The 55,125-nt window shown below is 59.3% G+C and carries 60 protein-coding genes (2 of these 60 running past the window's edge); 37 read left to right on the top strand and 23 right to left on the bottom strand.

Features of this window, described 5'->3' with window-relative positions; genetic code table 11:
* Positions 1 to 258: the 3' portion of a ribonucleotide-diphosphate reductase subunit beta gene (locus tag BLU46_RS24075; RefSeq protein ID WP_023659243.1), read on the top strand. 993 nt of this gene lie to the left of the window's left edge; only the last 258 of its 1,251 coding nucleotides appear in the window; the start codon falls outside the window, past its left edge; its stop codon occupies positions 256 to 258.
* A gap of 62 nt (positions 259 to 320) precedes the next feature.
* Here the strand turns inward: BLU46_RS24075 and BLU46_RS24070 are convergent, their stop codons facing one another.
* Positions 321 to 2,657, bottom strand: coding sequence for a DGQHR domain-containing protein (locus BLU46_RS24070; protein ID WP_197680869.1), 2,337 nt, complete (start codon positions 2,655 to 2,657; stop codon positions 321 to 323).
* Positions 2,624 to 3,475 (bottom strand): DNA adenine methylase, encoded by an 852-nt coding sequence (locus BLU46_RS24065; protein WP_197680868.1) that lies wholly within the window; start codon positions 3,473 to 3,475, stop codon positions 2,624 to 2,626. The genes BLU46_RS24070 and BLU46_RS24065 overlap by 34 nt, the downstream gene beginning before the upstream one ends.
* 574 nt (positions 3,476 to 4,049) lie before the next feature.
* Between BLU46_RS24065 and BLU46_RS24060 the strand changes: the two genes are divergently transcribed.
* The 3 genes from BLU46_RS24060 to BLU46_RS24050 all read left to right on the top strand — a co-directional run bounded on the left by BLU46_RS24060 (position 4,050) and on the right by BLU46_RS24050 (position 6,106).
* Positions 4,050 to 4,580, top strand: a complete 531-nt coding sequence (locus BLU46_RS24060) for a BRO-N domain-containing protein (RefSeq protein ID WP_093207085.1) — start codon at positions 4,050 to 4,052, stop codon at positions 4,578 to 4,580.
* A 99-nt stretch (positions 4,581 to 4,679) separates the two neighbouring features.
* Entirely contained in the window at positions 4,680 to 5,393 is a 714-nt protein-coding gene (locus BLU46_RS24055; protein WP_093207081.1) for an HNH endonuclease, read from the top strand.
* A 71-nt stretch (positions 5,394 to 5,464) separates the two neighbouring features.
* Positions 5,465 to 6,106, top strand: coding sequence for an HAD-IB family hydrolase (locus BLU46_RS24050; protein ID WP_093207077.1), 642 nt, complete (start codon positions 5,465 to 5,467; stop codon positions 6,104 to 6,106).
* A 154-nt stretch (positions 6,107 to 6,260) separates the two neighbouring features.
* Here the strand turns inward: BLU46_RS24050 and BLU46_RS24045 are convergent, their stop codons facing one another.
* Entirely contained in the window at positions 6,261 to 7,220 is a 960-nt protein-coding gene (locus BLU46_RS24045) for a LysR family transcriptional regulator (RefSeq protein WP_093207072.1), read from the bottom strand.
* Positions 7,221 to 7,482: 262 nt separating this feature from the next.
* Between BLU46_RS24045 and argH the strand changes: the two genes are divergently transcribed.
* The 6 genes from argH to BLU46_RS24015 all read left to right on the top strand — a co-directional run bounded on the left by argH (position 7,483) and on the right by BLU46_RS24015 (position 13,891).
* On the top strand, positions 7,483 to 8,910 hold the full coding sequence (gene argH / locus BLU46_RS24040) for an argininosuccinate lyase (RefSeq protein WP_093207068.1): 1,428 nt from the start codon (positions 7,483 to 7,485) through the stop codon (positions 8,908 to 8,910).
* Between the two features lie 138 nt (positions 8,911 to 9,048).
* Positions 9,049 to 9,927 carry an amino acid ABC transporter permease gene (locus BLU46_RS24035; RefSeq protein ID WP_063027828.1) on the top strand — a complete coding sequence of 293 codons (879 nt, stop codon included), beginning with the start codon at positions 9,049 to 9,051 and terminating at the stop codon, positions 9,925 to 9,927.
* A gap of 23 nt (positions 9,928 to 9,950) precedes the next feature.
* On the top strand, positions 9,951 to 10,715 hold the full coding sequence (locus BLU46_RS24030; RefSeq protein ID WP_093207063.1) for an amino acid ABC transporter ATP-binding protein: 765 nt from the start codon (positions 9,951 to 9,953) through the stop codon (positions 10,713 to 10,715).
* A 25-nt stretch (positions 10,716 to 10,740) separates the two neighbouring features.
* Positions 10,741 to 11,562, top strand: a complete 822-nt coding sequence (locus tag BLU46_RS24025) for an ABC transporter substrate-binding protein (protein WP_093207058.1) — start codon at positions 10,741 to 10,743, stop codon at positions 11,560 to 11,562.
* A gap of 147 nt (positions 11,563 to 11,709) precedes the next feature.
* A complete protein-coding gene (locus BLU46_RS24020) occupies positions 11,710 to 12,879 on the top strand; it encodes an MFS transporter (RefSeq protein ID WP_093207053.1) in 1,170 nt (389 codons plus the stop codon).
* A 64-nt stretch (positions 12,880 to 12,943) separates the two neighbouring features.
* Positions 12,944 to 13,891 carry a hypothetical protein gene (locus tag BLU46_RS24015; RefSeq protein ID WP_093207049.1) on the top strand — a complete coding sequence of 316 codons (948 nt, stop codon included), beginning with the start codon at positions 12,944 to 12,946 and terminating at the stop codon, positions 13,889 to 13,891.
* Here BLU46_RS24015 and BLU46_RS24010 read toward each other — a convergent pair.
* A complete protein-coding gene (locus BLU46_RS24010; protein WP_093207044.1) occupies positions 13,888 to 14,694 on the bottom strand; it encodes a sulfite exporter TauE/SafE family protein in 807 nt (268 codons plus the stop codon). The genes BLU46_RS24015 and BLU46_RS24010 overlap by 4 nt on opposite strands.
* A gap of 115 nt (positions 14,695 to 14,809) precedes the next feature.
* Between BLU46_RS24010 and BLU46_RS24005 the strand changes: the two genes are divergently transcribed.
* Positions 14,810 to 15,580 carry an AraC family transcriptional regulator gene (locus tag BLU46_RS24005; protein WP_093207039.1) on the top strand — a complete coding sequence of 257 codons (771 nt, stop codon included), beginning with the start codon at positions 14,810 to 14,812 and terminating at the stop codon, positions 15,578 to 15,580.
* A gap of 104 nt (positions 15,581 to 15,684) precedes the next feature.
* Positions 15,685 to 16,065, top strand: a complete 381-nt coding sequence (locus tag BLU46_RS24000; protein WP_063027818.1) for a helix-turn-helix domain-containing protein — start codon at positions 15,685 to 15,687, stop codon at positions 16,063 to 16,065.
* Positions 16,066 to 16,082: 17 nt separating this feature from the next.
* Here BLU46_RS24000 and BLU46_RS23995 read toward each other — a convergent pair whose 3' ends face one another.
* The gene (locus BLU46_RS23995) at positions 16,083 to 17,021 is read right to left on the bottom strand and encodes a GlxA family transcriptional regulator (protein ID WP_093207034.1); all 939 of its coding nucleotides are present in this window, start codon (positions 17,019 to 17,021) and stop codon (positions 16,083 to 16,085) included.
* A 116-nt stretch (positions 17,022 to 17,137) separates the two neighbouring features.
* Here BLU46_RS23995 and BLU46_RS23990 point away from each other — a divergent pair, with 116 nt between their 5' ends.
* A complete protein-coding gene (locus tag BLU46_RS23990) occupies positions 17,138 to 17,932 on the top strand; it encodes an SDR family NAD(P)-dependent oxidoreductase (protein WP_093207029.1) in 795 nt (264 codons plus the stop codon).
* Between the two features lie 61 nt (positions 17,933 to 17,993).
* Here BLU46_RS23990 and BLU46_RS23985 read toward each other — a convergent pair whose 3' ends face one another.
* Complete coding sequence (locus tag BLU46_RS23985) at positions 17,994 to 18,767, bottom strand: hypothetical protein (protein WP_093207024.1); 774 nt, start codon at positions 18,765 to 18,767, stop codon at positions 17,994 to 17,996.
* 113 nt (positions 18,768 to 18,880) lie between these two features.
* Positions 18,881 to 19,939 (bottom strand): MBL fold metallo-hydrolase, encoded by a 1,059-nt coding sequence (locus BLU46_RS23980; protein ID WP_063027810.1) that lies wholly within the window; start codon positions 19,937 to 19,939, stop codon positions 18,881 to 18,883.
* Between the two features lie 124 nt (positions 19,940 to 20,063).
* On the opposite strand from BLU46_RS23980, the gene BLU46_RS23975 reads away from it, so the two are divergent.
* The 4 genes from BLU46_RS23975 (at position 20,064) to BLU46_RS23960 (ending at position 24,085) form a co-directional block, all read left to right on the top strand.
* Entirely contained in the window at positions 20,064 to 20,684 is a 621-nt protein-coding gene (locus BLU46_RS23975) for a TetR/AcrR family transcriptional regulator (protein ID WP_093207019.1), read from the top strand.
* Between the two features lie 188 nt (positions 20,685 to 20,872).
* Entirely contained in the window at positions 20,873 to 21,931 is a 1,059-nt protein-coding gene (locus tag BLU46_RS23970; RefSeq protein ID WP_063027806.1) for a diguanylate cyclase, read from the top strand.
* Positions 21,932 to 22,169: 238 nt separating this feature from the next.
* Positions 22,170 to 23,489, top strand: coding sequence for a methyl-accepting chemotaxis protein (locus tag BLU46_RS23965; protein ID WP_063027804.1), 1,320 nt, complete (start codon positions 22,170 to 22,172; stop codon positions 23,487 to 23,489).
* Positions 23,490 to 23,569: 80 nt separating this feature from the next.
* Entirely contained in the window at positions 23,570 to 24,085 is a 516-nt protein-coding gene (locus tag BLU46_RS23960) for a DUF1003 domain-containing protein (RefSeq protein WP_093207014.1), read from the top strand.
* 105 nt (positions 24,086 to 24,190) lie between these two features.
* Here BLU46_RS23960 and BLU46_RS23955 read toward each other — a convergent pair whose 3' ends face one another.
* Positions 24,191 to 25,075: a LysR family transcriptional regulator gene (locus BLU46_RS23955; protein WP_093207010.1), complete on the bottom strand. Its 885-nt coding sequence runs from the start codon at positions 25,073 to 25,075 to the stop codon at positions 24,191 to 24,193.
* A 79-nt stretch (positions 25,076 to 25,154) separates the two neighbouring features.
* Here BLU46_RS23955 and BLU46_RS23950 point away from each other — a divergent pair, with 79 nt between their 5' ends.
* Both BLU46_RS23950 and BLU46_RS23945 read left to right on the top strand, forming a co-directional pair.
* Positions 25,155 to 25,850, top strand: coding sequence for a CTP synthase C-terminal region-related (seleno)protein (locus tag BLU46_RS23950; RefSeq protein WP_093207005.1), 696 nt, complete (start codon positions 25,155 to 25,157; stop codon positions 25,848 to 25,850).
* Positions 25,847 to 26,170: an antibiotic biosynthesis monooxygenase family protein gene (locus tag BLU46_RS23945; RefSeq protein ID WP_093207001.1), complete on the top strand. Its 324-nt coding sequence runs from the start codon at positions 25,847 to 25,849 to the stop codon at positions 26,168 to 26,170. The genes BLU46_RS23950 and BLU46_RS23945 overlap by 4 nt, the downstream gene beginning before the upstream one ends.
* 86 nt (positions 26,171 to 26,256) lie before the next feature.
* Here BLU46_RS23945 and BLU46_RS23940 read toward each other — a convergent pair whose 3' ends face one another.
* The gene (locus tag BLU46_RS23940; protein ID WP_063027796.1) at positions 26,257 to 26,580 is read right to left on the bottom strand and encodes a DUF2025 family protein; all 324 of its coding nucleotides are present in this window, start codon (positions 26,578 to 26,580) and stop codon (positions 26,257 to 26,259) included.
* 231 nt (positions 26,581 to 26,811) lie between these two features.
* Between BLU46_RS23940 and BLU46_RS23935 the strand changes: the two genes are divergently transcribed.
* Both BLU46_RS23935 and BLU46_RS23930 read left to right on the top strand, forming a co-directional pair.
* The gene (locus BLU46_RS23935) at positions 26,812 to 27,939 is read left to right on the top strand and encodes a glycerophosphodiester phosphodiesterase (RefSeq protein WP_093206997.1); all 1,128 of its coding nucleotides are present in this window, start codon (positions 26,812 to 26,814) and stop codon (positions 27,937 to 27,939) included.
* On the top strand, positions 27,940 to 28,617 hold the full coding sequence (locus tag BLU46_RS23930; protein ID WP_093206993.1) for a helix-turn-helix transcriptional regulator: 678 nt from the start codon (positions 27,940 to 27,942) through the stop codon (positions 28,615 to 28,617).
* Here BLU46_RS23930 and BLU46_RS23925 read toward each other — a convergent pair.
* On the bottom strand, positions 28,558 to 29,487 hold the full coding sequence (locus BLU46_RS23925; protein ID WP_093206989.1) for a sterol desaturase family protein: 930 nt from the start codon (positions 29,485 to 29,487) through the stop codon (positions 28,558 to 28,560). The two genes, BLU46_RS23930 and BLU46_RS23925, sit on opposite strands and share 60 nt — an antisense overlap.
* Positions 29,488 to 29,627: 140 nt before the next feature.
* Between BLU46_RS23925 and BLU46_RS23920 the strand changes: the two genes are divergently transcribed.
* The 4 genes from BLU46_RS23920 (at position 29,628) to BLU46_RS23905 (ending at position 34,251) form a co-directional block, all read left to right on the top strand.
* Positions 29,628 to 29,933, top strand: coding sequence for a PepSY domain-containing protein (locus BLU46_RS23920; RefSeq protein WP_017475930.1), 306 nt, complete (start codon positions 29,628 to 29,630; stop codon positions 29,931 to 29,933).
* Between the two features lie 185 nt (positions 29,934 to 30,118).
* Positions 30,119 to 31,294 carry a GAF domain-containing sensor histidine kinase gene (locus BLU46_RS23915; RefSeq protein WP_093206984.1) on the top strand — a complete coding sequence of 392 codons (1,176 nt, stop codon included), beginning with the start codon at positions 30,119 to 30,121 and terminating at the stop codon, positions 31,292 to 31,294.
* Between the two features lie 101 nt (positions 31,295 to 31,395).
* On the top strand, positions 31,396 to 32,418 hold the full coding sequence (locus BLU46_RS23910; protein WP_003211449.1) for a transporter: 1,023 nt from the start codon (positions 31,396 to 31,398) through the stop codon (positions 32,416 to 32,418).
* Between the two features lie 216 nt (positions 32,419 to 32,634).
* Positions 32,635 to 34,251, top strand: coding sequence for an inorganic phosphate transporter (locus BLU46_RS23905; RefSeq protein WP_063027784.1), 1,617 nt, complete (start codon positions 32,635 to 32,637; stop codon positions 34,249 to 34,251).
* A gap of 125 nt (positions 34,252 to 34,376) precedes the next feature.
* On the opposite strand, the gene BLU46_RS23900 is transcribed toward BLU46_RS23905, so the two are convergent.
* The 3 genes from BLU46_RS23900 to BLU46_RS23890 form a co-directional block, all read right to left on the bottom strand.
* On the bottom strand, positions 34,377 to 35,351 hold the full coding sequence (locus BLU46_RS23900) for a 5-oxoprolinase subunit C family protein (RefSeq protein WP_093206979.1): 975 nt from the start codon (positions 35,349 to 35,351) through the stop codon (positions 34,377 to 34,379).
* A complete protein-coding gene (locus tag BLU46_RS23895) occupies positions 35,348 to 36,226 on the bottom strand; it encodes a 5-oxoprolinase subunit B family protein (protein WP_093206974.1) in 879 nt (292 codons plus the stop codon). The genes BLU46_RS23900 and BLU46_RS23895 overlap by 4 nt, the downstream gene beginning before the upstream one ends.
* Positions 36,227 to 36,302: 76 nt before the next feature.
* The gene (locus tag BLU46_RS23890; protein ID WP_063027778.1) at positions 36,303 to 37,061 is read right to left on the bottom strand and encodes a 5-oxoprolinase subunit PxpA; all 759 of its coding nucleotides are present in this window, start codon (positions 37,059 to 37,061) and stop codon (positions 36,303 to 36,305) included.
* A 232-nt stretch (positions 37,062 to 37,293) separates the two neighbouring features.
* On the opposite strand from BLU46_RS23890, the gene BLU46_RS23885 reads away from it, so the two are divergent.
* Positions 37,294 to 38,211, top strand: coding sequence for a LysR family transcriptional regulator (locus tag BLU46_RS23885; RefSeq protein WP_093206969.1), 918 nt, complete (start codon positions 37,294 to 37,296; stop codon positions 38,209 to 38,211).
* Here BLU46_RS23885 and BLU46_RS23880 read toward each other — a convergent pair.
* A complete protein-coding gene (locus BLU46_RS23880; RefSeq protein WP_063027774.1) occupies positions 38,208 to 39,104 on the bottom strand; it encodes a LysR family transcriptional regulator in 897 nt (298 codons plus the stop codon). The two genes, BLU46_RS23885 and BLU46_RS23880, sit on opposite strands and share 4 nt — an antisense overlap.
* A gap of 112 nt (positions 39,105 to 39,216) precedes the next feature.
* On the opposite strand from BLU46_RS23880, the gene BLU46_RS23875 reads away from it, so the two are divergent.
* Complete coding sequence (locus tag BLU46_RS23875) at positions 39,217 to 39,975, top strand: SDR family NAD(P)-dependent oxidoreductase (RefSeq protein ID WP_063027772.1); 759 nt, start codon at positions 39,217 to 39,219, stop codon at positions 39,973 to 39,975.
* A gap of 57 nt (positions 39,976 to 40,032) precedes the next feature.
* Positions 40,033 to 40,941, top strand: coding sequence for a LysR family transcriptional regulator (locus BLU46_RS23870; protein WP_093206965.1), 909 nt, complete (start codon positions 40,033 to 40,035; stop codon positions 40,939 to 40,941).
* On the opposite strand, the gene BLU46_RS23865 is transcribed toward BLU46_RS23870, so the two are convergent.
* On the bottom strand, positions 40,928 to 41,368 hold the full coding sequence (locus BLU46_RS23865; protein ID WP_093206960.1) for a multidrug/biocide efflux PACE transporter: 441 nt from the start codon (positions 41,366 to 41,368) through the stop codon (positions 40,928 to 40,930). The genes BLU46_RS23870 and BLU46_RS23865 overlap by 14 nt on opposite strands.
* 89 nt (positions 41,369 to 41,457) lie before the next feature.
* Between BLU46_RS23865 and BLU46_RS23860 the strand changes: the two genes are divergently transcribed.
* The gene (locus tag BLU46_RS23860) at positions 41,458 to 42,312 is read left to right on the top strand and encodes a LysR family transcriptional regulator (protein ID WP_093206955.1); all 855 of its coding nucleotides are present in this window, start codon (positions 41,458 to 41,460) and stop codon (positions 42,310 to 42,312) included.
* Positions 42,313 to 42,449: 137 nt separating this feature from the next.
* Here BLU46_RS23860 and BLU46_RS23855 read toward each other — a convergent pair whose 3' ends face one another.
* The gene (locus BLU46_RS23855; protein ID WP_093206950.1) at positions 42,450 to 43,292 is read right to left on the bottom strand and encodes a LysR family transcriptional regulator; all 843 of its coding nucleotides are present in this window, start codon (positions 43,290 to 43,292) and stop codon (positions 42,450 to 42,452) included.
* 111 nt (positions 43,293 to 43,403) lie between these two features.
* Between BLU46_RS23855 and BLU46_RS23850 the strand changes: the two genes are divergently transcribed.
* Positions 43,404 to 44,129: an SDR family oxidoreductase gene (locus BLU46_RS23850; RefSeq protein ID WP_093206946.1), complete on the top strand. Its 726-nt coding sequence runs from the start codon at positions 43,404 to 43,406 to the stop codon at positions 44,127 to 44,129.
* A gap of 141 nt (positions 44,130 to 44,270) precedes the next feature.
* Here the strand turns inward: BLU46_RS23850 and BLU46_RS23845 are convergent, their stop codons facing one another.
* From BLU46_RS23845 to BLU46_RS23830, 4 genes are read right to left on the bottom strand one after another with little or no spacing between them, the layout of a single operon-like run.
* Positions 44,271 to 45,497, bottom strand: coding sequence for an RNA polymerase sigma factor (locus BLU46_RS23845; protein ID WP_093206943.1), 1,227 nt, complete (start codon positions 45,495 to 45,497; stop codon positions 44,271 to 44,273).
* On the bottom strand, positions 45,494 to 45,976 hold the full coding sequence (locus BLU46_RS23840; RefSeq protein ID WP_017475945.1) for an SRPBCC family protein: 483 nt from the start codon (positions 45,974 to 45,976) through the stop codon (positions 45,494 to 45,496). Before BLU46_RS23840 ends, BLU46_RS23845 begins: the two co-directional genes overlap by 4 nt.
* A 29-nt stretch (positions 45,977 to 46,005) precedes the next feature.
* Entirely contained in the window at positions 46,006 to 46,350 is a 345-nt protein-coding gene (locus tag BLU46_RS23835; RefSeq protein ID WP_093206940.1) for a YciI family protein, read from the bottom strand.
* A 42-nt stretch (positions 46,351 to 46,392) separates the two neighbouring features.
* Entirely contained in the window at positions 46,393 to 46,812 is a 420-nt protein-coding gene (locus BLU46_RS23830; protein WP_093206937.1) for a YybH family protein, read from the bottom strand.
* A 146-nt stretch (positions 46,813 to 46,958) separates the two neighbouring features.
* Between BLU46_RS23830 and BLU46_RS23825 the strand changes: the two genes are divergently transcribed.
* Both BLU46_RS23825 and BLU46_RS23820 read left to right on the top strand, forming a co-directional pair.
* Positions 46,959 to 47,444, top strand: a complete 486-nt coding sequence (locus BLU46_RS23825; protein ID WP_063027756.1) for a GNAT family N-acetyltransferase — start codon at positions 46,959 to 46,961, stop codon at positions 47,442 to 47,444.
* Between the two features lie 20 nt (positions 47,445 to 47,464).
* The gene (locus tag BLU46_RS23820; protein WP_093206935.1) at positions 47,465 to 48,070 is read left to right on the top strand and encodes a pyridoxamine 5'-phosphate oxidase family protein; all 606 of its coding nucleotides are present in this window, start codon (positions 47,465 to 47,467) and stop codon (positions 48,068 to 48,070) included.
* A 46-nt stretch (positions 48,071 to 48,116) separates the two neighbouring features.
* Here BLU46_RS23820 and BLU46_RS23815 read toward each other — a convergent pair whose 3' ends face one another.
* Positions 48,117 to 48,602 carry a GyrI-like domain-containing protein gene (locus tag BLU46_RS23815; protein ID WP_093206932.1) on the bottom strand — a complete coding sequence of 162 codons (486 nt, stop codon included), beginning with the start codon at positions 48,600 to 48,602 and terminating at the stop codon, positions 48,117 to 48,119.
* Positions 48,603 to 48,798: 196 nt separating this feature from the next.
* Between BLU46_RS23815 and alaC the strand changes: the two genes are divergently transcribed.
* Positions 48,799 to 50,016, top strand: coding sequence for an alanine transaminase (gene alaC / locus BLU46_RS23810; protein WP_093206930.1), 1,218 nt, complete (start codon positions 48,799 to 48,801; stop codon positions 50,014 to 50,016).
* A 121-nt stretch (positions 50,017 to 50,137) separates the two neighbouring features.
* On the opposite strand, the gene BLU46_RS23805 is transcribed toward alaC, so the two are convergent.
* Positions 50,138 to 51,493, bottom strand: coding sequence for a GntP family permease (locus tag BLU46_RS23805; RefSeq protein WP_093206928.1), 1,356 nt, complete (start codon positions 51,491 to 51,493; stop codon positions 50,138 to 50,140).
* 84 nt (positions 51,494 to 51,577) lie between these two features.
* Complete coding sequence (locus BLU46_RS23800) at positions 51,578 to 52,111, bottom strand: gluconokinase (RefSeq protein ID WP_093206926.1); 534 nt, start codon at positions 52,109 to 52,111, stop codon at positions 51,578 to 51,580.
* Positions 52,112 to 52,323: 212 nt separating this feature from the next.
* Between BLU46_RS23800 and gntR the strand changes: the two genes are divergently transcribed.
* The 4 genes from gntR to BLU46_RS23780 form a co-directional block, all read left to right on the top strand.
* On the top strand, positions 52,324 to 53,355 hold the full coding sequence (gntR, locus tag BLU46_RS23795; protein WP_167410177.1) for an HTH-type transcriptional regulator GntR: 1,032 nt from the start codon (positions 52,324 to 52,326) through the stop codon (positions 53,353 to 53,355).
* 187 nt (positions 53,356 to 53,542) lie between these two features.
* Positions 53,543 to 53,974 carry a hypothetical protein gene (locus tag BLU46_RS23790; RefSeq protein ID WP_063027750.1) on the top strand — a complete coding sequence of 144 codons (432 nt, stop codon included), beginning with the start codon at positions 53,543 to 53,545 and terminating at the stop codon, positions 53,972 to 53,974.
* A 365-nt stretch (positions 53,975 to 54,339) separates the two neighbouring features.
* Positions 54,340 to 54,576: a DUF6124 family protein gene (locus BLU46_RS23785; protein ID WP_017475955.1), complete on the top strand. Its 237-nt coding sequence runs from the start codon at positions 54,340 to 54,342 to the stop codon at positions 54,574 to 54,576.
* A gap of 196 nt (positions 54,577 to 54,772) precedes the next feature.
* Positions 54,773 to 55,125, top strand: the 5' portion of a protein-coding gene (locus BLU46_RS23780) for a glutathione S-transferase family protein (RefSeq protein ID WP_093206923.1). The gene runs 280 nt beyond the window's last position; 353 of the gene's 633 nt are visible here — the first part of the coding sequence; the start codon lies at positions 54,773 to 54,775; its stop codon lies off the right edge, out of view.

The raw sequence follows: 55,125 nt of genomic DNA, 5'->3' as shown, positions 1-55,125 counted from the left end.
GGGACTCAGCTGGAGATTGAATACGCTCGCGACACCATGCCGCGTGGGGTGTTGGGGATGAATGCGGCGATGATGGAGGACTACCTCAAGTTCATCGCTAACCGTCGTCTGTCGCAGATTGGGTTGAAGGAAGAGTATCCAGGGACGACCAACCCGTTCCCGTGGATGAGCGAGATCATGGACTTGAAGAAAGAGAAGAATTTCTTTGAGACTCGGGTTATTGAGTATCAGACTGGTGGGGCGTTGAGCTGGGATTGATAGTTAGAAGCAGGAGGATGACATAGTCCTCCTGCTTCCATTACCCAAATACCTAGGCTCCTTTAGTCCTCTTCAAATGCAAGCGCTTCCTCCTCCTCATTGCTACCATCGCTTTTTATCTTTGATTTCAGCCACGCCTCATGTTGTTTTAGTGCACTGAGTTTTTCAACCGATAACGAAACTCCAGAGGACGCGTGGGCCACAGCGTTGCGCATCTCGTTCACCTCGACTAGCCATTTAGTCTGTTTATCTTTGTTATCATTCTTCTTCCCCTGCCCTAACAAAGATTGAAATATGCTCCAGTTATTTAAGGCAATAACTCTATAATCCAACAGATCAAAATACGCTTCTTTCAAACCGCGCTTATTATCGTCATTTTCGCTCCGGGTACTTATAGCAATTCTCATTGCCTTAGGAACACCCTCCCCCCACCATTCTTCGCCAAACTCCTGAAACAGCTCTTGTACAACTAGATTCTTTATTAAAATTTCAATCCTATCAATTACGAGTTTTGCATGTAAGTTAGTTTGCTCTTTTTCACGACTTAAATAATCTTCAAGCCCGGGAGGACTGAACTCAGGAAAGACATTCTTTAATGCTTGCTGCCCTCTCCTGTTTCTTGCAGACTGACCTTGCATTCCCCTTAAGTCCCGATAAAGCTTGCGCTCCTCTGCATTTAAAGAGGCGAAATAGTGCCCTAAAGCCTCTGCATACGGTTTTATAAGACTATTAACTTCCGACACATCAAGTTTTGATAGTTTTCTACCAGACAATTCAATATGATTTAATACACTTTTCAACAGCATTAGACAGGCCGTAACACTATCATTCATGGCAAGCCCCCCTCCATCGGCAGACCCCAAGTCCCACCATTCTGAAGAGTTCTGCCTAATAGCTCCAAACCAAACCTTTATAATGGAGACCGATCGAGAAAGAGTTTTTTCATTAGTGCCAGCCCAGAATGGCCCCGGATCGACAACGAAGTTCTTTTCTTCTTTATAGATATAAAAACTTTGCTTATCTATCGCACGATACAGACTAGCTAACGAAATACAACGGCTAGAGTCTTTCGTAGAGTCTGCTGATTGAATTCGGCCTAAAAAAGGAGAATCTTTATCAGCTCCAAGTGTCTGAATCGCCTTTGAAATGACAGCCTGAACTCGCGTACTAGGAGATTCAGCATCCCAATGGAGCTCTGCAAAAAGCTCCTGTAGCAAGGATGGCTTTACACTTTTCTGCTTAGCATTAATATCTACAAAGAGCTTAGCCTGAGAACTGGGCGATATACCTTCAAATGCCAAAACAGATAAATGTCCAGTTTTTGCATATTCATGTCCTGAATATGCATACAATCTATGCTGACCATCGATAATCCAAGCAGACTTATAGGCAGGACGTAAACTGAGCCAACCTAAAACTCCGCTCGCTTCACTCTCCTCCTTACCAGTTTCCTGCTTGATTTTTTCAAAATTTGCATATTTTTTATCAATGTTTACAACGATATTGGTGGGAAAAACCCCTTGCTCCGAAATATATTCGCGTATTTTTCCAAGTCTGCCTTTAGCCAGCATACGTTGATATGTGTGCACATCTGACGCCTTCCCCTTCGACCGATGCGAGACGTAAGAAATTTTAAGTAGATACTCTGGTGAAATCGGGAATGTATAGCAGACCTGCTTGCCCATCTTGGTCTTAACTGCTGGTACGCGAATCGTCAAGCCCGGTATCGATTTCCCCGGTAACATGTCAGCAAAAAACTGATACTTTGCAGCCGGGCCTATATGACTGACAAGCTTCTCATAATAGTCCAAATCTTGCTCATCAAAGAGTGAGATATTTAGCGTTTTTGCTTTCTCCTTATCTTCATCAGAAACAAGAACATTATTTAGAAACAAAGCAAGGACTGTATTTCTTTTTTGTTCTACAGGCCACCGCTTACTTACTGCCTTTATGAGGCGCTCTCTGCTGGCTACCATCTCTTGCATTATCTCGTGCAAAAGCGAACATTTAGAGTATGAATCTAAGGAAATCACATTAATAAATAATGATATCTCCTGATCAATTGCACAAACTACCCCATGGGGATTTAACGTAGAAATCTCATCATCAACAATTGAACTTACCTGATGCCCCGTAATATAAAGCATATCCATTTTATATAGCAGCGACCAAACTTTATCTCTGAAACGCTCATCATGGGCTTTGGCTCGCCGAATCTGCACTGAAGTTTTGCTCTTCCTCTGAATCAACCACCCCTCATCTAAAGCAGCTTCCAGCGCTTTAGATGGGATGCTTTTCTGGGAAAAGTCCTTCCCTCTAGCTCGGGCTAAAGTTCGTAATTCATCTACCGCCACGATATTATCTATCAAGAGAAATCCCCCCCAAGAAAATACAAACATTCCGTTATTTGTCGCCTGAACGCGCTAGATGCAGCAATTACAGAAAACCGCTCAATCATCATTTTATTAAAGTCGCCATACAAGGCATCGACCGAAACATGATCGGCGTTACTTACAGCAACAAAGCACCCTCGCGCCGCCAGGGTCCTTGCATGTTCGGCAAGACGAACTTGATCCGCCCAAGAAAATATATTTTCGTTATATTTAACAAAACCGTTATTAGCGTGAGCCACAGTATAAGGCGGATCAAAATATACTAAATCACCCGACCTTGCTGATTCTGTCGCCAGTTCAAAATCAGCGACACTCAAGCTTACTCCTTTGAGGGCTTCACTCGTCTCCAACAGCTTCGTCAAATCGAAAGCACTAAGGTGATGTTTTTTTCCATACGGGACGTTAAAATCCCCATTTAAATTCACTCTATATATGCCATTAAAAGACAACCTTGTCAGATATAGCAATCGAGCAGATTTTTTAATTATATCGGACGGCCTGCTTGCTCTAACCTCATAATAAAAACCTTCAGAATTCTCATAATTCTCAAGTTCACTAATCAGCTCACCGGGCCTATCCCGAACCATTGCATAGGCATTAATAAGGTCGGAGTTGATATCTGAGAGCGCTGCATTTTCGGGAGCTATCGCAAAAAAAATAGCCCCGCCTCCAAAAAACGGTTCGTAATACCTATTAAAATTTTCCGGAAATTTGCTCGTTATCTTTGAAACTAACGCGCGTTTACCACCGGGCCACCTTATCAGAGGAGTTGAAGCTCCTTTGGTGGGTAAAATTCTAACTTCCTTAATCTCTATATCAGGCAATTCCCTTACCACGCTGAGTTAACTATTGAATTTAATATCCTTTAAAACTCAAAAGCTGAATTCATATGCTCCTACAAAAGCATGCAAACCCTCCACTTCGGCTTTCTAAAGCCCTTTTTTGAAATTTCGACTGGCACCAACGAAATTTCCTACATACGTCTTTTGCACTCTATCAAAAGACTTCGATCATTGCAGCGGCGTTATGCCATTACCACGACGTATGGCACGGGGACTTGACCGGCTGATATCTAAAACATAGGCTCTCCCCCGAGCCTAAGAAACTCGATGAACCAGAGCGGTCCTCCGCACCCGACAGCCATGCGGCTTTTTTTCGCCAGCGGTTTCTCTACGCCTGTGAAAAAATCCCCGTTATGTCGGGAGTGGGCGAATACAAGACCCGAAAGGGGAATATGTCCGGCCCGTCTCTGGTGGGTTTCTTAGCTCCCGACACCCATAACGCATGCCCTAAGAAAGCAACCAGAGGTAACGGAAATGCCTGGATACCTTGCGCCTCCTGCAAAGATCATTCACACCTGCGCCATTTCGCTAACACGCTCCGACTCGGAGGTGTGTAATGCCTGATCCCTTTCTACCTACCGTCTTTACCCGTCATAACCTCCCTCTGCACAGCCTCCTCCTGGAAAACCAACCCTGGTTCTGCGCCCGAGACCTTGGGCGTTTGATGGGGTGGTATTTGGATGAGCGAACGACTCGCAAGCTTGATGAAGATCAACGAAAAATCATAAAACTACTGTTCCACGGTCAACCGGAAGAAATGCTGATGATCAGCGAGTCCGGTGTTTACGCATTGCTGGTCTATCACTACACACCCGGGAATCGACTACTACGTAGCTGGCTCACTCACGAAGTGGTTCCAACCTTGCGGGACGAGCGTCAGTCCCTATCGGTGGAGCGGCCACTATTGAGCATGTTGGATTGGCCAGAGATGTCGTTGAACCTGCTGCATTGGCAGGATGAAGGTTGGATACGGCTTCGGGATATGCCGTATTTGTTAGTGAATCGAACCTATCGGAGAGAGGCAGCGAAAACTCCGTGGTGGCGAAAGCTCACTCAACCTTTCCGGATGAACCAGCGACTTTACTAATGTAGGTGACCGCCAAATCCCACAGATACGTAGGAAATTTCGTAGACGCAATAATGGCTACTCAGTATCGTCCGAGGGTTTTCTACCCTCGGCGGCTGTATGGATATTACGAAAGACAAAACGGACTGGAATGACTCGGAGTTGGCTGCGGCGGTCGAGGCCTATTTGAAGATGTTGGCGTGGGAAAAAAACGGCCAGCCTTTCAACAAAGCACTCGAAAACCGTATGCTGCGTGAAGGCCCGGTGGCAGGGCGCGCTAAGGGCTCCATCGAATTCCGTATGCAAAATATCTCTACTGTTCTCGTGCGTATGGGCTGGGACCGTATCGAGGGCTATAAACCTGCGAAGAACGTGGGCTCAGGCGTAGAGCAACGCATCCGCCAAGCGCTTGCATCGCACGGTGTATTCGAATCCGAAGACGCCGCCCAAACGGCAGACGAGCAAACGCTTATCCGCCGCGCATCCAAACTGCAGCAGCAACCTTTCCATAAGTTACCGGATGGCATTGCCCAACCGCAGAAAGTGTCAACCGTCAGCACCGCCTTCGTTCGCGACCCGAAGGTGCGCGCCTGGGTACTGAAAGAAGCCAATGGCATCTGCGAAGGCTGCGGCTCAAACGCTCCCTTCGAGGTGGATGGCATGCCATTTCTTGAAGTACATCACGTCAAGCACCTCGCCCAGAAGGGTTCGGATCGCATCACCAATGCTGTAGCCTTGTGCCCCAATTGCCATCAGCGGTGTCACCGATCAAGTGACCGCGGTGACTTCACCAAAGGGCTTTACTCGAAAATCGAAAGATTGAAAGAAGAGTAAACTTCTGTGGTCACAACTGATGTATTACCAAAATTACGAGATAGGACCGAGACCCGCCCGTGAACCCAGACATGCTCGAATCCGGCCCCTTGGATGCCAAAGTACTCTCCGTCTTTGACTTCGACGGCACCCTGACCCACCACGACAGCTTCGTGCCGTTCCTGAAGTTCGCCTTTGGTAAAGGCGAGTTCATGCGCAGGATGGTGAAGCTGGCGGTGCCTGGCGCGCAGTTTGTGTTGCGGGTCATTAGCCGTGATGAGCTCAAGGCGCAGTTGATCCGCACCTTTATGACCGGCGTGGACAAGGCTTGGGTTCAGCAGAAGGCTGAAGCGTATTGCCAGGCGTATTGGAACAAGTTGATGCGGCCAACAGGGCTGCAATCGGTGGCCGATGAGGTGAAGTCCGGGGCGGTGGTGACGCTGTGTTCGGCGTCGCCGGCGTTGGTGTTGCAGCCGTTTGCGGATCGGCTTGGGATCCGGTTGATCGGTACTGAGCTTGAGGTGGTGGACGGGGTGTTGACGGGCAAGCTCACGGGGAATAATTGCCGGTGTGAGAATAAGGTGCTTCGGCTTGAGGCGGTTTATGGGGATCTGGGGGAGTATCGGCTCAGGGCCTGGGGGGATACGCGCGGGGATCGGGAGTTGTTGGCGGCGGCGCAGGATGCGCATTTTCGGCATTTTCATGCGAAGAAGAAGCGCAAACAACTGCGGTGATCGCGCACTAGCATGGGGTGCTAGGGGTCGAGTGCAGGGGTGATGCTGAGGGTTCGGTAGGACAGGGAAACCGAGTCGATGCCATCGCAGCCTCGCTAAAGCTCGACAGCTCCCACAGGGGATCTCTGTAGGTTCTAAGGGTGGTGTGAGTTCGTTAGATTGGCGCTTTGAGATCCACGCCGAGTGCCGTTGCGAAGGCTTTGACCAGCGGGCTTCGTGGGGCGTTGTGGCGCAGGATGAGGTTGAACGGTGTGCTCAGGTGGATCTGCTCCGGGCATAACACGCACAGGCGCCCTTCCCTCACCAGCGGCGCGGCGTAGTGTTCGGGGAGGAAGCCCAGGAAGCGGCCGGTGAGGATGAGGATGGCCACGGCTTCTACCTGGGAGGCTGAGGCGGACTGGCTGTCGTAGCTGACGAAGTTGGCCTTGTCGCTGTGGATCGCGTAACGATGGTTGACCACTTCGTGCTGGCGCAACACATCTGCGTTGATGTCACTCGCTTCAAACAGCGGATGTCCGACGGCGCAGTACGCGTGGGACTTTTCTTCGTACAGCGGGAAATAATCGAATTCTTCCCGCCGCTGGTACACCGGGACGATGCCGACAATCAGCCGCCCTTCCACCACCCCACGTTCAACTTCGTCCAGTTGGGAGGCATGCAGGCGTAATCTTATTTTTGGCGATTCTGTATGTAATTTCCCCAGCGCTTTAATCAGCGGCGAATTAACGTCAGAGACGGTGTTATCAATAACGCCCACACTAAGGTCGCCGATCAGTTCGTTCTGTGCCGAACTAAGCTTGTCTCTGAAACTGTCTACCGAGGCAAATAATTCAATGGACGCTTGATAGACTAATTTTCCTTCTTCGGTCAGGCCAAACCCTTCCCGCCCTCGCGTACACAGGCGCATGCCGATGCGAATTTCGAGGTCGGAAATCTGCTTGCTGATTGCCGCCAGGCCCACATTCAGCTCATTCTGCGCCGCGCTGAAGCCGCCCGCTTCGACCACAGCCTTGAACACCCGCAGCAATTTGAAGTCCAGGCCGCTGAGTTGCAGCGGAGGTCTTGTGCCGGGTTTTGGCGGTATGTTTCCAGAATTGGAAAGTGGGGTTTCCATAATACGTGTTGACCTCAAGTGCCATCTTCAACAGGCTTTGACCTACTCCATGAACATCGCCGGGCGGCAATAATGAACATACTTAACCGCCCTTGGCAACCTTGAATATAGCGGGTTGAACAGCTTTTACCGGCTGCTTTAACGCCCATAAAAACCTGACACTTCGATCAGGACTTTTCGTTTTGCTACTGCCCTCCGAATCCATAAGGCCAAGCCACGTCCACCGGGCTTGTCACTTCTAAAAACAAGCGTGAGGAACACCATGTCTCAGCCCACCGATCGCCTCTGGGGTGCTCGTTTCAAGTCCGGCCCGTCCGCTGCTTTGGCGGCGCTGTCCCGTTGCCCCGAGCGCTATTTTCGCCTGACGCCCTACGACCTGGCCGGCTCCCGGGCCCATGCCCGTGAGTTGCAGCGCGCCGGGTTGCTGGATGAGTCGGAAACCTTGCGCACCCTGGAAGCGCTGGACCGCATCGGTGAGGACTTTGCCGCCGACCGCCTGCACCCGACGCTGGATGACGAGGATGTGCACACCTTCATCGAGCGGGTGTTGACCGAGCGCTTGGGCGCCCTGGGCGGCAAGTTGCGCGCCGGGCGTTCGCGTAATGACCAGACGGCCAACGATTTGCGCCTGTTCCTGCGGGATCACGCGCGCACCATCACCACCGAGGTGTTGGGGTTGCAGCAGGCGCTGGTGGACCAGGCCGAGCAGCATATCGAGAGCATCTGCCCGGGTTTCACCCACTTGCAGCAGGCGCAGCCGATTGTGTTCGCCCATCACTTGCTGGCGCATGCGCAATCGATGCTGCGGGATGTGCAGCGCCTGGTGGATTGGGACGCGCGTACGGCGTTGTCGCCGTTGGGTGCTGCGGCGATGGCGGGCTCGGCGATTGCGCGCCAGCCGGAGCATTCGGCCAAGGAGATGGGTTACACCGGGCCGTGCGAAAACTCTATCGACGCTGTAGCCAGTCGTGACCACGTGGCGGAGTTTCTGTTTGTGGCGGGCATGCTCGGGGTGAATATTTCGCGGCTGTCGGAGGAGTTTTGCCTGTGGTCGTCGCGGCAGTTTCGCTGGGTGCAGTTGGACGATGCCTACGCCACCGGTAGCTCGATCATGCCGCAGAAGAAGAACCCGGACATTGCCGAACTGGCGCGGGGTAAAGCCGGGCGCTTGATTGGCAACCTGACCGGGTTGATGTCCACGCTCAAGTCGTTGCCGCTGTCGTACAACCGCGATTTGAGTGAAGACAAGCACAGTGTGTTGGACAGCGTGGATACCTTGCTGCTGGTGCTGCCGGCGATGGCCGGGATGGTCGCGACGATGAAGGTGCAGGTGGAAGAGCTGCGGCGTCAGGCGCCGATGGGTTTCACCCTGGCGACGGAGGTGGCGGATTGGTTGGCCACTCGCGGCGTGCCGTTCAAGGAGGCCCACGAGATTACCGGCGCCTTGGTGCAGGCCTGTGAGAAGCATGAGATTGAATTGTGGGAAGCCTCGCCGGCGTTGTTGGCGGAGGTGGATACGCGGCTGACGCCGGAAGTACGTGAGTGCCTGACCCTGGAAGCGGCGATTGCGGCGCGCAGTGGTTGGGGTGGTACGGCGCCGGAGCGGGTCAGGGAGCAGATTGGGCGGTTGAAGGTGGCGTTGGCTGCGCAACAGAAGTGGGCAGAAAACTACACCGGCTTTCGAATTTAAAGATCGTTCCCACGCTCTGCGTGGGAATGCCTCCTGTGACGCTCCGCGTCACGCTTTTGGGACGCAGAGCATCCCTTGCTGCATTCCCACGCAGAGCGTGGGAACGATCAGTGTATTCAGTTGTTTTGGAGAGTCACCATGAAACAAACCCCGGCAGAGCGCTTGCAAGCCGAGCGCCAGCAGACCGAGAACCAGTTCGATATCACGAAGTACGAGCATGTGCCCCGTCGCTATTACGGTCGGATGGTGTTCGCCACTTTGATCGTGGTCGCACTGGCCGCCTTGTTGCGGGCATTCGCCAACGGCCAGATTGAATGGTCCTACATCGGTCAGTTCCTTACGTCCGAGGCGATCATCTGGGGCCTGGTGAACACCATCATCATGTCGATCCTGGCCATGGCGCTGGGGGTGGTGATCGGGGTGATCACGGCGATCATGCGCATGTCGGCCAACCCGATCCTGCGTTATGTGGCCATCACCTACACCTGGCTGTTTCGTGGTACGCCGCTGATTCTGCAACTGCTGTTGTGGTTCAACCTGGCGCTGATTTTCCCGGTGATCGCGATTCCCGGGCTGTTCAGCATCGACACCGTGGACCTGATGACGCCGTTCGTGGCCGCCCTCCTCGGCCTGAGCATCAACCAGGGTGCCTACACCGCTGAGGTGGTGCGCGCCGGCCTGTTGTCGGTGGACACCGGCCAGTACGAAGCCGCCAAGTCGATTGGCATGCCGAGCCTTCAGGCGCTGCGTAGGGTGATTCTGCCCCAGGCGATGCGGGTGATCATTCCGCCTGTAGGCAACGAGTTCATCAGCATGGTGAAAATGACCAGCCTGGCAAGTGTGATCCAGTACTCGGAGCTGCTGCACAACGCGCAAAACATCTACTACGCCAACGCCCGGGTCATGGAGCTGCTGATTGTTGCCGGCATCTGGTACCTGGCGGTGGTGACTGTTCTTTCATTCGGTCAGAGCCGCCTTGAGCGTCGTTTTGCCCGCGGCGCCGGCAAGCGTTCGTAAGCCCTGACTGAGGAGATTTGCCCATGAGAAGCATCGTCAAGGCCGTGAACCTGAACAAGTATTACGACCAGTATCACGCGCTGCAGGACATCAACCTGGAAGTCGAACAAGGCGAAGTGCTGTGCATTATCGGCCCGTCCGGTTCCGGCAAAAGTACCCTGCTGCGCTGCGTCAATCAGCTGGAAAAAATCGACAAGGGCGGCCTGTGGGTCGACGGCGAACTGGTGGGTTACCGGATCGTCGGCAACAAGCTGCATGAGTTGAATGAATCACAGATTGCTCGTCAGCGGTTGGCCACCGGCATGGTGTTTCAACGCTTCAATCTGTTCCCGCACATGACCGTGTTGCAGAACATCGTCGAAGGCCCGTGCCAGGTGCTCAAGCGCTCGCCCAAGGAAGCCACCGAGGACGCCCTGGAGTTGCTGGCCCGGGTTGGCCTGGCGGACAAGCGCAATGCCTACCCGGTGGAATTGTCCGGCGGCCAGCAACAGCGTGTGGCGATTGCCCGTGCGTTGGCGATGCGGCCCAAGCTGATGTTGTTTGACGAACCCACGTCAGCCCTCGACCCGGAGCTGGTAGGAGAAGTGCTGTCGGTGATGCGCGATTTGGCCACCACCGGCATGACCATGATTGTGGTCACCCATGAATTGGGCTTCGCCCGCGAAGTGTCCAACCGCATGGTGTTTATGGATGCCGGCCAGATTGTGGAAGCCGGCAGCCCTGAAGAAATTCTAATAAGCCCACAAAACCCGCGTACCCAAAGCTTTATTTCTGCCGTTCGCACTTAACTAAAAAACTAACGAGAACGCCCCCATGAAAAATCTGTTTCTTCCAAGTTTGCTCGTAGGCCTGATGGCCTCCACTTCGGTTTTGGCGGCATTGCCGGCAGCGATCAAGGACAAGGGTGAGATCAGCGCGGCCATCGTGCCGAACTACCCGCCGATGGATTTCAAGGACACCGCCACCAACAAACTCACCGGCCTGGACTTTGACCTGGGCAACGCCCTGGCCGAGCGCCTGGGTGTGAAGATCAAGTGGCAGGAAACCGGCTTCGAACAGATGCTCAGCGGCCTGACCACCAAGCGCGTGGACATTGTGCTGTCGGGCATGAGCGACACCGCCGAGCGTCAGAAGTCGGTGACCTTCATCGATTACTTCACCAGCGGCCCGCAGCTGTACACCCTGGCCAAGCGTGAAGACCTCAAGGAATTGACTGACCTGTGCGGTAAAAAAGTCGGCACCAGCCGACGTACCACCTGGCCGTCGGAAATTGCCGCGTGGAGCAAGGAAAACTGCGAAAAGGCCGGTAAGCCAGCCATCGTGGTGATTGGCACCGAGGGCTCGGCGGATGCGCGGGCGCAGTTGCAGCAGAACCGTCTGGATGCGGCGATGCAGGGCAGTGAAACCATTCCTTACCTGATGTCGCTGGACAAGGGTAAGTACAAGCCAGTGGGCCTGGCGATTTCCAAGCAGTTCACGGGGCTTGGGATTGAGAAGAGCAATACCGAGTTGGTCACGGCCATCAGTGAAGCGCTGCAGGGCATGATTGATGATGGGACGTACGGCAAGATTCTGCAGAAGTGGGATCTGGAGCAGGGTGCGGTGGAAAAAATCAGCATCAACGCCGGCCAGTAACTGGATCTAAATGTGGGAGCGGGCTTGCTCGCGAATGCGGTGGATCAGCCGGTACATTTGGCACTGACACACCGCATTCGCGAGCAAGCCCGCTCCCACACTGGATCTTCATCGCCTTGAAAAAAGAATAAGGACATCCGCCCCACCGTGGCCACGTACTCCCTGGTAATCCGCCGCCTGATGATCTGCTCGGTGACCATCGTCGTCAGCCGCGCCATGACCAGCCCGTTGCTCGCGCTGTTGCTCAGCACCCGCCTGGGCCTCAACCAGCAAGACATCGGCTTGCTGATGGGCATCGCCGTGTTCATCGCCACCCTGCTGGGCCTCTACGGTGGCTACATCATCGACCGCCTGGAAAAGCGCAAGCTGCTGATCCTGGCGATGCTCTCCAGCTCCATCGGTTTTCTGTTGCTGACCTTTGCCAGCAACCTGTACCTGACCACCCTGACCCTGGTGATCACCGAAGCTGCCTCGGCGCTGTTCCTGATCGGCTCCAAGGCGATCATCAGCGAGAACCTGCCGGTGGGCCAGCGGGCCAAGGTGTTTTCCCTGCGCTACACCCTGACCAATGTCGGCTACGCCACCGGCCCGATGCTCGGCGTGGTGATTGCCGGCCAGATGCCCCTGGCACCGTTCCTGATCGCCAGCGCGATTGCCTTTGGCAGCCTGTTCCTGATGATCGGCATCCCGCCGACCCAACGCGACGACAGCAATAAACCCTTAAGTTTTCTCAGCACCCTGCGGACCCTGCGCAGCGATCGCACCTTGATCCTGTTTACCAGCGGCAGCCTGTTGAGCACCATTGTCCACGGGCGCTACACCCTGTATCTGTCGCAGTTTCTGCTGGTGGCCTACAAGCCGGAGAGCGCGCTGAAAATTCTTTCTGCGGTGCTGGCGTGCAACGCCATCACGGTGATCCTGATGCAGTACCAGATCGGCCGCTTCCTCAAGCGTGAACAACTGCGCTACTGGATCGTGCTCGGCACCTCGCTGTTTATTGCCGGGTTGATCGGCTTCAGCATGGCGGACGGCCTGGTGTCGTGGTGTGTCGCGATGTTTGTGTTCACCCTCGGGGAGATGATCATCTACCCCTCCGAGTTCCTGTTTATCGACACCATCGCCCCGGACGCCCTGCGCGGCAGTTATTACGGCGCACAAAACCTGGCGGCATTTGGCGGGGCGCTGAGCCCGGTGATCTGCGGTTACCTGCTGATCAACGCATCGCCCGCCTCGATGTTCTATGTACTGAGCGGGCTGACGGCGGTGGGTGGCACCTTGTGTTTCCTGAGTGGCCGGCGTGTGGTGGTCCGTGCGTAATTTCTACTGATATTTGCGCAATATCCCGCTATTAATAGCGAACTCTCTCACGGACCCGAGCCCCATGAAATTCGACACGGCCTACAGCCTGAGTCTCGACGACAAGCTGTCGATCTATGACGTGCGCGACCTGAATTTCGACGAAACCGCCGCCTTCGATTCCGACAAGGACAGTTTCCTGTGCCCCAATGACGAGTGCCGGGCGGCGTTTGCAGTGGGCAATGTGTTGGGCACCTTCAACGCAAAAAACGTCAATTACCTGCGCACGCCGCACTTCAAGAACATCCCCAGCACCCGGCATATCGAAGGTTGCCGGTACGCCAGCCGCCATGCCGGGAAAGGCGAAGCTGAGGATGGGCCGGAGGAAAATTTCCCGTCGGAATTTGTCCTGACGCGACGCCAGTACGAACGCAAAACACCGGTCATCGGTGCTGAGGCTGGCACCCCACAAGAACCACCGAAAACGCCGGCAACCCGCAACGCCTTGTCTCACAGCTCAAGCGACACCACCCCGGACAAGACCAGCGTCTTTGCCCACCCAGTGGAATGCTACGTGTCGAATATCGACGACAAGGAAAAGCTCAAAAGCATGCCCTTGAAGATCGGCGATTACACCGCGACCTACTGGACGTTTTTCAAGAAGATCGAATACCTGCAAGACAACAAAGGCCTGATCTACTGGGGCAAGATCAAGGAGATCAAGGACTACACCAGCAGCTTTCGCATCGACTTCGAAAAGAAAGCCTGGCTCGACAAGAAGCCCTACTCCATCAATGTTTACCTGAGCAAAAAACTGATCGAGAACTACCGCAAGCGTAAAGCGTTCCTGGAGCAGATCAAGGCGGCGGTGGACAGTGATCGAACGTTGTATTGCTTCTTTTACGGGGTGACGCCGGAGTTGAAACAGGTACCGAGCAAGAAGAACCCCGAGCAGACGTTCGGGGTGTTCAGTGCCAATATCGAGAACCTGGATCACCTGATTATTCGCGAGGCGCCGGGGTTGGAAACCTAGAGCAACATGCTCACCATCACCACGCCCAACAACCCGATATATACCCGCGCATGCAGTGCATCCGGGATGCGGCCGATCCACGGTGTGGCCAGGCGAATGCCCAGCAGCGAACCCAGGGTGAGGATGGCAAACGCCAGCAAGTCGACATAGCCGACAAACCACGCGCCCAACTCCACCTTGGCGAATCCTGCCATGAGCATGTAGGTAAACGTACCGGCCAGCGCCACCGGCACGCTCAACGGGTTAGCCATGGACGTGGACTGGGACATGCTCAAACCGCAACGGCGCAACAGTGGCACGGTCATCACGCTGCCGCCCACGCCCAGGAAGGTGGCGATCACGCCAATGGCGATGCCACCACCCGTCACTTCCGCGCCGCTCAGGCGTCGTGGCTGGAGCCTGTCGTCCTGGCTGAGAAAGCCCCTGCGCAACAGGCAATCGACGATGGTGACGGCCAGGTAGGCGATAAAGGCGTACCGCATGAAATCGCCGCTGGCGAACATCGCAGCCCCTGCGCCCAGCACGGCGCCGATCCCAATGTACCCGCCCAACGGCCACAGGTAATGGCGAATCAGATTACCTTTGCGACGGTGTTTTCCAGTGGCGATCAGCGCGTTGACGATCATCACGCAGGTGGAGGTGGCGACCGCGATATGCATCGCCGATGCACTCACGCCCGCGTCGTGGCTGAGCTTGAGCATGCCGTACAGCAACGGCACCACCACGAACCCGCCGCCGAAGCCGAACAGCACCGCCGTCACGCCGGTCATGCAGCCGAACAGTGCCAGTAATAGATAGAACATCGAGAATCGCCTTCAGCATCAGGGAGAGCTGTCGACGATAGCGATTCAAGGCTTGGCCCGCTTGCGCAAGTCGGCCAATAATGTGCGAGATATTGCCACTTCCGGAATCAGCTCCATGCGCAACGTCTCCATCGCTCAACTGGACCTGACGCTCCGAACGGTCGTGGCAATCGGCACCGACTATCCCCACGGCTATCTGCTCAAGCGCCACAGCCATCGGCGCGGCCAGCTGTTGTATGGCGCCACCGGGGTGATGCAAGTCAGCACCCAGCAAGGCAACTGGGTTGTGCCGCCCCAGCGTGCGGTGTGGATTCCCGCCCAGGTGCCCCATGAGGTGCTGATGATCGGTGTGTCGACGCGCAGCCTGTATATCGAACCGCACGCCGTCACCGACTTGGGCGCCAGCTGCCACGTCATCAACGTTTCACCCCTGATGCGACAGTTGCTGATGGAGTCGGTGGAAATGCCGCTGGAATACGACGAGGCCGGGCGCGACGGTACGCTGGTCAGCCTGCTGTTGCATGAACTGGCTCGCGCCACGCACTTGCCCCTGCATATCCCGCTGCCGGAGGACCCACGCCTGCTTGCCCTGTGCCTGGCGTTTCTGCAGCGGCCGGACGTGCACCAGTCACCGACTCAATGGGCTGAACAATCGCACCTGAGCCTGCGCACCTTCAGCCGGCATTTTCGCCAACACACCGGCTTGAGTTTCGTGCAATGGCGCCAACGAGCCTGTGTGGTGCAGGCCCTGGCACGCCTGGCCAGCGGCGAAACCATCACCCGGATCGCCCTGGACCTGGGCTACGAAAACCCGGCGGCGTTTTCCAGCATGTTTCGGCGAGTGCTTGGCCAGTCGCCGAGCACCTACCTGGATGGGGCGAAATAGACCGGCGGCAGCCCTATCGAAACCATCCAGTTGATGAGCGGTAGAAACAACTGTACAAAAACACAGTATAGTTTGCCTTCCCCCGTCGAACCTGGAGAAAGCCCATGTCCTCTCTGGCAATGAGCAACACCGTAGAACAGCAGATCGTCCTTCATCAATTCACCCCACGGCACAGTGTTCAGGCCCGCCTGATGCTGGGCTGGAGCCGGGAAGACCTGGCCCGGGAAGCGGATGTGGAAGTGGACGCCCTTCAACGTTTTGAAAGCCATGCCGATGTGGACGATGAAGTCCGCCTGAGTGTGGCGTTTCGTCTGGAAGCTGAAGGGTTGGTGTTTTTCCCGGGGTTTGCTCCGGGTTGGGGGATGAATGTGCGGGGCCGCGCCAGCACTCCGGCACAACCTGCCGCCAAAGGGATCATCTCCCGGTTTCTGGATTCAACAGCGGCATCCATTGACCCAACAACACCTCAGCCCAATGGTGCGTAGCGCGCAAGGCCATCAACTTACGCCTGCAACTGCAACGCCCGACGGATCATTTGTGGCGGTTGGCCAAACGCTCGCAGGAAGGCTCGACGCATGCGCTCCGGGTCACCGAAGCCCGTCTCTCGGGCGACGACGTCGATGGAGTGGCTGCCGGATTCGAGCATCAAGCGCGCGGCTTCAATGCGCAGGTGTTCCACCGCCTTGGCCGGGGATTGGCCGGTTTCGGCGCGGAAAAGTCGGCTGAATTGGCGCGGGCTGAGGTGTGCCGCTTCGGCTAGTTGCTCTACCGAGAGGTCCTCACGCAGATGCCCTTTGGCCCAGGCCAGGGCGGTTTGTACGCGGTCGGACTTGGGGTCCAGTTCCAGCAGCGCCGAGAACTGCGACTGGCCACCGGCACGGCGATGGTAGACCACCAGTTTTTTCGCCACGTCGCGGGCCACTTCCACGCCCAGGTCGTGCTCGACCAAGGCCAGGGCCAAGTCGATGCAGGCGGTCATCCCGGCCGATGTCCAGAGCGGGCCATCGACGGTGAAGATCCGGTCTTCCTCCAGCTTTACGTTGGGGTAGCGCTGGCGAAACGTCATGGCGTGGTACCAGTGGGTAGTTGCCTTGCGCCCTTCCAATAGCCCGGCCGCTGCCAGGTGGAACGAACCGGTGCAGGCCGACGTAACCCGGCGCGACGCCGTCAACGACGCCTGTAGATACGCCACCATGCCTGGGGTGGGCTCGAGTAATTCGTTATCCCCCAGCACCACGATCGTGTCGTAGGCCTGCTGCCCGAACGCCAGGCTATCAATGGCAAAGCCCATGGAGCTTCTGATCGGCCCGCCGTGCTCCGACAACAAATCCACGCGGTAGAACGGTCGTCCTACCACGAAGTTGGCAAATTCGAACACACTGCTGGTGGACAGGCTCAGCACCTGGAAACCGGGAAACAGCACGATACCGACGGACACCATGGTCAAACCTCATGTCTCTAAAGGAGGGATATATGACATTGCGGTCACTACATTACACCCATAATCTTAGTTCCAACAAGGCCGATCCCTTCCCCGGCCCATTTGGAGCAACTGCCATGTCGCAACACAAAGGTTATGCCCTGATTACCGGTGCTTCGTCAGGAATTGGCGCGGTGTATGCCGACCGCCTGGCCCGTGCCGGCTACGATCTGATTCTGGTAGCCCGCAACCAGCAACGCCTGGAGCAATTGGCAATACACTTGAAAGCCAGCACCCAACGCGACGTTGAAGTGATAGCGGCAGATCTCAATCTGCCGGCCGACTTGGCGCATATTGCCCAACTCGCGCAGGATGACAGCCGTATCAGCCTGCTGGTGAACAACGCCGGTGTGGGCGCCACAGCTTCGCTGCTGGAGTCTGACGCCGACAAAATGGACGCGATGATTCTGCTTAACGTACTGGCGCTGACCCGCCTGGCCAAAGCGGCGGCAACCAACTTTGTCGCCCAGGGCCGTGGGACGATTATCAACATTGGCTCGATTGTCGCCCTCGCGCCCAAAGTGCTGAACGGGGTGTATGGCGGCACCAAGGCGTTTGTGCAGGCCTTCAGCGAATCGTTGCAGCATGAGCTGAGCGACAAGGGCGTGGTGGTTCAAGTGGTACTGCCGGGCGCCACCGCCACGGAGTTCTGGGACATCGCCGGCCTGCCGGTAAACAACCTGCCGGAAACCATGGTAATGACCACGGAAAACCTGGTGGACGCAGCCCTCGCCGGCCTGGCTCAAGGCGAAGCCGTGACGATCCCGTCCCTGCCGGACAGCGCAGATTGGGACACCTACGAAAGCGCCCGGTTGGCCCTGGGCCCGAACCTGTCGCACCGTGAACCCGCCGCTCGTTATGGGTTGAAGTAAGCCGGACTGGCGCAGGCCGGAGGTAAACGCAGGCTTCCTGATTGCCTGGGAAGCCTGTTCATCATTGGGGCGTCTGCGCCGACAATACCAACCGACAGCGTTGCGCCAGCGCTGCCAGACCATCACCGGCCCAATAAGCGCCATAGAACCACACAAACGTTGAAACCCCATCCGGGCCAGTACCAATGGGTATACGTATCCTCGGGTTACCCGCAGTGGCTGCATGATGAAAGGCGGCACTTTGCGCATCGGACACCAACCCATCGAGCCGATTTTCCGTGACCCGATCGTTAATCTCGTTGCCAGGGTCCAGGGTGAAATGGCGCGCGTCATCCATCACCCGCGCAAACACAGGCACCAACTCCGCACCGGCTGTACGCAGTACGTTCAGTACTTGAGCAAAGTGCGCGCTGTGTTTGATCGTTTCCCGAACATCACCTGCAACATATTCACTGGCAAAACCAATGCGGCTGCCCGCCAACGGGCGTGTGTTGATCTGATGACCCGTATCGGCGACCGGCGGGATCTCCACCATCACCGGCCCCTCAGGGTCGACGCCGCCGAGGGCGATCAGTGATAACGAAGGGTCGCGCACGGCGCGCATCATGGGGCCAGGGATATCGAACCTGGGGCCGTAGCCGCCCGAGGAGCCAAACTCCAGGCCGCTCGGGTGATCGCCGGAGCTGACGATTACACCGCAAGTATCAGCGCCAAACACGACGCCCTTGCTGACGGTCGGAGCGCAAGCCGGGGGAACAGAATTGTCCCCCGAGACTGTCTGTTTGAACAGACACAACGCGCCCGACGCTGTGACCTTCCTACCGTTGTCGTCCATATACGCCCACGCCTCGAAACTGATTTTCGAGGGATGATTGCATCCTTTTATCGGGACGGCTGTAGGTCGGAAACAACCTGCAACTCAGCGGCGGGATTGCATCTAAATCGCTATCACCCGCCGACGTGTTGCTCGTTACCCGCGTGCTCGACTTCCAGCCACCAGGCCTGCCCGCGCTCCGGCTGATTGAGCATGAACGCCTGCCCCATCGCCGGCGTGGTGATCGACACATTACGCTCCCACGCCAGCGCCATGATCCGGTCGAACGGTTCGTGCCACGCATGAAACGCGAGGTCGAAGGTGCCGTTGTGGATCGGCAGCAACCAGCGGCCCTTCAGGTCGATGTGCGCCTGCAGGGTTTCTTCCGGTTGCATGTGAACGTGGGGCCAGTCGACGTTGTAAGCGCCGGTTTCCATCAGGGTCAGATCAAACGGACCGTACTGCTCGCCGATGCGCTTGAAGCCTTCGAAATAGCCGGTATCGCCGCTGAAGAAAATCCGCCGCGGGCCGTCAATCATCACCCACGAACACCACAGCGTCTGGTTGCCATCGAACAGGCCACGCCCGGAAAAGTGCTGGGCCGGCGTGGAAACAAAGCGAATCCCGTCCACTTCAGTGCCCTGCCACCAATCCAGTTGCCGCACCTTGCTGGCATCCACACCCCACTTGACCAACGTATCGCCCACGCCCAGGGGCGCGAGGAAATAGCGGGTCTTGTCCGCCAGTTGCACCACGGCCTTGTGGTCCAGGTGGTCGTAGTGATTGTGGGAAAGGATTACCGCCTCGATGGGCGGCAGGTCTTCAAGGCTGATCGGCGGTTGGTGGAAACGCTTGGGGCCGGCCCAACTGAACGGCGATGCGCGCTCGGCGAACACCGGGTCGGTCAGCCAGAACTTGCCGCGCATTTTCAGCAGTACAGTGGAGTGCCCAAGGCGGAACACGCTGTGGTCGGGAGCGGCGAACAGTTGCTCACGGGTCAGCGGCTGCACCGGGATCTCACCCACCGGCCGCGTGCTGCGGGGCTTCTGGAAAAGCATCTTCCACATGATGCCCAAGGTCTTGCCCAAGCCGCCATGCTGGATGGGCTTCTGATTGGTGAAGTGACCTTGCTGTTGTTCGGAAGACTTGGGCGCTGAAGAAGAACTGTCGAGACGGGTTGAGATCGTGGCCATTACCGAGGAACTCCTGCAGACTGCTCTTGAAATTACACTGCACAGTGTAGTTTCTAGATTGCAACAAAACCCGGAGCAAGTAAACTACCGAGTGTAATTTTCCCTTCAGAGCCGAAATTCCCCCATGACTGCACCTCAGCGCCTCACCGACCGTAAACGCGAAGCCATCGTGGCAGCCGCCATCGCCGAGTTTCGCGACAACGGTTTCGAGGTCACCAGCATGGACAAGATTGCCGCCACCGCAGGGGTTTCCAAACGCACGGTGTACAACCACTTCCCTAGCAAGGAAGAACTGTTCGCCGAGATCCTGCATCAACTGTGGGCCAGCAGCGTGGCGCAACTGGACGTCAGCTACGCCAGCGACCGCCCGCTGCGTGAGCAACTGCGCGGGTTGCTGCAGGCCAAGATGGCGATGATGTCGGACGCCAACTTCCTCGACCTGGCCCGCGTGGCGATTGCCGCCACTATTCACTCGCCGGAACGCGCCCAGGACATGGTCAACCGCCTGAGCAAGCGCGAAGAAGGGTTCACCCAATGGGTGCGCGCCGCCCAGGAAGACGGCCGGCTGAGTTGCACCGACCCGTGCTTCGCGGCCCACCAGGTGCAAAGCCTGCTCAAGGCTTTTGCCTTCTGGCCACAGATCACCCTCGGCCAGCCAACCCTGGACGCCGAAGCCCAGGCGAACGTCATCGAGTCGGCCATCGACCTGTTCCTGGCGGGCTACGAGGTCGTGCCGCAGCACTGACCTGTTACAGGAACGACATCCAAGGTCGTTTTTTGTCTGATTCGCCCGTGTCCTTTGCAAATGGCTTGGAAGGACACTGATTATTCCCACGCGAATAACTGACAATATTCACACGTATTATCCGACCAGTGGTTTTCCCGATCACGTGTGCCGTCGTACCTGCAAAAAAAGAATCGACCCAGGAATTTATGGAAAACCAACGAGGCAAAGGGCTGTCATTTGCCAGACGTATCTACAGGCCAAGGATCATCGGCCTGGGCATCGGCTGCATCAGCGTCATCGCTGCACTTTACCCACTGCACATGCCTGGCTGGGTCTGGGCGTTGCTGCTGTTCAATGGTTTTGGCTGGGCGCACCTGGCGTATCAACTGTCCACTCGCTCCGATTTCCCCTACAAGGCGGAACGGCGAAACCTGCTGTACGACTCGCTGCTCGGCGGATTCTGGGCGGCCACCACCCAATTCACGCCCCTTACCGCCGTAACCATCCTGTCGATGATGGCCATGAACAACGTCGCCGCCGGAGGCAAACGCCTGTTCCTCCACGGGATAGTCGCGCAGCTGGTGGGCATCGGCGTGTCATGGCTGTTATTCGGTATCAAGTTCAACCCCGACGTCAGCCTGGTCCAGGTCTACGCCTGCCTGCCCATGCTGACGCTGTATCCCATGGCGCTGGGCATGGTCTGCTACCGCCTGGCGATCAAACTGTCGGAACACAAACGTGCCCTGAGCGCCCTGAGCCGTACCGACAGCCTTACCGGCCTGCTCAATCACGGCTCGTGGAAAGACCTGCTGCACCTGAAGTTTCACAAGTGCCAGCAACAACAGGTCCACGCCACCATTGCACTGATCGACATCGATCATTTCAAGCAGATCAACGACAGCTACGGGCACATCATCGGTGACCAGGTTCTGCGCCAACTGAGCCTGGAGCTGCGCCGCAACCTGCGGGAAAACGACCTGGCCGGGCGTTACGGCGGCGACGAATTCTGTGTGATTCTTCCGGACATGCCCATGGAACAGGCGGCGCAAGTCATGGAACGCATGCGCGAGGTGTTCAGTAATTACCGTAACCCGGAAATCCCGGAGTTGCGGGTCAGCCTGAGCATTGGCCTGGCGTCTTTTCAAAGCACCTTCACCGACGCGGCCACGTGGCTCAACGCAGCGGACCGCGCGCTGTATGCGGCCAAGGACACTGGCCGTAACCGCGTGAATATCAGCGACTATGTGGTCGCTCATAGCGCTTGAATCCCGCGAACTACACCTCGTCTGAATTAAACGCAGCTACCACCGACCGATAGCATAATGCCGCCATTGGTCGGTCGCCGTAGAACTTCTTGCCGACCATACGACTCAGAACCCGCTGTTCCACCCTCTGTCAGCACAAGGAAGCTGGCAATGAGCACGTTCGCCGTAGGCTTGAGCCATACGGTGGCAGGCGCCCCCATGGATACCCCTGACGCTTGCTTCCCCCGAGCACACGACCATGCTATTCAACGCCCATAAAAAAACCATCAGTACCTTGCAAGCCACCCTTGCCCAGCAAGCCAGCCTTCTCGACGCCATCGACCGCTCCATGGCAGTGATCGAATTCGACCTGCAAGGCATGGTCCTGCGAGCCAATGAGAACTTTCTCAAGGCCATGGGTTACAACGCCGATCAAGTGGTGGGCCAGTCCCACCGGCTGTTCTGTACCCCGGCCTTTGCCCGCAGCGCCGAGTACGGCCAATTGTGGACACAACTGCGCAACGGCCAATTCCAGTCCGGCACCTTCGAACGGGTGACCAGCAGCGGCCAGCCGATCTGGCTGGAAGCCAGTTACAACCCGGTGCGCGACGAATCCGGCAACGTGGTGAAAGTGGTGAAGTACGCCATGGACGTCACCTCGAAAATGCAGGCGGAGAGCGAAGCCAACGCCAAGTTGCAGGCCATCGATCGCGCCATGGCGGTGATCGAGTTCAACCTCGACGGCACCATCATCAGCGCCAATCAGAATTTCCTGCATCGCATGGGCTACAGCCTGGCGCAGGTCCAGGGCAAGCATCACCGCATGTTCTGCACACCGGAGCTGGCCAACAGCAGCGCCTACAGCGATTTCTGGCAACGGCTGAATCAGGGCGAGCTGTTCAACGGCCAGTTCGAACGCATCGACAAAAACGGCCATGTGGTGTGGCTGGAAGCCAACTACAACCCGGTGTATGACGCCAGCGGGCGCCTGTGCAAGGTGGTGAAGTACGCTTCCGACGTCACGGCCATGGTGGAGAAACACGCCGCCGACGCCCAAAGCGCCACCCAGGCTTATCACATCTCGCTGCAAACCCGGGACTTCGCCGAAAAAGGCGCCGAGGTGATCCAGCAGACCGCCACGGGCATGCGCGAGATTGCCGCCAACATCGACGGTTCTTCCGCGCTGATCGCCAAGCTGGGCGAGCGTTCGCAGCAGATCACCGCCATCGTCAACACCATTCGCGGGATCGCCGACCAGACCAACTTGCTGGCCTTGAACGCCGCCATCGAAGCCGCCCGCGCCGGCGAGCAAGGCCGCGGGTTTGCGGTGGTGGCCGATGAAGTGCGGCAGTTGGCGGCGCGCACCAGCGGCTCAACGGCGGAGATTTCGTCGATGATCGAGATGATCCAGAGCGAAACCCGCCAGGCCATCGACAGCATGGACGGCACCCGCGACCGCGCCGCCCAGGGCGTGGACCTGGCGAACCAGGCCGGCACCGTGATCCTGCAGATTCGCGAAGGCGCCAGCGAAGCGGTGCAGGCGGTGAGTGCGTTTGCCAATGAGCGGGGCAACAGGTAAGCGACAGGCTTCTTCATGTGCCTGGTGGAGGGCTCGGTCTATAGTGGTGGCTTGTCTTACACCACGGATTCGAGCCCGCCATGACCCCGGATAAACCTGACGCCAACGTTGACCACCTGCGCTTTCATCGTAAACACGCCCATCTCGAACCGACCTTCGGTAATGACACCTTTGCGCTGAAAGCCGAAGCCTTCGCGCGCTTCTTTGGCACCCCGACCTTCCTGGGGGCGCAAACGGCAATCGTGATTCTGTGGGTCGTGCTCAACGTGACCGGCATCACGCACTTTGACGTGTATCCGTTCATTCTCTTGAACCTGGCGTTCAGCCTGCAATCGGCCTATGCCGCACCGCTGATCCTGCTGGCCCAGACCCGCCAGGCCGCACGGGACAAGGCCCAGTCCGACGCCGACGCCCAGCACCGCGAAGCCCTGGCCGTGGCCAACACCGAACGCCAGGCCCAGGCAGCGCAGACCACCAAGCAATTGCTGGAGCTGCTGGAACAGAACACCAAACTCACCGAGATGACCAAGCAACTGACCGAACGCATCGAAGGGTTGACCACAGAGATGCACGAGCACTTCGTGCGCAAAACCTGACCCTGCCACACATCCAATGTGGGAGCTGGCTTGCCTGCGATTGCATCACCGCGGTATGCCTGATGCACCGCAGCGCCTGTATCGCAGGCAAGCCAGCTCGCACAGTCAGTGCTCCGGCAAGTGCACATGCTGGCCCAACTGATCAAATAACGTCACCACCGAGCGCAGCGCCCGGCAATCGGGGCGTGTCAGCAGCCACAGGGCCGTGTCGTGCCCCGTCAGCGGTGGGCTCAACGGTTGCAGGCCTGCGCCCAGCAAGTAATCCGGTAACGCCGCCACACCGAGCCCCGCGCGCACCAGTTCGGTCACCGAGACCATGCTGTTGCAGCGATAGGCCGGCATCACCCCGGGCAAGTGCTGGCGCCGCCAGGTGACGGTGGGATGGTCTGGCAGAAAGTCATCCGGCGCGATCCAGTTCAGGGCGGCCAGCTCCTTGCCTGCATGCTGGCGGGCATAGTCGGCACTGGCACACACCCGATACGACACCGTGCCCAGGCAACGTCCTACCAGATGCTCGGGCGGAGTCTTAGTCAGGCGCAGGGCGATATCCGCATCGCGGCGGCTGAGATTGGCAAAGTCATTGGAGGTGCTCAGCTCCAGGGTCAGCGCGGGGTAGCCGGGCATAAACTGCGCCAGGGCCGGCAACAACAGTGACTGCAACACCGAATCCGTACAGGTCAGGCGTACCGTGCCGCTGATCACTTCACCGCCCTGCTCCACCCCCACGCGCGCCGCCTCCAGTGCTTGTTCGGCACGTTCGGCCTGCTCGGCCAGCGTCGTGGCCAGGGTGGTGGGCAGGTAGCCGGCACGGCTCTTTTCGAACAGTGTCTGGCCCAGCGCCGCCTCCAGCCGCCGCACCGCGCGAAACACCGTCGACACGTCCACACGCAGCAACGCCGCTGCACGGGCGAGCGTGCCGCCTCGCACCAGCGCGAGGATCAGGGAAAGGTCGGAGTAATCGATCTGATAGTGCGTCGCTGCATTGAACATATGGACTAACGCCAATATTGATTGCGTGAACGCCAATCTATAGTGAGCGTCAGGACTCAACAAGCCACGGATACCCTTGATGAATAAAACCACCCTGCACCTGGCCCTGATCGGCGACTACGATGCACAAGTCACCGCCCACCAGGCCATTCCCTTGGCGTTGCAACAGGCCGGCGCGGCTTTGGGCCTGACGGTGCGGTTCGACTGGCTGGCCACTGACACGATCAAATCCACCGAACAATTGCAGCACTACGATGGCTTCTGGTGCGTTCCCGCCAGCCCTTACCGTGACCTCGACGGCGCGCTGCGGGCCATCCGTTATGCCCGAGAACAGCGGCGCCCTTTCCTCGGCACCTGCGGCGGTTTTCAACACGCGGTGCTGGAATATGCCCGCAACGTGTTGGGCTGGGCCGACGCAGAACACGGCGAACTGGCTCCCGATTCGCCCCGTGCAGTACTCACGCCCCTGACCTGTGCGCTGGTGGAAGCAACTGACACCATCCGCTTGATGGCCTTTACCCGCATCGCCGAGGCCTACGCCACTCTGGATATCCATGAAGGCTACCGTTGCCGCTATGGCATCAATCCCGACTTCGAAAGCGCACTGCTGGAAGCCGACCTGATTGCCAGCGGCCATGACTCGGCGGGCGACCTGCGGGCGGTGGAGCTGCTGGACCATCCGTTTTTTGTCGCCACCCTGTTCCAGCCGGAACGTGCGGCCCTCACAGGCATCACACCGCCGCTGGCAATTGCACTGCTGAAGGCCTGCGTATGATCGCCAAGACGCCCAAGCCGCCGTACTACGCGGTGGTGTTCAGTTCCCTGCGTACTGAAGGCGACAACGGCTACGGACAAGCCGCCGACCGCATGCTGGAACTGGCCCGGCAACAACCTGGTTTTCTCGGCGTGGAATCGGCGCGAGGGGAAGATGGCCTGGGCATCACCGTGTCCTACTGGAGCAGCGAAGCCGCGATCCTGGCCTGGAAGCAGCACGCCGAACACACCGAAGTGCGCGAACAGGGGCGCTCCACCTGGTACTCGGCGTGCCATACGCGGGTGTGCAAGGTGGAGCGGTCTTACGCGTTCGAGCGCTGAAACATCAGCCTATGTAAAACACTCAATGTGGACAAGGGAGCTCCCTCGCCACAAAAAGCGCTCCAGCCGCAGGGACAATGTGGCGTTCAACCCACCAGACTGCGCACCGCACTGATCTGCGGAATCTCCACCCGGCGCATGTACACCCGCAGCGGTTCCGTGATGTTGATGCGATCGTCGATGTTCTGGTCCAGCAGCAGTTGGATCCGCTCGCGGGACAGGGTCATGGCCTGCTCGTCAACCGGCTGCCAGACAAACTCGGCGGTCGGGATGATGCCGTCGTCGGCCACGTCCATGCCGAAGGCGTCTTCGCTGAAACGGACGATGTACTGGTGGGTCTTGCGGTTCAGGCCGACAAAACCGTGGAGTTGGTCGGCGGCCTGGCAGATAAGCTCGGAGGTGATGCGCATGGTAAACCTCACTGAAAAGTCCTGTTTGGACTGGAAAGATGGTTTACACGCATGGCAGATAATCTGCCCTCTGATGGGGCAACTGAGGGCAAGAATACTGCATGGCACGGCACAAAAGTGCAGAAAAATGGCCCGTGAACACGTTAATGTCGGTTTGGTGATAGCGCCATTCGCAAGCAATTGTTAAAAAGGAGCCCTTCTCAAAGTTACCTCCACGAAAGGACTTCGCTTATGCCTGTCACGTTTACCAAGAGTGCCCTGCTGCTGGCCCTGATGCTGGGCCTTGGCCACGCACAGGCGGCAAGCCCGATCAGCCCTACCGAACTCGCGGCCAACGAAGGCATTCCAAACCCTGCCGTCATTGCCCACCGTGGCGCGTCCTTCGATGCACCGGAATCCACCGCCGCCGCCTACAAAGTCGCGCGCGACCTGGGTGCCGACTACCTGGAAATGGACCTGCAACGCAGCAAGGACGGCGTGCTGTTTGCCCTGCATGACAACAACCTGCAACGCACCACCGACGTCGCCACCAAGTTCCCCGAGCGCAAGGACAGCCCGGCCAACGAATTCACCTGGGCCGAGCTTAAAACTCTGGATGCCGGCAGTTGGTTCAACGCCGCCTACCCGGATCGCGCCCGCCCAGGCTTCGTCGGCTTGAAAATCCTCAGCCTGGACGAAATCATCAAGATCGCCGAAGGCAACCCGCAGCACAAACCCGGCCTGTACATCGAAACCAAAGAGCCGAAGCAATTCCCGGGTATCGAAGCCGACCTGAAGAACAAGCTGTTGGACAAAGGCTGGTTGAGCTCCACCGGCTCCAACCAGGCCCAGAAAAACATCGGCGTCGGCCAGGGCAAGGGCCGCGTAGTGCTGCAAACCTTTGAAAAGGACAGCCTGAAAGAACTGCAAAAAGAGATGCCCAACACCCCGAAAATCCTGCTGTTGTGGGTCGGTGAAGGCAGCATCGAGCCGAAATCCAAGGTGACCTTCGCCGAGTCCGGCGAGCCGAGCAAAGCCGCCTACTACGCCAAGCAGGAGCCGAAGGACGCCGCCGAGTTCGAAAAATGGGTCGACGAGGCCAAGAGCCTGGGCGCCATCGGTACTGGCCCTTCGGCACAACTGACCAACCTGGGCGATCAGAGCTATTCCGACCTGGTCAAACCCGAGATGAACCAGTTGACCCACGACAAAGGCATGCTGGTGCACGTGTACACCGTGGATGAGCCGGTGGACTTCGATAAGGTGATGAAAGCCGGCGTCGACGGCATCTTCACCAACCGCGCCGCCGAACTGCTGAAGTACTACAAACGCTGGCCGTCCTCGAGTGTGGCCGACCTGCTGCAGGACAACGGTTACTGAGTGAGTTCCGAATGGTCAGGTCGCCTGTGGCTGGGGCCTGACTACGGGCTGATCCTGGGCATACCGGGGCGCACCGCGCCTCATGCACACTATGCCCACCAGTTGATGTTCTCCCCGGGCGGGCCGGTCACGGCCAGCCTCGATGGCCGTGTCACCACGGCCCATCGCCTGTTCATCCCCTCACGAATGCCCCACGCCCTCCTCCACACCCATGGTGAGGTGTTGATGGTGTATGCCGAACCCGGCGCATTTGACCTCGACTCTTTGCAGGCCGCCCTGGCCGACAGTGAACTGTCCCTGGAAACACTCGAGCACACGCTGCGCCAGTTGCCGAGACGCGCACTGGACGACGCCCGGGTGGAGCGCGCGCTGTTGGCGCTGGATCAGCAACTGAGCGGCAAGGTCTCAGCCCACGCCCTGGCGCAGGCAGCGCACGTTTCGTTAAGCCAGCTGGAACGTTTGTTCGCCAACCAACTGGGTTTGCCCGTGCGCCGCCTGGTGCTGTGGCGGCGCTTGCGGGTGGCGCTCGGACTGGCGCTCGGCGGCAGCACCTTGACCGAGGCAGCCCATGGCGCCGGGTTCGCTGATTCGGCGCATTTTTCACGGACCATGAAGCAACTATTTGGCGTCACGGCCGGGGCGTCGTTGCGCAACCTGCACGTACGAATCCTGGATTAGACCGACGGGAACCGGCGGCTCCCTGCTCAAGCGCACCGTCCTGAACGGATCGCACAGCTGCGTCACATACTCCCGCGGAAAATCCGGCCGGCTGCCAATCCCCAAGTCGCCCTGGCCCATTCGATAGTCATGGCTGTAAAACGCCGTGCCCAATAGCCAGTCCCACAGATTGAAAAACAAGCCGAAATTCACATCCCCCGCCCGGCCATATTTCATGTGATGAAAACGATGCACCGGCGCCCAGGCGAATACCCAGCGCAGCGGCCCCAGGCGCATGTCGACATTGGAATGCTGCAACAGCAACTGAACGGCAATCGCCAGGGCCAGCAGCAGCGCAACGTCCGTGGGAATGCCCAGCAGGATCAGCGGCAACAAGCCCGCCGTGGCTTCGAGCATCTGGTGCAACGGATGCTTCATCAAGCCATTGAAACCGTACAACCGCTGCACGCTGTGATGCACCGCATGCAGACGCCACAAGGCCGCGACTCGGTGACTGGCGTAGTGCATCAGGGTGATGCCCGCATCGGCGATGAAGATCGCCAGCAGCAATTGCTCCCAGAGCGGCCACGCCCGCGGCCATACACCATCAACGGCCAGCAGCGCGGTCAATACCGGCAAGATCAACAAGCCCGCGGCATTGAGACCTTCGTTGACCACCGCATGAATCAGGTCGCGACGACGGTCACCCTGGTTGCGATTCCACTGCGGCTCGTAGGGCAACCACCACTCCGCAATAAACGACACCACCACCGCGCAGACAACTACCAGCCCCAGCCACTGCGGCTCATCCACCTGCACCAGCCAGAGCGCCCACCCGATAAATCCCACCCAGAACAAGGGCGCGTACACCCAGGCCAATAACTGTTTCATCTGTGCCTCCCATGATTGAGACGCCAGCATGAAACTCCGCACTCGCCGCCGATTGAACAAACGGCGCAATTTTAAGGGTGAGTTAAGTTGCGCTGGTTAACCTGATCCCACTTAAACAGCTCACCCCAAAGGATCACCCCATGAAAAACCTGACTGCTCTGTTCGCCGCTGCCGCCTTGACCCTTACCGCTGGCTTGGCCCAGGCCGATGTTCGCCCGGACCACATTCCGAGCCTGCTCAAGTCCGGCGCCATCATGGACTTCGAAAAACTCAACGCCAAGGCAGTGGCCCAGCACAAAGGCGCGACCATCGTTGACACCGAGCTGGAAGACAAAGCCGGCCGCCTGGTCTACGAGACCGAACTGCGTGACACCAGCAACGTGAAGTGGGACGTGAAGCTGGATGCGAAGACCGGCGAAGTCCTGGAAAACAAGCAAGACACTTGAGTTGAACCGCAAAAACGCCGCGCCGCTTTCGAGCCGCGCGGCTTTTTTATGCGCGCTCGTCGCCCAGAAGAGCAATTAGTCTAATTAGCGTGAACGAATTTGTACCTTCCGCCGCCAAGCTCGCTAGAATCCCAACCATCAGCCAAGGCACAACGCCAGCAGCATCAGGACCGGAACCGTTCGCCATGGGGCAAAAAGCCGTCGACATTGCCACCATTGGCCGAATCAGCGCCGTCCCGGCGATTCTCCAGGTGATCAGCGAAATGACCGGCTTGCGTTTTGCGGCCGTGGCGCGGGTCACCGATGATTCATGGACCGCCTGCGCCGTGCGCGACCAACTGGACTTCGGCCTGCCCGTGGGTGGCGAGCTGGACCTGACCACCACCCTGTGCCACGAAATCCGCGGCTCCCACGTCTCGATCGTGATCGACAAAGCCAGCGAAGACCCGCTGTACCGCGACCACCACACGCCACGCATCTACCACTTTGAAAGCTACATCTCGGTGCCGGTGTTTCGCACCGACGGGCGCTTCTTCGGCACCATTTGCGCCCTGGACCCGAATCCGGCGCAACTGCGCAGCAGCACCATCCAGTCGACCATGGAGTCGTTTGCCCGGGTGCTGTCGCTGCAGATCGAAGCCGAAGAAAGCCTCCAGCAGACCGAGGCCGACTTGCAGCAGGAGCGGGAAACCGCCGAACTGCGCGAACAATTCATCGCCGTGCTCGGCCACGACCTGCGCAACCCGCTGTTCGCCATCAACGTCGGCGCCGAACGGCTGCTGCGCAAACACCCGGACCCGGCCACCGACACCCTGGTGCGGCACATGCTGGCCAGCGGTCGCCGCGCCTCGCAATTGGTGGAGGACGTACTGGACTTTGCCCGCGGCCGAATGGGCAGCGGCATCCCAGTGAATATCGGTGAGTGCGCGGGGCTGGAAGACACCTTGCAGCATGTGGTGGACGAGGTGCAGCACGTGCACCCCAAGCGGCTGATCCACGCCCGCATCGGCAATCTCAACGGCGTGAAAGGCGACCGCGAGCGGCTGGCGCAACTGCTCTCCAACCTGGTGGCCAACGCCATCAGCCACGGCAGTCCCGAAGGGCCGGTTGAAGTCAGTGCACAGGTCAACGCCGGCACGTTTGAGTTAACGGTGAAAAACCTTGGGCTGATCAGTGAGCAAGCCATGCCGCTGCTGTTCCAGCCCTACTCCCGACCGACGGGCGCCCTGCCCCAGGCCGGGCTGGGCCTGGGTTTGTACATCGTCAAACAGATTGCCGACGCCCATGGCGGGCGGCTGGAAGTGTCTTCCAGCGAGCAGGACGGCACGGTGTTCAGCTTCAGTTTGCCCGCAGGCGATTGACGGCCACCTCAAACCGTCACAAAAGCGTCAAATTCAGTTGCCATGATGCGCTCCAAGTGAACCTGTGAAATCTCCTACAGGCACTTTCCCTGCGAGCCTCCATGAACCACAGCATCGACCACAGCCACCAGGATTCCGACCTGTTTGGCTTGCTTTACGGTTTTCGTTTTCGCCCCGGTGAAAAGGGCGAACAGATTGACTCAGCCACTGCCCTGGCGGCCTTGCAGCAACCCGGTGATCCCGACGAATTTCTCTGGCTGCACCTGAATCTGGCCCACGCCGCCTGCGAGCGCTGGATGCAGGCGCACCTGAACCTGCCGGAAGAATTCTTCGAGGCCTTGCACGAAGGCTCGCGTTCCACCCGCATCGAACACGTGGACTCGGCCTTGCTGGCGGTGGTCAACGACGTGGTCTTCAACTTCAGCAGCATGGTCTCTTCAGACATTTCCACCTTGTGGGTGTGCGCCCGCAGCCGACTGTTGATCAGCGCGCGCCTGCAACCGCTGCACTCGGTGGACAAGCTGCGCTCATCAGTGAAGGCCGGTGAACACTTTCGCTCGCCGCTGGAACTGCTGGTGCATCTGCTGCGGGACCAAGGCGAGGTGCTGACGCAGATCGTGCGCAAGACCAGCCTCAGCGTCGACCAGATCGAGGACCAGTTGCTGTCGTCGCGTCTGTCCACCAACCGCGCTGAACTGGGCGCCGCGCGCCGGGTGCTGGTGCGCCTGCAACGGCTGCTGGCGCTGGAGCCGGGCTCGTTGCTGCGGCTGCTCAACCGCCCGCCGCAATGGTTGCAGAAGGAAGACGTAAAGGAGTTGCGCAAATCCACCGAGGAGTTTGCGCTGATCATCAACGACCTGATGGCGTTGGGCGAGCGCATCAAGCTGTTGCAGGAAGAGATCGCTGCCAACCTCAACGAGCAGAGCAACCGCACGCTGTTCACCCTGACCGTGGTCACGGTGCTGGCATTGCCGATCAACATCATTGCCGGCTTTTTTGGCATGAACGTCGGTGGCGTGCCGCTTTCCACTGACCCTGAAGGCTTCTGGATTCTGGTGGCACTGGTGGCGACGTTTACCCTGATTGCCGGGCGTTGGGCGTTTCGCAAGCGCAAGGATTATTGAATTTGAAATGCGATCAATGTGGGAGCTGGCTTGCCTGCGATAGCGGTGGTGACTGATACACCGCTATCGCAGGCAAGCCAGCTCCCACATTTGATCGGCAGTGTTTTGTAGACCAGCGGCCATCCCAAATCTGGAAACACTGATTTACCGCAGCATCTCTGTAACATTCTGCAACGATCATGACGGATATCCTCCCTCAACACTGGATGTTCCGGCATGGCAACCCCTTCGCTGACCGCCTCCACCGCCTCCGTCACCAACGACCCCAAACCGCGCCTGGACAAGAAACCCGGCCTGGTGACGGTGATCGTTTTCTTCGCCGTACTCGCCATGGGCCTGTTGTTCACCGCCTACAGCCTGATGCACGACATGCACGAGCTCGGCACGGTGGTCACCACCTGGACGCCGTTCCTGCTGCTGGGTGTGGCGCTGTTGATTGCCCTGGGCTTCGAGTTCGTCAACGGTTTCCACGACACCGCCAACGCGGTGGCCACGGTGATCTACACCAACTCGTTGCCGCCGCATTTCGCGGTGGTGTGGTCGGGCTTTTTCAACTTCCTCGGCGTGCTGCTGTCCAGCGGCGCGGTGGCGTTCGGCATCATCGCCCTGCTGCCGGTGGAGCTGATTCTGCAGGTCGGCTCCTCGGCCGGCTTTGCAATGATCTTCGCGCTGTTGATCGCCGCGATCCTGTGGAACCTCGGCACCTGGTGGCTGGGTTTGCCGGCGTCGTCGTCCCACACCTTGATCGGCTCGATCATCGGCGTGGGCGTGGCCAACGCTCTGATGCATGGCCGTGACGGCACCAGCGGTGTGGACTGGGGCCAGGCGATCAAGATCGGTTACGCACTGTTGTTGTCGCCGCTGATCGGCTTCGCCTTCGCCGCCCTACTGTTGCTGGCGCTGCGGGCCTTCGTGAAAAACCGCTCGCTCTACAAGGCACCAAAAGGCGACACCCCGCCGCCTTGGTGGATTCGCGGCATGCTGATCGCCACCTGCACCGGTGTGTCGTTTGCCCACGGGTCCAACGACGGCCAAAAGGGCATGGGCCTGATCATGTTGATCCTGGTAGGCACCCTGCCGATGGCCTACGCGCTGAACCGCACCATGCCGGCCGGTGAGTCGTTGCAGTTTGCCGCCGTGGCCGAAGTGACCCAGGCAGCCCTGGTAAAAGCGGCGCCGCAACTGGCGCCTGCCGACTCGCGCGCCACCTTGTCGACCTACGTACGCACCAAGGAAGCCACGCCGGAACTGGTGCCCGCCCTCGCCTCCATCACCGGGCATATCGGTGAAGAAGTGAAGAGCTACGGCTCCCTCGCCGCCGTACCGGCCGAGGCCGTGGGCAACGTGCGTAACGACATGTACCTGACCAGCGAAACCATCCGCCTGATGGACAAGGGCAAGGTCGGCAACTTCGACGCCGACACCCAGAACAAGCTGCAACTGTTCAAGCAACAGATCGACAACGCCACACGGTTTATCCCGCTGTGGGTCAAGATCGCCGTGGCCATCGCCCTCGGCCTGGGAACCATGGTCGGCTGGAAGCGCATCGTGGTGACCGTGGGCGAGAAGATCGGCAAGACCCACCTGACCTACGCCCAGGGCGCCTCGGCCGAGATGGTGGCGATGCTGACCATCGGCGCGGCGGACATGTATGGTTTGCCGGTGTCCACCACCCATGTGCTGTCGTCCGGTGTGGCCGGGACCATGGTGGCGAATGGTGGTGGGTTGCAGATGAAGACCATCCGCAACTTGCTGATGGCCTGGGTGCTGACATTGCCGGCGGCGATTCTGTTGTCGGGTAGCCTGTACTGGCTATTCACCAAGTTGTTCTGACACAACCCGGATCAAAATGTGGGAGCGGGCTTGCTCGCGAAGGCGGTGTATCAGTCACCGGATGTATTGACTGACACTCCGCTTTCGCGAGCAAGCCCGCTCCCACATTGGGTTCGGTGGTGACATCAGGTATTAAACAACCCACCCATCACCTTCAACCGCTTCTTGTACACCCGCCGCGCCTCCAGTGCCTCCTCCAGCGTCACCGCCACAAACCCCGCCCGCTGGTTCGGTTGCATCTGCCCGATCAAATCCAGGTCGGCACTGATGACCGTACCAATCATCGCGTAGCCACCGCCCGACACCGCGTCCCGGTGCAGCACGATCGGCTCCAACCCGGCCGGCACCTGGATCGAGCCGATGGGGTAGCAACTGTCGACGATATTCGACGGATCAGACCCGGCACCAAACGGCTGTTCCCGTGGCTGAAAGCTCAACGCGCTACCGCCCTTGAAGCGATAGCCGATGCGATCAGCCTCCGAACCGACCGTCCAGGGCTCGGCAAAAAAGCTGATTTTGGCGCCGGGCGTCAGTCGCTCGTAATACAGCCCCGGCACTACTCGCAACGTCACGTCCCCGCCCACCGATTGACGCAACGCCATGGGCAAACTATTCCCCGCCCGGCCTTTGCCGCTGGGCTCGCCCACAGGCAATTCATCACCCTCCACCAGCCGCCGCCCGTGAAACCCGCCCAACGCACCCAGGGTGTAAGTGGACCGGCTGCCCAATACCAGCGGCACGTCGATACCACCGGCCACCGCCAGGTAAGTCCGTGCGCCGGCCTTGGGAAATTCAAAGCGCAGCACCTGCCCGGCACGTACTTCAAACGCGGTGTCCTGATGCACTACCACACCGTCCAGGCGCGGCGACATCAGCGCACCGCACAGCGCCACCAGGGCGTCCTGCTGAAACTCCAGTTCCGGGCCAATCAGCGTGCATTCCAGCCCGGCGGCACCGATGGGGTTGCCCACCAGATGGTTGGCCGCGCTCAACGCGTATTGGTCCAGCGCGCCGGACGGCGGGATGCCGAGGTGGTAATAACCTTCGCGGCCAAGGTCCTGCACGGAGGTGGCAAGGCCGGGTTTGAGTACCTTGATCATGCCAGCGCCTCCTGCAGGGTTTTTGGGTAGCCAATGGGGTCGGCGAGAAAGGCGTCGAGGGAAAATTCCACCGGGCGGATGCGCAGGTCGAAACGCCCGGTCTCCACTTCCGCGACCGCCAGGTCATAGGCCTCCCGGTCCATGGGTTTGAACTGCACGATATCGCCGGGACGGAAGAACACCATGTGTTCCTTGAGGTACGCCAACTGCTGTTGCGGGTCATAGATCGGCGCCGGGGTGACGCCGAACATCTGGTAGCCGCCGGCGCCGCGCACCGAATAAATACAGCCGAAGCAGCCGCCGTGGCCGAGGGTCAATTTCGGCGTGTCGGTGCGTGGACGCAAATACTTGGGCACCTGCAACTGCCGCTCGCGCTCCACCATCTGGAACATGAACGGCAAGCCCGCCACAAACCCCACCATCGAGACAAACCACGGCGCGCCACTGTGGGCCGCGATAAACGCTTCCACGTTTGCCAGGCCGTTGATCCGCGCTGCGTATTCCAGGTCGGTGCCGGTGGGGTCCTGATGGCGGTCGCGAAAACGCATCAGGGTTTCATGGGTCCAGGGGTCGTTGTACAGCACCGGGATTTCGATGATGCGGGTGTGCAAGGTGCGTTCGGCCACGGCTTGGGCTTCGGCGCTTTGCACCGCGTCCAGCAGCAGGTGGGGCGCGATGCGGTCCGGGTCGAAGCGAATCTGGAACGAGGCATTTGCCAGGCAGACGTCCAGCACACCGTCCAGGGCCAGGCGCTCCACCGCGCGGGTGACGGCCATGCCCTTGAAGAAAGCCTCCAGGGACATGCTCTCGCTGACCTCGGCAAACAGGTGTTCATCACCGCCAAAGCTATAGCGGATCGGGGAAGATTCGGCCATGTCTGTTCCTCTTGGAATCATTGTAGAAAGGCAGGCAAAAAATCAGCAGGACCCGGTGTCTTGGCACCGGTGTCGGTCAGCGAGGTGTGCGCACTTCAATCCCCGCCTGATCCAGCGCTTCACGGGTGGCTTCCACCAACTCAAGGGCGCCGGGAGTGTCGCTGTGCAAGCAGATGGAATCGAACTCGATAAACAAGTCTTCGCCTTCAACCGTGCGCACCAGGCCGGTCTGGCAGGCACGCAGGACTCGCGCCGCAACCGTTGCCGGATCCAGCGCCCGCACATTGCGGGTAAACACGATGGAGCCAGTGAGATCGTACTCACGGTCGGCATAAAACTCCCGCACCACCGGCTGGCCCAGTTCCTTGGCAATGCGCCAGATCACCGAGTTGGGCATGCAGTACAGCAACAGCGTGGGCTCCAGGCGTTGCAGGTTTTCCACCAACAGCCGCGCCGCTTCTTCGTCCCGCGCCAGATGCATGTACAGCGCGCCGTGGGGCTTGATGTGTTGCAGCGTCAGGCCTTGGGCCCGGGCGATCTCCCGCAGGGCGCCGAGTTGATAGAGCATGTCGTCCACCAGCTCCTGGGCCGGGGCGTTGATATGGCGCCGGCCGAACCCCACCAGGTCACGAAAGCCCGGGTGCGCGCCAATCGCCACACCCAGTTGCTTGGCGCGCTCGACGGTACGGCGCATGGTGCCCGGGTCGCCGGCATGAAAGCCGGTGGCGATGTTGGCGGAGCTGATGTAGGCCATCAGTTCGCTGTCGACGCCGTCGCCGATGGTCCAGGGGCCGAAGCCTTCGCCCATGTCCGAATTGAAATCCACTGCCTGCATCGGGGTCGCTCCGTTGAAGTTCATGCCATGGAAATTAGGCTGCCCCTTGACCCCTTGGGAAGATCTATTATCAGATGGCCCATCTTCTGAAAATCAGATACCTGATACTGATCGTTCCCACGCTCCGCGTGGGAATGCCGCCTTGGACGCTCTGCGTCCGCTTTTAAAATCGTGACGCAGAGCGTCACAGGATGCGTTCCCACGCAGAGCGTGGGAACGAGCGGAGAAACCAATGTCCCTGACCCTGCGCCAAATCCGCTACTTCGTCGCCACCGCCGAAATCGGCCAGATCTCCCAGGCGGCGATTCACCTGAATATCTCCCAATCCGCAGTGACCACCGCGATCAAGGAGCTGGAAGCGATGCTCGGTGCGCAGCTATTCGTGCGCTCGGCCCAGGGCATGAGCCTGACCGATGCCGGGCGGCATTTTCTCAACCGGGCCTACGTGATTGTGCGCAGTGTCGACGACGCCCTGAACAGCCCGTTGCCGGACTACCGCGCCAGCGGCGTACTGCGGGTGGCCGCCAGCTACACCGTGCTCGGTTATTTCCTGCCGCACCATTTGCAACGCATGGAACACTGGCACCCGGACGTGACCATCGAGGTCTTCGAACAGGAACGCCAGTCCATCGAACACGGCCTGCTCGACGGCCAGTTCGACATGGCCGTGGTGCTCACCGCCAATCTCACCCACCCGGACATCGTCTCGGAAATCCTCTTCAACTCCGAACGCCGCCTGTGGCTGCCCAGCCATCACCCGTTGTGCGAACGCCCGGCCGTGAGCCTCGCGGACGTGGCCAGGGAACCGTACATTTTCCTCACCGTCGACGAAGCCGAACAAAGCGCCATGCGCTACTGGGAACAGGCCGGGCAAACGCCCAAGGTGCGGCTGCGCACCAGTTCAGTGGAGGCGGTACGCAGCATGGTTGCCAACGGCAGCGGCGTGGCAATTCTGTCGGACCTGGTGCATCGCCCGTGGTCGCTGGAAGGCAAGCGCATCGAAACCGTGAGTATCACCGACAAGGTCACGCCCATGAGTGTCGGCCTGGCCTGGCACCGCGAGCGCGACTTCACCCCGGCGATGCAGGCGTTTCGGGATTACTTCCACGATGCATTCCTGGCGCCGCAGCAGTTGTCGGCCCGGCGTTAAAGCCGGGATTGCAGGATCGCCGCCAGCCAATCCATGAACACCCGCACCCGCTGCGGCAAATGCCGTTGGCCGGCGTACAACAGGGACACGTCCAGCGCGGGTGCCGGATAGTCCGGCAGCACCGCCACCAACTCACCACTGGCCAATAGATCGACAATGCCCAGGACCGGCACCTGAGTCAGGCCGAACCCGCCGATGCACGCTGCCCGATACGCATCCGTGCTGTTGACGGTCACCCGCCCGGCCATGGGAACCCGGTGCACCTTGTTGCCCTGTACGTATTCAAACCCGGCCGAACGTGAGCCCAATGGGCGTACGTAATGCACCAGTTGATGGTGGGCCAAATCGGCGAGCGTCTTGGGCACGCCGTAACGTTGAAGGTAAGTCGCGCTGGCGCAATTGATCATCGTCATGCTGCCCAGCAACCGCGCCACTACCGACTGGTCCGGCTGCGCGCCAATCCGCAATACGCAGTCGAAACCTTCGGCCAGCAGGTCGACCTGACGGTCGGTGCTGCTGATCTCCAGTTCGATCAGCGGGTGCAGGTCCATGAATTCCGGCAGGCGCGGCAGGATCAGTTCCCGGGCCATGACGTTGGGCATGTCCACGCGAATCCGCCCCGCCAGTTGCGCCTCATCCTGGCGAAACAAGCCTTCCAGCTCTTCCATGTGCGACAGCAAATCCTTGCTGCGTTCGTACAGCACGCGGCCATCCTGGGTCGCCTGAACCTTGCGCGTGGTGCGCTGCAACAGGCGCGCACCGAGCAACTCTTCCAGGGCCTGCACATGCTCGGACACGGTCGAGCGCGGCAAGCCCAGGCTCTCGCCCGCCTGGGTGAAACTCGACAGTTCGGTGACGCGCACGAAGGTGCGCAGCAACTCCAGTTTATTCATGGGATTATTCGCCTTATCCGGCCAGTGATTCCGGTATTGCTCTGTTTATCACGTTATGGCCGGACAAATACACTCGGTCCCACGAACACTCACACGCTCCGAGGACTCCACCATGACCCGTAAAATCGCACTGATCACCGGCGCCAGCCGCGGCCTGGGCAAAAGCGCTGCGCTACACCTGGCGGCACAAGGCGTCGACATCATCGGCACCTACCACAGCGCAGCCGACGAAGCCCAAGCCGTGGTCGCCCAAGTCGAAGCGCTGGGCGGCAAAGCGGCGATGCTGCAACTGGACGTCAGCCAAAGCTCCACCTTCGATGCATTCACCGCCCAGGTCGGCTCGGTATTGAAGGACGTGTTCGGCCAGGCGCACTTCAACTTCCTGATCAACAACGCCGGGATTGGCGCCCACGCCAGCTTCGCCGAAACCACCGAAGCGCAGTTTGACCAACTGGTGGCAATCCACTTCAAGGGTCCGTTTTTCCTGACCCAGAAACTGCTGCCGCTGATCAGCGACGGTGGCCGCATCATCAATATCTCCAGCGGCCTGGCGCGCTTCAGCCTGCCGGGTTACTCGGCCTACGCCTCGATGAAAGGCGCGGTGGAAGTGCTGACCCGCTACCAGGCCAAGGAGCTGGGTGCACGCGGGATTACCGTCAACACCCTGGCCCCCGGCGCGATTGCCACCGACTTCAGCGGCGGCGCGGTAAGGGACAATCCGGACGTGAACGCGATGGTCGCCAACAACACCGCACTCGGTCGAGCCGGCTTGCCGGATGACATTGGCGGGGCGATTTCCACCTTGCTGGCCGATGGCAGCAACTGGATCACCGGGCAGCGCGTCGAGGCCTCGGGCGGGATGTTTCTGTAACGCGCTCAGATTCTCCGCTAGCATCAATGCTTTCGGATAACTGACAGGCAATCACCCATGAGTTTTGATCCAGGACTGGCCGGCGGCATGGGCGTACTGGCCGCCGTGGTCGACAGCGGCAGTTTTGCCCGCGCCGCCGACAGCCTGGAGATGACGCCTTCGGGGGTCAGCCGGGCCATTTCACGGCTGGAAAAACGCTTGGGGATTCGCCTGTTCGACCGCACCACTCGCTCGGTGCAATTGACCGACGAAGGCCGGCGTTTCTACCAGGAAATCGCCCCGCTGCTGGCGGGCCTGGAAGAAGCCGCCAGCTCGGCCGCAGACAGCGCCCTGACCGTACGCGGGCGTTTGCGGGTGAACATCGACCCGTACTTCTCGCGGCTGGTGCTGGGGCCGGTGCTCGGTGAATTCATGAGCCAATACCCGCAGTTGCAGTTGGACCTGCACACCCGGGACCAACTCGGGGACCTGGTGGCGGATGGCTTTGACCTGGCCATCCGTTTTGGGATTCCGCAATCGTCCTCACTGATTGCCCGCAAGTTGATGGAAGTGCGGGTGCTGACGTTGGCGTCGCCAGACTATCTTGAGCGCCATGGCCGCCCGACCCACCCGAAGGATCTGGAAGACGGCCAGCACGTGTGCATCGACTTTCGCGACTCCCAGACCGGCCGGCCGTTTGGCTGGGAATTCCACCGGCCCGGCGAGCACGTCAACGTCGCCACCAGCGGACGGCTGGTGGTCAACGATGCCGGGACCTTGTACAGCGTTTGCGAACACGGCCATGCCGTGGCGCAGATGCTCGACCTCGGGCTTGCCCCAGCGCTCGAATCGGGCGCGTTGGTCGAGCTGTTTCCCGACTGGCCCGATGAGCGCTTCCCGTTGTATGCCTTCTACCCGTCGCGGCATTTGCCGGCGGCCAAGGTGCGGGCGTTCCTTGAGTTTGTGGCGTCCCTCAAACTTGGCTGAGCACGCGTTTTTGCATGATTTTTTCGCGCACTGCGTCATAACCCCAGTGATACACATAGGTGTACGGCAGGAAAAACAGCAGCACGCCGATGTCGAGGATAAACGCCTGCATCAGGCTGATGTTCAGCCACCAGGCAATCAACGGTACGCAGATCGCCACCAGGCCGCCTTCAAACATCAACGCGTGCAGCACGCGGGTCCACACCCCGCCGGACAGTTGCAGGCGCGCCTTGAGCCGATCGAACAGGCCGTTGAAAATCACGTTCCAGGCCAGGGCCATAAGGCTGATGGCCAAGGTCACCATGCCCATCTCCAGCGCCGGTTTATCCATGATCCACGCCAGCAGCGGCGTACAGATCAACAAGGCCAGGCCTTCAAAACCAATGGCCTGCCAAACGCGTTCAGTAATCGACTTGGTGGGTGTCATGACCCGTTCTCCGTGAGTGACGATGGTTGCCATCATTACCCTTTGACTCGATACTTCATAACCAATAACCATCGATCAAGGCGATAGTCATGGCTTCCCATGAAGTGCTTCAGGCGTTTGTGCAGGCGGCAACCCAGGGTTCGTTTTCAGCAGCGGCGCGCAAACTGGGCAAGAGCCAGTCCACCGTCAGCGCGGCGGTGGCCAGCCTGGAGATTGACCTGGACGTGGTGCTGTTTGATCGCAGCAGCCGCAAGCCCACGCTGACCCCGGCCGGGCACGTGCTGCTGCAACGCGCCGAGCAGGTGCTGGAAGCCAGCAGCCGCCTGGAGTTGGCGGCCAGCCAGTTGTCCCAAGGGTTGGAGCCAAAGCTGAGTATCGCCATGTCCGATACCTACCAGTCGGACCGTTTCGAAACCGCCCTCAGCGCCTTCGAGCAGCGCTACCCGGACCTGGAGCTGGAATGCCTGATCGCCGAATGCGAGGACTTGATCGCCCTGGTGCAAAGCGGCCGGGCGCAGATTGCGTTTATCGAGAAGCAGGAGGTTTATCCGCCGGACCTCACCAGCACCGCCGTGGAAGAACGCACGGAAATCGCACTGTTTGTCGCCCCCAAACATCCGCTGGCGAACCTTAAGGACATCGATCAGCAAACCCTGGAACAACACCGCGAACTGCGCCTGGCGAGCATCATCAACCCGAACGAAACCCGGGGCCTGGGGCGTGTGTGGTCGGCGCCCAGTTATCTGATGCTGATGGAAATGGCGCAGTTGGGTTTCGGCTGGGCACCGTTACCACGCTGGTTGGTGGAGCGGTTTGGTGGCGGCCACCTGTGTGAAATCAAGGCCCGCAGCTGGCCGCGCTCGGTGGCGGTGGATGCGTTGTGGTCACGCCAGCATCCGCCCGGCCCGGCAGGCAGTTGGTTGCTGGGCAAGATGCTGGAGTAATGCCGGAACACAAATTTCGGAACAATGAAGATCAAATGTGGGAGCTGGCTTGCCTGCGATAGCGGTGTGTCAGTCACCATCGCTATCGCAGGCAAGCCAGCTCCCACATTGAATTTGCGGTGCATTCAAAGACGCTGTCAGGCCGCTTCAATCTGCGGCGGGCGGTTGTTCTGGAAATACTCATGCAGCGCCCGCAACGCCGGCAACTCCAGGGCCTGGGCGGCAAAGCACAACCCCACCCGGCGCGTCGGTGCCGGCAAGTGCCAGGGGCGAATCACCACCCCGGCCCGCTCCGCCGCCAGCGACTGCGGCAACATCGCCACGCCCACACCGGCCGCCACCATATGCAAGGCCTGGGTCAACGAACCGGCATGCCCGGCCACCGCCTGGGGCGAGCGGCCGTACAGGGCCATCAGGCGCTGATGGGAATCATGTTGCGGGCAGGTGATCCAGTCTTCGATCGGCGCCCACGCTTGTTCTTTTCCCCCGGCCGCCATCGGGTGCGCAGCCGGCAGCGCCATCACGTAGGACTCTTCCCAAAGCGGCAGGAATAATTCGTCCTCGCAGCACATTTCCTCCACCGCCAGGCGCCCTTCTCCTTCGCAGCCTTCCTGCAAGGTCAGCAGCAAACCGGGCAAGCCTTGATGCGCCATGCGCAGGAAAGTTTCGATCTGGCTGTCGGCAATATCGCCTTCCACACCCAATTCCAGGGCGATGCGGTTTTCGCGCCCGCGAAACAACCGGCTCAACGCGTCGGCCTCGGCCACCATGCGCCGGGCTTGCGGGTACAGCACCCGCGCTTCATCGCTGACTTCAACCCCGCGAGGCTGGCGCAGAAACAGCGCCACGCCCAATTCTTCTTCCAGTTGCTTGATGGTCACCGACAACGTCGGCTGGCTGATGAACAGGCGCTGTGCGGCGGCAGTGATATTGCGCTCTTCGAACACCGCGAGAAACGCCTTGAGATGACGCACATCCATAGTTAATACCGATGACAGACAGAGGAATAAGGCATTTTTCAGCCACTCAAGGGCTAAATATACTGCGACCCACGTTTAGTTATTTGTTTTTCTTATTTCAGGAGTTCAACCATGAGCAAGCCATTGATCATCATCACCGGCGCCAGTTCGGGCATTGGCGAAGCGACTGCGCGCTTGCTGTCGGCCGCCGGCCACCCGCTGTTGCTGTTGGCCCGCCGCCTCGACCGGCTGAATGCCCTGGAGCTGCCGAACACCTTGAGTCGCGGTGTCGACATCACCGACCGCGCCGCGCTGGTGGCAGCGGTGAAAGAAGCCGAGGCCCAATTCGGCCCGGCCGACGCGCTGATCAACAATGCCGGCGTGATGCTGCTGGGCGCGGTCAGCGAACAGGACCCGGCACAGTGGGAGCAGATGCTCGACGTCAACGTGAAAGGCCTGCTGAACGGCATTCACGCGGTGGCCGCCAGCATGGTCAAGCGCAAGGGCGGCACCATCATCAACGTCAGCTCGGTGGCCGGGCGCAAGACCTTCCCTAACCATGTCGCCTATGTAGGCACCAAGTTTGCCGTGCACGGGATTTCGGAAAACCTGCGGGAAGAAATGTCGCCGCACAATGTGCGGGTGATCACCATTGCGCCGGGCGCGGTGGAAACCGAACTGCTGGGCCACACCACCGATGAAGCGATCAAGAGCGGCTACCAGGCGTGGAAACAGGACATGGGCGGCACGGTGCTGAGCGCGGATGACGTGGCTTCGGCGATTGCCTATGCCTACCAGCAGCCGCAGCATGTGTGCATTCGCGAGATTGTGTTGGCGGCGACGCGTCAGCAGCCGTAAGAAGCTAAGGCAGACAACACAAATCCACTGTGGGAGCTGGCTTGCCTGCGATGGCGCTGGGTCAGCCATGCATCTGTTGCTGATACACCGCTATCGCAGGCAAGCCAGCTCCCACAGTGGAACGCATTCCAGTCTCACGGACTATTTGAGTTCGGCCAGACGCCGTTCGATAAAGCGCTTTTCCGGTTCTTGCTGGGTCAATACCAGCGCCCGCTCAAACGCTCGCCGCGCGTCCTCCGCTCGCCCCAATCGCCGACAAAATTCGCCCCGCGCCGAGTGCGCCAGGTGATAGTCGACTAACTCCCCCCGCGCCAGAATCCCGTCCACCAATTCCAACCCCGCCAACGCCCCATCGCGCATCGCAACGGCCACTGCGCGATTCAGCTCGATCACCGGCGACGGCACCACCCCGAGCAACACGTCGTACAGCCCAACAATCTGCGGCCAGTCGGTCTCGTCAGCGCTCGCCGCCTCGGCATGCACCGCCGCAATCGCCGCCTGCAGGCTGTAGGGCCCGAAGCGCCGTGTGGTCAGGGATTTCTCCACCAACGCACATCCTTCAGCGATCAGCGAAGCGTCCCACTGCGAACGGTCTTGCTCATCCAGTAACACCAATTCACCGCCGGCCGAGGTGCGTGCCGGGCGCCGGGATTCGTGGAGCAGCATCAGCGCCAGTAAGCCCATCACTTCCGGCTCCGGCAACAATTCCATCAGCAATCGGCCCAGGCGAATCGATTCGCGGGTCAGGTCCTCTCGGGTCAGATCAGCGCCCATGGACGCCGAATAGCCTTCGTTGAACACCAGGTAAATCACGCGCAACACACTGTCCAGGCGCTCGGGCAATTCCGCCAGGGACGGCACTTGATAGGGGATTTTCGCTTCGCGGATCTTGCCCTTGGCCCGCACGATGCGCTGGGCGATGGTGGCCGGTGTGGCGAGAAACGCTCGGGCGATTTCCTCGGTGGTGAGGTCGCAGATCTCACGCAAGGTCAGCGCCGCCTGGGCATCCGCCGCCAGCGCCGGGTGGCAACAGGTGAAGATCAGGCGCAGGCGGTCGTCTTCCACGTCTTCAGCGCTCCAGTCGGCTTCTTCCAATTCATCAGCCTGAGCCAGCAATTGGTTCTGGTGCGCGGCAAACCGGGCCTGGCGACGCAGACGGTCGATGGCCTTGAAGCGCCCGGTGGAGACCAGCCAGGCCCGGGGATTGTCGGGCACACCGTCTTGCTCCCAACGCTCGACCGCGATAAAAAACGCCTCGTGCAAGGCTTCTTCAGCAAGGTCGAAATCGCCAAGCAGGCGAATCAGGGTCGCCAGGATGCGCCGCGATTCGCTGCGATAAACCGCTTCGACCCGGGCCTGCACCGTCAATCGCGCAGGCCTTCGGTCACCAGCGTCACCAGCCGGTCAAGGCTCTGGCCCCAGCCCTCGTGAAAGCCCATGGCTTCGTGGGCCTGCTTGGTTTCGGCGCTCCAGTGCATGGCGCGGGCGGTGTACAGGGTTTTGCCGTCGACATCTTCAAAGGTGACTTCGGCGGTCATGAACGGCTGGCCCGAGGGGATCCAGCCGGGGGTGAACGCATCGGTAAACACCAGCCGACTGGGCGCGGTGATTTCGAGGAATACGCCCTGGGTCGGGTATTCGCTGCCGTCGGGCGCGCGCATCAGGGTGCGAAATTGCCCACCGACCCACAGGTCCATTTCGCACTCCGGGGTGGTCATGCCGTGCGGGCCCCACCACTGCTGCAACAACGCCGGCTCGGTCCAGGCGCGAAACACGCGGCTGCGAGGGGCGTCGATCAAGCGACTGATGGACAGTTCAAATTCGGCGGGCTTGGGTTGATTGCTCATGGGAAACCTCCTGAGTTTTATTGTTGTGATCAGAGATTCAATTCACGCACGGGGCGCACTTCCACACTGCCGACCCGGGCGGCCGGAATGCCACCGGCCACCTGGATCGCTTCATTCAGGTCCTTGGCCTCGATCAGGTAAAACCCGGCGAGCTGCTCCTTGGTTTCAGCAAACGGTCCGTCGGTGATCGACAGCTTGCCATTGCGCATGCGCACGGTGGTGGCGGTGGTCACCGACTCCAGCGGCTCGGCGGCGAGCATCCGCCCGCTGGCCTGCACAGACTCGGCATAGGCAAAACACTCCGGGTCCTTGGGGCTGTCGGGCGACTCGTGCAGCACCTGCTCGTTGCTATAGATCAGGCAGAGGTATTTCATGGGATTCTCCGTTTTCGGACAACTGACTATAGTTCGCGACGATCAAGGTTTCAGGTCGAACAGACCGGCGCCGGTTTCCATGTCGAAGGGTGCCGACCAATGCTCATGTACCACTTTCCACTCGCCGCCAACGCGCTGGTAGCCGGCGCTGACGCGCATCCAGCAGGTCTTGAGCACGCCGTCGGGTCCGGTGCCGCCACAGTGTGCGAGCCAGTGGGCAAAGGCGCTGTTATCGCCGGCGACGATATGCATCTCATGGAAGTCAAAAACCCCGGGGCCCGGGCAGAACTCCATGCATGCCTTCCAGTGCGCCTCATAGGCGGCCTTGCCCTTGAACTGCAGGGCGCTAACGGCGTCGAACGCGACGATATCGTCAGCGTAAAAGCTGACAATCTTCTCGACATCCTTGTCGGTGACGGCCTGTTTCCATTGCTCGACCAAGCTGCGGATTTCGGTGCTCATGGCGATACTCCTTGCGGGAAAAATCACTGAAGACACCCTTAGTCGACTGAGATATCGGCTAATCGACAATCCCGCGAAAAATAATTGCGATGACCGCAAACCCGCTAGAATCCGCGCTTCTTTGTAGGATTTCGGATGCTACGCCGATGGAAACCCGCCTCGTCGCCTATCAGACGTTGACTGCCCTGCAACAACGGCAACTCAACGCCCTGGAAGTGCATCCCGAACAACTGGGGTTTTCCGGCGATATCTACTGTGCGCTTAACACCCTGTTGGTCAATCCGAACCCTGGCGTGGCAGGCTTTGCGTTACTCGCCGACGAGATTCCCGTCGCCTTCCTGCTGCTCAAACGCCCGCCCTGCCTGCCCCATTGGGCGGATGAACACAGCGCCACGCTGCATGCGTTGCAAGTCGATCGCCACCAGCAAGGCCTGGGGTTTGGCAAAGCCTGCCTGCAAGCGCTCCCCGCCGCCGCGCGCCTGGTTTGGCCGCAGATCAAAGCGCTGGAGCTGTCGGTGGACACGGATAATGTGGCCGCGATGGGGCTGTATTTGCAGCAGGGCTGGGTGGACAGCGGGGAGGCGTATAAGGGGCGGATTGGGTATGAGCGCCGGTTGGCGTGGGTGTTTTAAACAATAAGGAGCTGGTGAAGATGCTAACAACCCTGGAACAACTCGAAACCCTCTACGGCCTCCCCCACGAACGGGCCGTGCGCAAGGAAATCCCGTTTCTCAACGAGGACTACCAGGCGATGGTCCGCGCGTCGCCCTTGGTGGTGGTGAGTTCATCCGGCCCGGACGGCATCGACGGCTCACCCCGTGGCGATGTGCCGGGGTTTGTGCGAATCATCGACGAGCGCACGTTGGCGATTCCGGATCGGCCAGGGAATAACCGCCTCGACACCCTGCGCAATCTGGTGGTGGACCCGCGTATAGCGTTGCTGTTCATCATCCCGGGCATTGGCGAGACGTTGCGGGTCAATGGCCGTGCACAGATTTCCATCGAGCCCGGGTTGCTGGAGAGCTTTGCGGTGAATGGCAAAGCGGCCCGCTCGGTGATTCTGGTGCAGGTGGAGGCGGCGTATTTCCATTGCTCCAAAGCCTTTGTGCGTTCCGATTGCTGGAACCCGGAAAAGCACCTGGATCGCTCGGCACTGCCCAGCGCCGGGGCATTTCACAAGCGCTTGAATGATGGGGCGTTCGACGCCGAAGCCTATGACCGCGAGATGCCGGAGCGGGTCAAGGCCACGTTGTATTGAGAGGCGGTGGCAGGAGCGAACATGCTCGCTCCCGCCAATGGTGCGGTCAGGCGGATTCGGCCTTGATCGGGATCCAGATTTCCACGGAGCCCGTGCCTTTACCCACATCGAAGTCGGCGCTGTAGCGCTCGAAATCGGCTCCGGCCACCTTGTACCCAGAGCCTGGCAACCACTCGAACATGATGCGTTCATAGGTCTGCGCCAGTGCCTGCACCGGGCCGAAATGCGGGAACACGGCATAGCGATGGGCCGGGATTTCAATCGACTGGAAGTTGCTCGGTACATCGCCCTTGGCCGGCACTTCAACGCCGGCCAGGTAGTCGAATTCATCGTGTTTGGCGTTGTAGCACACGCCGTAGGTCACGCCGCCGACGCGCTTTTTGATCTCTTTGAAGCAGCTGTCGAACAACTCCCACAATTTGGGGATATCGCCAATCGTGGCTTTTGAATAACGCCCTTGCACACCCGCGATCACCAGGGCGTTGCCCTCTTCCATGCGCGGCTGTAACGGCAGTTTTGTCTGTTGATCCATCTGAACAGTCTCCTTCTTATGAGGGAACAAACCCGCGTCGAGTATAGGGGCATATCCCCGTCGCACTCCAAGCAGAAATTTTTCCCACAGCATCTGGACAATTGGCCATCATCGACCGTATTGTCTGCCCCGCAGGCCACCGCAGTGGCCGACGTCGCTCGGACGGTTCCGGGCGCTTACGTATTTCGAGGCAACAATGGCCGAACCCCGTTCGCCGCGCCGCTTTGCGCGCATAGATCGACTCCCCCCTTACGTGTTCAATATCACTGCCGAGCTGAAGATGGCTGCGCGTCGGCGCGGCGAAGACATCATCGACTTGAGCATGGGTAACCCGGACGGCGCCACGCCACCGCACATCGTGGAAAAAATGGTCACCGTCGCCCAACGCGAAGACACCCACGGCTACTCCACTTCCAAAGGCATTCCGCGGCTGCGCCGGGCGATTTCGCGCTGGTACAAAGACCGCTATGAAGTGGACATCGACCCGGAAACCGAAGCCATCGTGACCATCGGTTCCAAGGAAGGCCTGGCGCATTTGATGCTGGCCACCCTGGACCAAGGCGACACGGTGCTGGTGCCGAACCCCAGCTACCCGATTCACATCTACGGTGCCGTGATTGCCGGCGCCCAGGTGCGTTCGGTGCCGCTGATTCCAGGCGTGGATTTCTTCGCAGAACTGGAACGCGCCATTCGCGGCTCGATTCCCAAGCCGAAGATGATGATCCTCGGCTTCCCGTCCAACCCCACCGCGCAGTGCGTGGAGCTGGACTTCTTCGAACGGGTGATCGCCCTGGCCAAACAGTACGACGTGCTGGTGGTGCATGACCTGGCCTACGCCGACATCGTCTACGACGGCTGGAAAGCTCCGTCGATCATGCAAGTGCCGGGCGCCAAGGACATCGCGGTGGAGTTTTTCACCCTGTCCAAAAGCTACAACATGGCCGGCTGGCGCATTGGTTTCATGGTGGGCAACCCGGAACTGGTCAACGCCCTGGCGCGGATCAAGAGCTACCACGACTACGGCACCTTCACCCCGCTGCAAGTGGCGGCGATTGCGGCGCTGGAAGGCGATCAACAGTGTGTGAAAGACATTGCCGAGCAGTACCGCCAGCGTCGCAACGTGCTGGTTAAAGGCCTGCATGAGCTGGGCTGGATGGTCGAGAACCCGAAGGCGTCGATGTACGTCTGGGCGAAGATTCCCGAGGCGTACGCCGCGATGGGGTCGCTGGAGTTTGCCAAGAAGCTGCTGCTTGAGGCGAAGGTGTGTGTGTCGCCGGGGATTGGTTTTGGTGAGTATGGCGACGATCACGTGCGCTTTGCGCTGATCGAAAACCAGGACCGGATTCGCCAGGCGGTGCGGGGCATCCGGGCGATGTTCCGGGCGGATGGGTTGGTCAAGAAAGCTGAGGCCTGACCCGATCCAACTGCAGGAACCCAATCAATGTGGGAGCTGGCTTGCCTGCGATAGCGGTGTTGAATTCACCATCGCTATCGCAGGCAAGCCAGCTCCCACATTTTGTTTTGCGGTGTGCCTGTTAGACCACCAGCGACAGCAACATGATAAAGCCCAACGCCACCACCGACAGAATGGTCTCCATCGCTGTCCAGGTCTTGAACGTCTCGGCCACAGTCATATTGAAGTACTGCTTCACCAGCCAGAACCCCGCATCGTTGACGTGAGACAACACCAGCGAGCCCGCCCCCGTCGCCAACACCAGCAACTCGCGGTTCACCCCTGGAATCATCCCCACCACCGGCACCACAATGCCCGCACCGGTAATGGTCGCCACCGTCGCAGAACCGGTAGCCACACGAATCACCGCCGCCACCAGCCAGGCCAGCAGGATCGGGTTGATCTGCGCGGTCACCGCCATCTGGCCGATTACATCACCCACGCCGCTGCTCACCAGCATCTGCTTGAAGCCACCGCCGGCACCGATGATCAGGATGATCGCGGCAGTCGGCGCAAGGCTCGCGTCGAGCAGCTTGAGGATTTGCTTGGAACCGATGCCCTGGCGATGGCCGAAGGTGTACAGCGACAGCAGCAAGGCCAGCAACAACGCGGTGATCGGGTGACCGATCATGTCCATCCAGTTGCGGATCACGTGGCCGTCCGGCAGGGCGACGTCGGCGAAGGTTTTCAGCAACATCAGGAACACCGGCAGCAGCACGGTGATCAGGGTGATGCTGAAGCTCGGCAGGGTCTTGGATTCCGGTTGCTCACTGGCCAGTTGGTCCACCAGTTCCTGGGACGGATTGCCCGGGATGTACTTGGCGATAAACGAACCGTAGAGCGGGCCGGCGATAATGGCTGTAGGCAGCGCGACAATCAGGCCGTAGAGAATGGTCTTGCCGATGTCAGCCCCAAACACGCCAATTGCCAGCAACGGGCCCGGGTGCGGAGGCACCAGGCCGTGCACTGCCGACAGGCCGGCCAGCAGCGGGATGCCGATCTTGATCAGCGACACGCCCGTGCGGCGCGCAACGATAAACACCAGCGGGATCAGCAATACAAAACCGATCTCGAAGAACAGCGGAATGCCCACCAAAAACGCGGCGAACATCATTGCCCACTGCACCTTCTCCTTGCCGAAGGCCCGCACCAGGGTTTGCGCGATCTGATCGGCACCGCCGGAATCGGCCATCATCTTGCCGAGCATCGTACCCAGCGCGAGGATAATCCCGACAAAGCCGAGCACCCCACCGAAGCCGTCCTGGAACGCCTTGATGATCTTGTCCACGGGCATGCCCGAGGTCAGGCCGAGAAAGCCTGCGGCGATGATCAGCGCAATGAACGGGTGGACTTTGAACCGGGTGATCAACACGATCAGGCCGATGATGGTCACCACTGCATCGAGCAGCAGATAGGTATCGTGGGACAAGCCAAACATGGGGGTCTCTCCTGTTTGTTGTTGTTATTAAAGCCGGTAAAAAATTCAGTGCAGGCGGACAGCGCTATCTTGTCCGGCAAAAAATTATTTGTTTGGTTCAAAGCCGTGTTTCAGCCACCAGGCATTGGTTTGCTCGGCCAGTTCTTCAACGCTGTCTTCACTGGCGTTCAGCGCCAGGGTCAACGGCTCGCCCACCGGCGATTCCAGGGTAGCGAACTGACTGTCGATCAGGCTTGCCGGCATGAAATGGCCGGGGCGATGGGACACGCGGTCAGCGGCGACTTCGCGGGTCAGTTCCAGAAACACAAACCCCAAGCCCGGCGCGGCTTCGCGCAGGTGGTCGCGGTATTTCTTTTTCAACGCCGAACAGGTGAGCACGGGATGCTCGCCGGCTTTGAGTAAGCGGCGCAATTCATCGCACAGGATGTCGAGCCAGCCGGCGCGGTCTTCGTCGTTAAGGGGATGGCCGGCGCTCATCTTCTCGATGTTCGCGGCGGGGTGAAAGCTGTCGCCTTCGATGGCGGTGGCGCCGTTCAGCAGGCACAGGGCCTCGCTGACGCTGGACTTGCCACAGCCGGAAACACCCATGATCACGAGGGCAGTAACAGGTTGACTCATGAAACACCTCAAGACGCAGATAGCGCTACCTTTGCACGCTGTAAGGCTAGTGCAAAAACAGGCTTTTCCCGCGCCGTCTTGTCATTTTTATGGAGTGACGCGTGCATCTGCTCCAAAGGTTTGAACGGGAACAGGCATCCCGACGTTCAAGAATTTGCAGGGTCTTGGAGACAGCGCTACCTTAGTGCCTCGATTTTTGTTTGGCAAGCCGCCTGATGACTCCCAAGAACGATAAAAATACCCGCACCACGGGCCGCCCTACCCTGAATGAAGTTGCCCGCCTGGCTGGCGTCAGCCCGATTACCGCCTCCCGGGCCTTGCGCGGCATCAGCACCGTGGCCACCGAACTGGTGGAAAAAGTGCAAAAAGCTGCGGCTGAACTGAGCTACGTGGTCAACCCGGCCGCCCGTGCCCTGGCTTCCGCCCAGAGCCAGTCGGTGGTGGTGTTGGTGCCGTCGCTGTCCAACCTGCTGTTTATCGAAACCCTCGAAGCCATCCACCAGGTGCTGCGGCCCAAGGGCTTTGAAGTGCTGATCGGCAACACCCACTATTCCCGCGACGAAGAAGAAGACCTGCTGCGCAACTACATGGCCTACCAGCCACGGGGTTTGCTGCTGACCGGGTTTGACCGTACGGAGAGTGCCCGGCGTATGGTGGAGTCGAGCAACGTACCGTGTGTGTACATGATGGATTTGGACCCGAATGCTGGCCTGAACTGTGTAGGCTTCTCGCAGATGAACGCCGGGGAAACGGCGGCGGCGCATTTGATCTCACGGGGGCGCAAGCGCTTGGCCTATATCGGTGCGCAACTGGACCAGCGCACGTTGTTGCGCGGCGAGGGTTTTCGGCGAGCGTTGCAACAGGCGGGCTTGTATGACCCGGCGCTGGAAGTGCTGACGCCACGCCCGTCATCGGTGGGCCTGGGTGGTGAGTTGTTCCTGCAACTGCTGGCCAGCCATCCGGATGTGGACGCGATCTTCTTTGGTAACGACGACCTGGCCCAGGGCGCGTTGCTGGAAGCGTTGCGCCACGGGATCAAGGTGCCGGAGCAGATCTCGGTGTTGGGCTTTAACGACCTGCCCTCGTCCTCGTTCATGGTGCCGCGTTTGAGCAGCATCAGTACGCCACGGGAAGCCATTGGCCGACGCGCCGCTGAACATCTGCTGACGGTGATGGCCGGCAACAAGATCGCCCGGCCGGTGGTGGACATGGGGTTTGAGTTGAAGGTGCGCGAGAGTACCTAGCCCGGTCCTATAAGAAGAGACTCATACGGGCCATCGGTAAAACGCTCTACGCTAGCCCTTGCGAGTATGAAAATCCACTGTGACTTCTGACAGTATACGAACCTGTGAAAGGCTCATTTAATCAAGCAACTATCCAGCAACCAGCAATAAGAGATAGCAACTGCAAGTTAGATGGAGCATCTCGACCATGGACCATTACAGAATTAACGCAATACCCGTAACAGGCACACTTAAGGTTGAACAATCCGTAGATGGGCCTTTCGAAGCTACCAGCATCAGGTTTGATTATAGCCGGCACGATCTCTGGTTTCAGGGTGAGTACGTTGATGGATTAGGAAAAACTCGGCTTATTACACTGGTCCTGCCTGACAAGGCAGGTGCATTTTCCGGCGGTTTCAACCCCGACGCCGCCGGCTATTACAACCGCGAAACCAATGACAGGCCACAATATTGGCATTCAGTGTCCGGTCATTACAAAGCCACCTTTATTAAAGGAGCTGGAGATCTGGACGGAGAGTTCCACTTTCAGGGTTCTTGGCCAGGCTCGGAGAAACAGGAATTTAAGGGTACTTTCGATATTCAGACTGGCCCCTTAAGCGTAAAAGCCAAAACAGCTTGAGTAGACTGCGCGAACGCATACAGGCGGTAGCTGTAGGAAGTGGCTGGTGTTGATGGCAGCGCCTTGCTCCGTTACCTACAGGTACGTCAGAATCCGCCGGCTTGTGCGCCTGGGTAGGGCTCTCTAAGGTTGCCCGGTCGCTGAATTTCTCAGTGATCGGGTTTAGTAGCCCGAGCAGCCCCATACAAATGTGCATGAGCTTCATCTGTCGGACTTACCTGTCTGTGCTTGATGGTGGCTGTGCGCAGGGCGCCCTCGTGGCGCGCCGGGTTTTTGTGTGGGTCTACCGGTCTACTAACCTGCGTGCAGCCGCCACCCTTTCGTTTAGTAGCGATCAGGTGGTGGCCCAGTTAGAGATCCTACCTATGTTCAAAGCAACTCCAAATCCCCCCGCCTTATTCACCGTCAGCCCCGACGCCAACAGCGAAAGCCTGATCGCCAACAGCTACGAGACGTTTTCCTCGGTCAGCACATTATTGCTCGACCTGTCTGATGAACTCACCGGCAAAGACCGCGACACGGCATTGGCGATTCACCAGTTGAGTGAGTTGGGCGTATTGCTGATGGGCAAGCTGATGGACCAGGAATCACCACTTATCTAACAGACCGCACGCGGTCAAACTGTGAGCGGGCTTGCTCGCGAATGCGGTGTGTCAGCGGACCGTTCCATCACTGATACACCGCATTCGCGAGCAAGCCCGCTCCCACATTTTTGATCCTGCCCACTTAACACCTCGCCGTGCCTTCTGGCCCCTGCTAAATTGCCCCCTGCCTTCTCACCCTCGTCAGGAAAGCACCATGGGCCATTCGCTGAAAATCCTCGGTCGCACTTCTTCCATCAACGTGCGAAAAGTCCTGTGGACCTGCCAGGAGCTGGATATCCCCTACGACCGCGAAGACTGGGGCATCGGCTTCGCCTCCACCCAGTCCGCCGAATTCCTGGCCCTGAACCCAAACGCCCAAGTCCCGGTGATCATCGACGACAACGGCGTGCTGTGGGAATCCAACACCATCTGCCGCTACCTCGTGAGCCTGCACCAACGCCACGACCTGTTGCCCACCGAGCCGGCCGCCCGTGCCAGGGTCGAGCAATGGATGGACTGGCAAGCCACCGAACTCAACCCGTCGTGGGGCTACGCCTTCCACGCCCT

Source organism: Pseudomonas yamanorum, from assembly GCF_900105735.1.
Classification (GTDB): Bacteria; Pseudomonadota; Gammaproteobacteria; order Pseudomonadales; family Pseudomonadaceae; genus Aquipseudomonas; species Aquipseudomonas yamanorum.
This window is presented reverse-complemented; position numbering and strand designations above follow the sequence as displayed.

Coding starts and splice junctions, on each gene's coding strand:
- BLU46_RS23870 (WP_093206965.1), top strand. CDS start 40,033: ATGAGTTTTGATCCAGGACTGGCCGGCGGCATGGGCGTACTGGCCGCC.
- BLU46_RS23900 (WP_093206979.1), bottom strand. CDS start 35,351: ATGATCAAGGTACTCAAACCCGGCCTTGCCACCTCCGTGCAGGACCTT.
- BLU46_RS23895 (WP_093206974.1), bottom strand. CDS start 36,226: ATGGCCGAATCTTCCCCGATCCGCTATAGCTTTGGCGGTGATGAACAC.
- BLU46_RS23880 (WP_063027774.1), bottom strand. CDS start 39,104: ATGAATAAACTGGAGTTGCTGCGCACCTTCGTGCGCGTCACCGAACTG.
- BLU46_RS24060 (WP_093207085.1), top strand. CDS start 4,050: ATGCCTGATCCCTTTCTACCTACCGTCTTTACCCGTCATAACCTCCCT.
- BLU46_RS23825 (WP_063027756.1), top strand. CDS start 46,959: ATGGAAACCCGCCTCGTCGCCTATCAGACGTTGACTGCCCTGCAACAA.
- BLU46_RS23945 (WP_093207001.1), top strand. CDS start 25,847: ATGATCGCCAAGACGCCCAAGCCGCCGTACTACGCGGTGGTGTTCAGT.
- BLU46_RS23790 (WP_063027750.1), top strand. CDS start 53,543: ATGGACCATTACAGAATTAACGCAATACCCGTAACAGGCACACTTAAG.
- BLU46_RS24055 (WP_093207081.1), top strand. CDS start 4,680: ATGGATATTACGAAAGACAAAACGGACTGGAATGACTCGGAGTTGGCT.
- BLU46_RS23985 (WP_093207024.1), bottom strand. CDS start 18,767: ATGGACGACAACGGTAGGAAGGTCACAGCGTCGGGCGCGTTGTGTCTG.
- BLU46_RS23950 (WP_093207005.1), top strand. CDS start 25,155: ATGAATAAAACCACCCTGCACCTGGCCCTGATCGGCGACTACGATGCA.
- BLU46_RS23970 (WP_063027806.1), top strand. CDS start 20,873: ATGGAAAACCAACGAGGCAAAGGGCTGTCATTTGCCAGACGTATCTAC.
- BLU46_RS23910 (WP_003211449.1), top strand. CDS start 31,396: ATGAACCACAGCATCGACCACAGCCACCAGGATTCCGACCTGTTTGGC.
- BLU46_RS24035 (WP_063027828.1), top strand. CDS start 9,049: ATGAAACAAACCCCGGCAGAGCGCTTGCAAGCCGAGCGCCAGCAGACC.
- BLU46_RS23925 (WP_093206989.1), bottom strand. CDS start 29,487: ATGAAACAGTTATTGGCCTGGGTGTACGCGCCCTTGTTCTGGGTGGGA.
- BLU46_RS23980 (WP_063027810.1), bottom strand. CDS start 19,939: ATGGCCACGATCTCAACCCGTCTCGACAGTTCTTCTTCAGCGCCCAAG.
- BLU46_RS24015 (WP_093207049.1), top strand. CDS start 12,944: ATGAAATTCGACACGGCCTACAGCCTGAGTCTCGACGACAAGCTGTCG.
- BLU46_RS24000 (WP_063027818.1), top strand. CDS start 15,685: ATGTCCTCTCTGGCAATGAGCAACACCGTAGAACAGCAGATCGTCCTT.
- BLU46_RS23785 (WP_017475955.1), top strand. CDS start 54,340: ATGTTCAAAGCAACTCCAAATCCCCCCGCCTTATTCACCGTCAGCCCC.
- BLU46_RS23840 (WP_017475945.1), bottom strand. CDS start 45,976: ATGAGCAATCAACCCAAGCCCGCCGAATTTGAACTGTCCATCAGTCGC.
- BLU46_RS23815 (WP_093206932.1), bottom strand. CDS start 48,602: ATGGATCAACAGACAAAACTGCCGTTACAGCCGCGCATGGAAGAGGGC.
- BLU46_RS23935 (WP_093206997.1), top strand. CDS start 26,812: ATGCCTGTCACGTTTACCAAGAGTGCCCTGCTGCTGGCCCTGATGCTG.
- BLU46_RS23850 (WP_093206946.1), top strand. CDS start 43,404: ATGAGCAAGCCATTGATCATCATCACCGGCGCCAGTTCGGGCATTGGC.
- alaC (WP_093206930.1), top strand. CDS start 48,799: ATGGCCGAACCCCGTTCGCCGCGCCGCTTTGCGCGCATAGATCGACTC.
- BLU46_RS23860 (WP_093206955.1), top strand. CDS start 41,458: ATGGCTTCCCATGAAGTGCTTCAGGCGTTTGTGCAGGCGGCAACCCAG.
- BLU46_RS23835 (WP_093206940.1), bottom strand. CDS start 46,350: ATGAAATACCTCTGCCTGATCTATAGCAACGAGCAGGTGCTGCACGAG.
- BLU46_RS24050 (WP_093207077.1), top strand. CDS start 5,465: ATGCTCGAATCCGGCCCCTTGGATGCCAAAGTACTCTCCGTCTTTGAC.
- BLU46_RS24005 (WP_093207039.1), top strand. CDS start 14,810: ATGCGCAACGTCTCCATCGCTCAACTGGACCTGACGCTCCGAACGGTC.
- BLU46_RS24070 (WP_197680869.1), bottom strand. CDS start 2,657: ATGTTTGTATTTTCTTGGGGGGGATTTCTCTTGATAGATAATATCGTG.
- BLU46_RS23955 (WP_093207010.1), bottom strand. CDS start 25,075: ATGTTCAATGCAGCGACGCACTATCAGATCGATTACTCCGACCTTTCC.
- BLU46_RS23875 (WP_063027772.1), top strand. CDS start 39,217: ATGACCCGTAAAATCGCACTGATCACCGGCGCCAGCCGCGGCCTGGGC.
- BLU46_RS23915 (WP_093206984.1), top strand. CDS start 30,119: ATGGGGCAAAAAGCCGTCGACATTGCCACCATTGGCCGAATCAGCGCC.
- BLU46_RS23890 (WP_063027778.1), bottom strand. CDS start 37,061: ATGCAGGCAGTGGATTTCAATTCGGACATGGGCGAAGGCTTCGGCCCC.
- BLU46_RS23865 (WP_093206960.1), bottom strand. CDS start 41,368: ATGACACCCACCAAGTCGATTACTGAACGCGTTTGGCAGGCCATTGGT.
- BLU46_RS23885 (WP_093206969.1), top strand. CDS start 37,294: ATGTCCCTGACCCTGCGCCAAATCCGCTACTTCGTCGCCACCGCCGAA.
- BLU46_RS23830 (WP_093206937.1), bottom strand. CDS start 46,812: ATGAGCACCGAAATCCGCAGCTTGGTCGAGCAATGGAAACAGGCCGTC.
- BLU46_RS24025 (WP_093207058.1), top strand. CDS start 10,741: ATGAAAAATCTGTTTCTTCCAAGTTTGCTCGTAGGCCTGATGGCCTCC.
- BLU46_RS23995 (WP_093207034.1), bottom strand. CDS start 17,021: ATGGTGTCCGTCGGTATCGTGCTGTTTCCCGGTTTCCAGGTGCTGAGC.
- BLU46_RS23820 (WP_093206935.1), top strand. CDS start 47,465: ATGCTAACAACCCTGGAACAACTCGAAACCCTCTACGGCCTCCCCCAC.
- BLU46_RS23940 (WP_063027796.1), bottom strand. CDS start 26,580: ATGCGCATCACCTCCGAGCTTATCTGCCAGGCCGCCGACCAACTCCAC.
- BLU46_RS24010 (WP_093207044.1), bottom strand. CDS start 14,694: ATGTTCTATCTATTACTGGCACTGTTCGGCTGCATGACCGGCGTGACG.
- BLU46_RS24045 (WP_093207072.1), bottom strand. CDS start 7,220: ATGGAAACCCCACTTTCCAATTCTGGAAACATACCGCCAAAACCCGGC.
- BLU46_RS23855 (WP_093206950.1), bottom strand. CDS start 43,292: ATGGATGTGCGTCATCTCAAGGCGTTTCTCGCGGTGTTCGAAGAGCGC.
- BLU46_RS23975 (WP_093207019.1), top strand. CDS start 20,064: ATGACTGCACCTCAGCGCCTCACCGACCGTAAACGCGAAGCCATCGTG.
- BLU46_RS23805 (WP_093206928.1), bottom strand. CDS start 51,493: ATGTTTGGCTTGTCCCACGATACCTATCTGCTGCTCGATGCAGTGGTG.
- BLU46_RS24030 (WP_093207063.1), top strand. CDS start 9,951: ATGAGAAGCATCGTCAAGGCCGTGAACCTGAACAAGTATTACGACCAG.
- BLU46_RS23905 (WP_063027784.1), top strand. CDS start 32,635: ATGGCAACCCCTTCGCTGACCGCCTCCACCGCCTCCGTCACCAACGAC.
- argH (WP_093207068.1), top strand. CDS start 7,483: ATGTCTCAGCCCACCGATCGCCTCTGGGGTGCTCGTTTCAAGTCCGGC.
- BLU46_RS23920 (WP_017475930.1), top strand. CDS start 29,628: ATGAAAAACCTGACTGCTCTGTTCGCCGCTGCCGCCTTGACCCTTACC.
- BLU46_RS23990 (WP_093207029.1), top strand. CDS start 17,138: ATGTCGCAACACAAAGGTTATGCCCTGATTACCGGTGCTTCGTCAGGA.
- BLU46_RS23800 (WP_093206926.1), bottom strand. CDS start 52,111: ATGAGTCAACCTGTTACTGCCCTCGTGATCATGGGTGTTTCCGGCTGT.
- BLU46_RS23965 (WP_063027804.1), top strand. CDS start 22,170: ATGCTATTCAACGCCCATAAAAAAACCATCAGTACCTTGCAAGCCACC.
- BLU46_RS23960 (WP_093207014.1), top strand. CDS start 23,570: ATGACCCCGGATAAACCTGACGCCAACGTTGACCACCTGCGCTTTCAT.